Consider the following 56,379-nt stretch of genomic DNA (forward strand, 5'->3'; position numbering starts at 1 on the left):
TTCTCGCTCTGCAGCCAGACGTCCATGCCCGCGGGAATGTAGTTGGCCACCAGGGTCGGCAGGCCGATGCCGAGGTTGACGTAGAAGCCGTCCTGCAGCTCCTGGGCGGCGCGCTGCGCCATCTGTTCGCGGGTCCAGGCCATGGTTCAGTTCCTCACCGTGCGTTGTTCGATGCGTTTCTCGGGGTTCGGGTTGACCACGATGCGTTGAACGTAGATGCCCGGCAGGTGGATCTGGTCGGCGTTCAGAGCGCCGGTCTCGACCAGTTCCTCTACCTCGACCACGCAGACCTTGCCGGCCATTGCCGCCAGCGGGTTGAAGTTGCGCGCGGTCTTGCGGAACAGCAGGTTGCCGGCCTGGTCGGCCTTCCACGCCTTGACCAGCGCCACGTCGGCGGTCAGCGAGCGCTCCATCACGTACCACTCGCCGTCGAACTGGCGGGTCTCCTTGCCTTCGGCGACCAAGGTGCCGTAGCCGGTCTTGGTGAAGAACGCCGGGATGCCGGCACCGCCGGCGCGCAGCTTCTCGGCCAGGGTGCCCTGTGGGGTGAATTCCAGCTCCAGCTCGCCGGCCAGGTACTGGCGCTCGAACTCCTTGTTCTCGCCGACGTAGGAGGAAATCATCTTGCGGATCTGCCGGGTTTCCAGCAGCAGGCCGAGGCCGAAACCGTCGACTCCGGCGTTGTTGCTGATCGCGGTGAGGTTCTTCTTGCCGGAGTCGCGCAGGGCGGCGATCAGCGCCTCGGGGATGCCGCACAGGCCGAAGCCGCCGACGGCGATGGTCATGCCGTCCGCCACCAGCCCGTCGAGGGCGGCGTGGGCGTTGGGGTAGAGCTTGTTCATGGGTGTGCCCCTCTTGTCGTTCCGTTCGTGGCGCCGGGTGTTGCTGCCGCTGTTGTGGGAGGCCCGCCCTCGGGGCGAGGCTCTGGTTGCTTCTGGCGGGCCGGTGGCCCGCATCGCCGCGAGGTCGCGCCTCCTACAAGAGCGTCATGATCAAGCTTTGGCGGGCAGCAGCACGCCGCGGCACTCGCCGAAGCCGATCGAGGCATAACCCTCCCGGCGGCAGCGGGCACGCAGGATCACCTCGTCGCCATCCTCGAGGAAGGTGCGCTGTTCACCGTTGGCCAGTGTCAGCGGCTGCTTGCCGCCGAAGGTGCTCTCCAGCAGGCTGCCGAACTGGCTCGGCTCCGGGCCGGACAGGGTGCCGGAGCCGAACAGGTCGCCCGGCTGCAGCTTGCAGCCGCCGACGCTGTGGTGGGCGACCATCTGCGCCACGGTCCAGTACATGTTCTGGGTGTTGCTCAGCGCCAGGCGCTGCGGCTCGAGGCCCTGCTCGCGCATGGCGGCGGTCAGCAGCAGTACCTCCAGCTCGATATCGAAGCCACCGTGGGCCTGGTCCTGCGCGTCCAGCAGGTACGGCAGCGGCTGCGGATCGCCGGCCGGGCGCGGCGGCTGGGCAGTGCGAAACGGCTCCAGCGCCTCGGCGGTGACCACCCAGGGCGATACCGTGGAGGCGAAGTTCTTCGCCAGGAACGGGCCGAGCGGCTGGTATTCCCAGGCCTGCACGTCGCGCGCCGACCAGTCGTTGAGCAGGCAGAAGCCGGCGACGTGTTCGCTGGCCTCGCCGATGGCGATGGAATCGCCCATCTTGTTGCCCTGGCCGATCCAGATGCCCAGTTCCAGCTCGTAGTCCAGGCGCTTGCTCGGGCCGAAGCTCGGCACTTCCTGGCCCGGCGGCAGGGTCTGGCCGACCGGACGGCGCACCGGGGTGCCGGAGACGCACACCGTGGAGGCGCGGCCGTGGTAGCCGATCGGCACGTACTTGTAGTTGGGCAGCAGCGGGTTGTCCGGGCGGAACAGCTTGCCGACGTTGTTGGCGTGGTGGATGCCCACGTAGAAGTCGGTGTAGTCGCCGACCCGCGCCGGCAGGTGCAGTTGGCAGTCATGCATCGCCGGCAGCAGGGCCTCGCCGAGGGCTTTCATGCGGTCCAGCGCCGGACTGCCTTCGCCCAGCAGTTCGAGCAGCGCCGCGCGCAGGGCGCGGCGAGCGGGGGCGCCGAGGGCGAAGAAGGCGTTCAGGCTGTCGCCGCTGGCGGCTTCGGCGGCGGCTTTCGCTTCGCCCTCGAACAGGCCGGCCTCGCAGGCCACCTTGAGGTCGAGGATGCGCTCGCCGATGGCCACGCCGCCGCGCGGCGACTGGCCCTGCGGGCTGAAGATGCCCAGCGGCAGGTTCTGCAGCGGGAAGTCGGGGTGGTCGTTGGCCGAGGCGATCCAGCTAAGAAGGTTGGCAGCGGTGCTCATGAATCAGTTCCCCTCCGGGGTGAAAGTCTTGGCCATGCCGGCCCAGCAGGAATCGTAGTCCTTCTGCAGTTGCGGGCATTCCAGGGCGAATTGGCTCGGGCGCAGCACCTGGCCGCTCTCGAACATGAAGGCCATGGTGTTGTCGATCTTGTGCGGCTTGAGTTCGACGGCGATGGCCTGGGTGGTGGTGGCGTTGTCCGGGCCGTGGGCGCTCATGCAGTTGTGCAGCGAGGCGCCGCCGGGCATGAAGCCCTCGGCCTTGGCGTCGTAGACGCCCTGGATCAGGCCCATGAACTCGTTCATCAGGTTGCGGTGGAACCACGGCGGACGGAAGGTGCTTTCGGCCACCATCCAGCGCGGCGGGAAGATCACGAAGTCGACGTTGGCCTGGCCGAGGATGGCGCTCGGCGCGGTGAGCACGGTGAAGATCGACGGGTCGGGATGGTCGAAACTGACCGTGCCGAGGGTGTTGAAGCGGCGCAGATCGTACTTGTAGGGCACCAGGTTGCCGTGCCAGGCGACCACGTCCAGCGGCGAGTGGTCCAGCTCGGTGGCCCACAGCTCGCCGCAGAACTTCTGCACCAGGCTGGCCGGTGCGTCGCTGTCCTCGTAGTGGGCGACCGGGGCGAGGAAGTCGCGCGGGTTGGCCAGGCCGTTGCTGCCGATCGGGCCGAGGTCGGGCACGCGCAGGGCGCAGCCGTGGTTCTCGCAGACGTAGCCGCGTGCCGCATCGTCGAGCAGTTCGACGCGGAACTTCATGCCGCGCGGGATCACTGCGATCTCCAGCGGCTCGACGTCGAGGCGGCCCAGCTCGGTGGCGATGCGCAGGCGGCCGGATTCGGGGACGATCAGCAGCTCGCCGTCGGCATCGAAGAACACTCGCTGCATGGAGGCGCTGGCGGCGTACAGGTAGATGCTGATGCCGCTGACGGCTTCGCCGGGGGCGTTGGCGGCCAGGGCGACCAGGCCGTCGACGAAGTCGGTGGGCGCCTGCGGGATGTCCAGCGGGCTCCAGCGCAGACGGTTGGGATTGACCGGACCGAGGCGGTTGCCGGCGATCTGCCGCTCCAGGCGCTCGAAGCGGCTGTGGGCTGCAGACGGACGGATGCGGTACAGCCAGGTACGGCGGGCTTCCGCGCGCGGCACGGTGAAGGCGGTGCCGGACAGCTGCTCGGCGTACAGGCCGTAGGGCACCTTCTGCGGCGAGTTCTGGCCAAGCGGCAGGGCGCCCGGTAGGGCCTCGCTGCTGAACTCGTTGCCGAAGCCCGTCAGGTAGGCGAGGGCCGCGGTGGATTGCTGTGCGTGCATAGGCATATCTGGGTGCTTTTGTTATTTGCGTAAATATCTTTCGATTAGCGTAATCATGCACCCGGAGGGGCGTCAAGCGCAGGGCCATCGCTGTAGGGGCGAATTCATTCGCCTTGGCGGGGCTGCGCTGGCGAATGAATTCGCCCCTACAGGCGCCGCCCGATTCCCGCTGCCGTCGAGCGCTGTGAACGCCTTACCGGAACATCTCTTTATAGCTGCCGTCGTGCATCCACGCGGCGTGCTTGGGCGCGCGCTTGGTCTGCGCCCACTCCTCGAGCATGGCCCACTTCACCTCATCGAGCGCCTCGAGCATCTTCGGCGAGCCGGTGTTGGCCGCCAGTTCGAGGCGGTGGCCGTTGGGGTCGAAGAAGTAGATCGACTGGAACAGGGCGTGGTCGGTCGGGCCGATGACCTTGATCCCGGCGGCTTCCAGGCGCGCCTTGGCGGCCAGCAGCACTTCCATGGACTCGACCTGCAGGGCCAGGTGCTGGGTCCACACCGGCGTATTCGGATCGCGGCCCATCTCGGGCTGGGTCGGCAGCTCGAAGAACGCCAGCACGTTGCCCATGCCGGCATCCATGAAGATGTGCATGTACGGATCGGCCTCGCCGGTCGAGGGCACGGCGTCCTCGGCGATCGACAGGATCAGCTTCATGCCGAGGTGCTGCTCGTACCAGCGGGCGGTTTCCAGCGCGTCCTTGCAGCGGTAGGCCACGTGATGGATTTTCTGCACGATCGGATTCATGACGGTCTCCCTTTCTCGGTGGTCGGTGCGGCTCGCGGGATCGGATTTGGGTCTCGATGGCGAATGCGCGTTTTGTTATGCGTAATCAAGTTATGCAAAACGTAACTCGAGCGCAAGGGGGCGTCAAGCGTGAACCCCGCCATTCATCGCCTGGAATAGGAAGGACCATGACAAGCGAAACCGAGGAGCCCGGATGTGCCGCGGCGGCAGGGGCGCAGCACGCCGATGGGCAAGGTGTTGCTTTGTCTCGAGGCAGATCTGCGGACTCGCCATGCCACTGATGCTGCTCGGCTCAGGGTTGGTGATTGTGTTTTCCCGGATCGCTCAGTGCTTGCCGCAGAGCATGGTGGGTATGCCGTCAGCCGGGCTGGCGGCCGCGGCGCACTTTCGACTTGACAGTGCCGGTCACAGGCATATTGTTACGCGTAACGGAAATTGGTTACGCAAATGATAATTTCATGGCGGGATGTGCGCTATGGGCCTCACACTCGCTACCGCTCCACCGCTTCCTACAGCGCGCATCGTTGAACAGCCGACGTCACTGAAGATTCTTGTACGCATAAAAACAATGAGCTGAACGAGGTTTACCATGACGAAGATGAAAGTCCTTGCTGTAAAAGTCGCCATGCTGGCTTTTGCAGTCTCTGCGCATGCTGCAGAAACGCACACCATCAGGTTTTCCCATTTCCTGTCCTCGAACTCATTCCAGCAGAAGAAGATCTTTGAGCCGTGGTGCGAGAAGATCAGCAAAGAGTCCGAAGGTCGTCTGCAGTGCCAGATTTATCCCTCGATGCTGCTAGGGGGTACCCCTGCCAAGCAGGCCGACATGGTGCGTAATGGCGTCGCTGATATCGTGTGGACAGCCCCCTCATTCTCAGCTGGAAAGTTCCCTCGGATCGAAGCTGTCGAACAAGCATTCTTGCTCCCCTATGGCTCCAGGAAAAGTAACCAGATCATCTGGAACTTCTATCAGCAGTACGCCGCAGACGACTTCAAGGGATACAAGGTCCTGGCGCTGCATGGTGATGGCGGTATGAGTTTCCATACACGCAACAAGCCGGTCCGAACCATTGAAGACCTTTCAGGGATGCGAGTGAGGACGTCCAGCCGTGCGTCGTCAGCCGTTGTGGACCAGCTCGGTGCAGTGCCTGTAACCATGCCGCCGCCGCAGATGACTGAAGCACTGTCGAAGGGGGTCATCGATGGCGTGCTGTTTAGCTGGGCCAACATCCGCGACGTCAAGGTCGATGAGGTGACGGATTACCACAGTGACAACACGGCAGGCTATTTGGCCCCGTCCCAGACTGTGCTCGGCATGCTTATGAGTCAGAAAACCTATACGAAGTTGCCGGATGATCTGAAAGCGGTCATTGACCGCAACAGTGGTCAGGCACTAGTCGACATGATCTCCGGGGTGTGGGAGCAGGCGCTGGTCGATGCGCACGCTGCAATGCCTGCCGATAAGGTGGTCAAGATCGAGGAAAGTGAATATCAGCGTATCCAGGATGCAGCCGTACCTGCACGGCAGCAGTGGGTCACTGACGTCAGCGAGAAAGGTATCGATGGGGATTCACTAATCGAAGGAATCCGGCGTATATCCAGTGAAGTGAGGTAACCCCCAGCGGAGTCGCCTTCCTTCACAGCGAGATATGACGGCAACGCGGCCTTCTGGCTGCGTTTTTTGTTGGACCTGTATTGCATGGCGCAATGTCATTACGTATTGCGCTACTTGCGTGCCGGGACGTGTCAAGCGCTAGAATTCGTCATTCAACGCTACGAGCAGGAAGGACCATGACAAGCGAAACCGAGCGCCCGGCTGCGCCGCGGCGCCAGAAGGTGCAGTCCGCCGAGGTCGGCACCGACATCCTCAAGGGCCTCGCCGAACTGGCGCCGGCCACCTCGCTGTCGCGCCTGGCCGAACACGTCGGCATGCCGGCGAGCAAGGTGCACCGCTACCTGCAGGCGCTGATCGCCAGCGGCTTCGCCGAGCAGGACGAGACCACCGGCCACTACGCCCTGGGCCGCGAGGCGCTGTTCGTCGGCCTGGCCGCCATCGGCCGCCTGGACGTGACCAAGGTGGCGCTGCCGCGCCTGGTCGAGCTGCGCGATGCGCTCAACGAGACCTGCTTCCTCGCCGTATGGGGCAACAAGGGGCCGACCGTGGTGCACGTCGAGCAGGCGGTGCGCGCGGTGACCGTGGTGACCCAGGTGGGCTCGGTGCTGCCGCTGCTCGGCTCGTCCACCGGCCTGGTGTTCGACGCCTTCCTGCCGGCAGTGGAGAGCGTCGGGCTGCAGTCCCAGGCGCTGGCCGAGCCCGGCGCACCGAGCACCGCCGAGCTGGAGGCGCTGCGTGCGCAGATCCGCGCCCGCGGCCTGCACCACGTGCACGGGCTGCTGATGTCGGGAGTGAACGCCCTGTCGGCACCGCTGTTCGCGGCGGGCGGGAAGCTGGTCGGAGTGATCACCGTGGTCGGCACCGCGCCAGGCTTCGCCGCTGATCCGCAGGGAGCGCAGGCGGAGCGGCTGCTGGTGGTGGCTCGGGAGATCAGTGCGCGGATGGGCGGGCACTCGTCCTGAGAGCGGAGCTGGCGGCTACCACCGTGAGCTGCCAGCTGGAGGAACAATGGGCAGCGGCTCGATCCGGTTCAGCCTTGGCTCTGAAACAGCAGCCACCCGGTCACTGCCGCCGCGAGGATCACGATGACGACATTGAGCTTGTTCTTCCAGATATAAAGGAATGCCAAGGCGGCGGCGAAAATCGACAGGCCCTCCGTCAGCGATGGAACACGTTCAGCAGTCACCTGTGCCAAGTCGATGGTGGTGGCGCCAATCAGGCCGACTACCCCGGCCGCCACACCGTCGAAAAAGGCGTGCAGTCGCTTGTTCTCCACAATCGCCTCCAGGCGGTCGTAGAAGATCAGCGAGAACGCGAAGGCCGGCAGAAAGACGCCAACTGTCATGGCCACCGCACCGACCGGACCACCTGCCACATAGCCGACGAAGGTGGCGAAGATGATGAGTGGCGCCGGAAGCACGCCGGAAAGCGCCAGGCCGTCCAGAAACTGCCCATCCGTCATCCACCCGCGCCCGACAGAGTCGTTGCGAACGAACGGAATCGCCGTGTAGGCACCGCCGAAGGTTAGCAAGCCAGCCTTCAGGCCGGACACGAAGATGAGCAGCACGGAGGCCTGGCTTTGCACGAGCGTTTCCACCAGCTTCGTGGCCGGCGCAGCCCAGAAAGCCACGGCCGTGGCCAGCGCCACCGCCGCCAGTGTCATCAAGAGCGCCAGGGCGTGACGATTCAGCACGAGCAGGGCGTACACCAGGCCGCCGGCCGGCAGGGTGATCCAGAAGTCGACACCGCCCATGGCGGCCAGCGCGCAAACGATGGCGATGGCCCACAGCCAGCGATCGAGCAGGATGTGCTCGCCGATACGGTGCACGGCGCGCACGATCAGGGCGATCACGGCCGTCTGCACGCCAAGGAACGCCGCGCCCAGCGTGGTACCCACGATGTCGATCTGAAAGTACAACCAGGATAGCGCGAACATCAGCAGGAAGCCGGGAAGCATGAATCCGAGTCCCGCCAGCACGCCACCCAGCCGCCCCTTGGCGCGGATGCCCAAATGAACGCATATTTCGTGCGCCTCGGGACCGGGTAGCACCTGCATCACGGCCAGCAGCTTGTTGAAGCGTTTGCTGGAGATCCAGCGCTCCTCGTCCACTAGCTCGCGGCGCAACATGCCGATCTGAGCCACAGGTCCGCCCCATGCGAGCAAGCCGAACTTGAGAAAGCGCACGAAGAGCTGCAGGTAGCTCATGGGGGGAGGGGGCAGATCACTCGGGGTCTCCGTGGCCGCGCTCGGGCGATACGAGGCTTCATCCGGGGCATTCAAGGTTCTTCTCCTTTGCGGAAGTTGGCCAACAAGCCGTCGAATATGGCCGAAGCCGCGTCCAGCAGCAGGTCGTCCTGGGTAATGTTTTCGCGCATCCCGGCCAGCACGCTTTCGATGCCGGCGGCCTCGGGCGGCTGCACGCCGCCGACGTCGAGGTAGTGCACCAGGAGACCGATCCGCTTGATGGCGGGTTGATCCAGCCCGAAGCTCTCGACCAGCGCCTCGAAGGTGACGCGGCCGCCGACATGGCTGAACGTCGCGCCGTCGAAGTCGAAACCGATGGCGTCCACTGGGCAGTCGCAGGGCTGTTCCAGCCACAGGAAACAGGCGCGACGGTCGATGAAGCGCCGGATCAGCCAGGCGCTGGCCAGGCGATCCACCCACGGACGCTGCCGCGTCGCCCATGTGCGGCCTTGGTAATCGGCCCGTTGCAGGCGGGTTATCGTGCCGTCGGTCGCATGCGGTTCGTCCGGCGACAGGGCGCGTGCGCAGGCGAGTTCCAGTTCGCGCAATGCACCATCGGCCTGGCGTTGCGCCTCGCCAGGCAAGAAGTCGATCTCGACCAGGGCGGCGAAGGACTTGCGTAGCTTGCGCGTGTGCTTGAGTGCATCCTGGACCGTGTCGGCTGTCAGCGTTTCCCTCGCTTGGCCCACCTCGGCCAGCAAGGTTGCATAGTCTTCGCTGCGGTCGAACAAGGCCGCGAATTTCGCGTCATCGTCCGTTTCGACGTGCAGGACATGGGCCGTACCGCCAGCTTCGTTGACGTGGGCCGCCAGTGTGTTCAGCGTGGCTCGGCAGTCGTCGCGCGCCGGCATCAAATAGACGCCATCGCGCAGCACGGCTGCGCCGGAGGCCTTCAACGCGCGCCAGGCCCGTTGGCGGGCGGTAGCGTTCTCGGTGGGCAGGGACAGAATGAGAGCGGCCAGCTTCATATGTAGAGTTTGCTACTGATCAGATTCGATCTCTACATGGTCTTTGAAGGCACAATGCTGTGCAAGCGTTCACTTGGGCAAGCGCAATTCAGGTGCTGCTCGACGACGACACGCCGACATCTGCGCACGCAGCTTTCGCCGGCCGCGGCTGCTGCGTACCGGGGTGGCCTGCGACCTGTCCTGGCTGCTGCCGCTACTCGGCTTGTCCATCGGCCTGGTGTTCGATGCCTTTCTGCCCGCCATAGAGAGCGCGGCGCTGCAGGCCCAGGCGTTGCTTGAGCCGGGCGCACCGAGTGCTGCCGAACTGCAGGCGCTGCACGCGCAGATCCGCGCGCGGCCTGCACCACGTGCACGGGTTGTTGATGGCGGGGGTGAACGCGCTGTCGGCACCGCTGTTCGCGGCGGGCGGGAAGCTGGCCGGAGTGATCACCGTGGTCGGCACCGCGCCAGGCTTCGCCGCTGATTCGCAGGTAGCGCAGGCCGAGCGGCGAGATAAGTGCGCGGATGGGCGGGCATGCGCCGCAGTAGCGCGAGCCACAAAGAAAAACGGCAACCCGGACTAAAAGCTGCCAGGCCGTCCGGGTTGCCGTGGGAGAAACCTGGGGGCGCCGTGAAAAGCCCTTTCCCCCGAAGCCTCTCCCGCGGACGGGAGAGGTAAAGCCGCTGTTTACTCGGCGGTCAGTACGCCGCGGCGTACCTGATCCCTTTCAATAGACTCGAACAGCGCCTTGAAGTTGCCTTCGCCGAAGCCGCTGTCGCCCTTGCGCTGGATGAACTCGAAGAACACCGGACCCATCAGGGTTTCCGAGAAGATCTGCAGCAGCAGGCGCTGCTCGCCGCCCTCGGAGGTGCCGTCGAGGAGGATGCCGCGCGACTGCAGCTCGTTCACCGGCTCGCCGTGGCCGGGCAGGCGGTTTTCCAGCATCTCGTAGTAGGTGGCCGGCGGCGCGGTCATGAAGCGCATGCCCAGTTCCTTGAGCGCGTCCCACGTCTTGATCAGGTCGTCGGTGAGGAAGGCCACGTGCTGGATGCCCTCGCCGTTGAACTGCATGAGGAATTCCTCGATCTGCCCGGCGCCCTTTGAGGATTCCTCGTTGAGCGGGATGCGGATCATGCCGTCCGGCGCGGTCATCGCCTTGGAGGTCAGGCCGGTGTACTCGCCCTTGATGTCGAAGTAGCGGATCTCGCGGAAGTTGAACAGCTTCTCGTAGAAGTCCGCCCAGTAGGCCATGCGCCCGCGGTAGACGTTGTGGGTCAGGTGGTCGATCAGCTTGAGGCCGGCACCCTGCGGATGACGGTAGACACCCTCGATGAATTCGAAGTCGATGTCGTAGATCGAGCTGCCCTCGCCGAAGCGGTCGATCAGGTAGATCGGCGCGCCGCCGATGCCCTTGATCGCCGGCAGGCGCAGTTCCATCGGCCCGGTGGGGATGTCGATCGGCTGGGCGCCCAGCTCCAGGGCGCGGGCGTAGGCCTGGTGGGCGTTCTTCACCCGGAAGGCCATGCCGCAGGCCGACGGGCCGTGCTCGGCGGCGAAGTAGGCGGCGAGGCTCTTCGGCTCCTTGTTGAGGATCAGGTTGATGTCGCCCTGACGGTACAGGTCGACGTCCTTGGAGCGGTGGGTGGCGACCTTGGTGAAGCCCATCATGGCGAAGATGGGTTCCAGGGTGTTCGGCGTCGGGGCGGCGAATTCGATGAACTCGAAGCCCATCAGGCCCATCGGGTTTTCAAACAGATCGGTCATCTCGGTGTCTCGCTTGAATCTTGTTGTTTAGAGGTTTAGCAGTTCAGCGGGAGAACGTCCGAGGCGGCGGCGCGCAGGACAGTCCGCGCACGCTGCGGGCGAGGAAGTCGCCCATGAGCAGTTGAAGGCCGAGGATTCTCATGGGCGTCAGGCCGGCTTGTCGGCCTGGGCATCCGGATGGGCCTGGAGGAAGGCCGGGTGTTCGAGGGCCAGGCGCTCGACGCGGGCGATGCGCGGGTAGGGTGCCAGGTCGACGTTGAAGCGGCGCGCGGCGTACAGCTGCGGCAGCAGGTAGACGTCGGCCAGGCCCGGCTCGCCGAAGCAGAAGCCTTGGTCGCCGATCAGCGCCTCGACCGCGCGCAGGCCTTCGCCGATCCAGTGGCCGATCCACTGCTGCACCTGCTCTTCGTCCAGCCCCAGGCCGCGCAGGCGGTTGAGCACCGCGGCGTTGTGCAGCGGGTGGACGTCGCAGCCGATCAGCGCCGCCACGCCGCGCTGACGGGCGCGCTCGAGCGGATCGGTCGGCAGCAGCGCCGGCTGCGGGTAGCGCTCCTCGAGGTATTCGATGATCGCCGGTGACTGGATCAGCAGGGCGCCGTCGTCGGTGCGCAGGGCGGGCACCCGGCCCTGCGGGTTGAGCGCACGGTAGGCCGGCTGATGGTGCTCGCCGCCGTCGGCGATCAGGTTCACAGGGATGTGGCGGGCTTGCAGTCCCTTCAGGGCCAGGGCGATGCGTACCCGGTAGGAGGAGGTGGAGCGGTAGTAGGTGTACAGATCCATGGGCGCATGCTCGCTGGCTTATTGTGTTTTGCGTAATGCAATTATGATTTGAGGAATTTGCGGGTTCTGCTCGCCGCTGTCAAGGGCACCGTAAAGCGGTCTACCATATGATCCCGTCTAGCCCGCGAAGGCCGGGCGAGCGCGTGCTCTTTACCAAGCGCGCAACGACAACTGGCAACCCCGATAGCGGAGATCGACGTGAATCCCAACGACCAGCAACCCATGATGGACGATGTCTGGGTACAGATGTGCAAAGCCGACGGTCTTGACCCGGCCAAGCGCCTTGCCGCCCGCCAGGCCATCCTCAACCACGGCGACGCGCAGGACTGCACCGTCTACCGACCGGACGAAAACGACCCGGACGCCGAGGAAGAAGACCTGGGCGATGCCCGTATCCTGTTTAGCGGGCCGTTCCAGGCTCCGGCAGACTGGGACGAGGAGGAGCTTGCCGAGTTCTTCGGCGATGACGACCCAGAGCTGTTCGTGACCGCCTTCATCGAGTGCGAAGCCAAGCCGGCGTCGCCTGGTTTCTTCGTGCCTGACGTCGGCGACTATGTGGCGGTCATGGCAGGGGCGGGTGAAGTGCAGATGTTCTATGTATGCGACTACAGCGAGGACGACAACGGTCTGCAGTGCATCCTCATTCGCGACGACCAGCCGCTCGACTGAGCCTGCGGCGCGGCAGGCGAGTGCCTGCCGCAACCCTGTCGGGACATCCCTGCGTCAGGTTCCCAGCGCCGCGCCACCCGTGCGGTGTCCGATGACATGGGCTACCTCCCGTTCCGCGATGGCCGTTCGGCCGTTCAGTGCCCAAGCATAGTCGCGGTGCCATAGTTCCGGAGCCATAAGCATGCGACGACGGTTGCAACCGCTTCGGAATGAGGCGGGAGTCCGCAGGGGAACGAGCGCAGCGAAAGGCAGTCGAACGGGCGCGCCGGAGCACCTCAGGGATCATGTGGAACGCAAGCATGTCGAGGAGCACTGGCGGGAAGCACACCGAGACCAGGACGACCGCTAACCGACATGATGAAAACCCCCTTGAGGATACCCGGCATGTGGCCGGCACTGCTGCTCAGCACCGCCGCTGCGCTGTTTTGCGCCGCCGCCGGTGCCGCACCATCGTCAGCGCGGCAGGCCAATCCGGCGGCGAGCGCGCTGCTGGAGAGCGCCGCCCAGGATCTGCATGCCGGCCAGTTGGACCGGGCCGCTGCGACCCTGGAGCGCGCGCTGCGCATCGAGCCGCGCAACCCCGCGATCCTGCACTACCTGGGGCAGACTCGCCTGCAGCAAGGCCAGTATCAGCAGGCAGAGGCCCTGGCGGCCAAGTCCAGCACCTTGGCAGGCAGCGATCACAACCTGCGGGAAAGCAACGCCTGGTTGATCGCCGAGGCCCGGCAGGCCGCCGAGCAGAACCTTGCCCCGGCGGTCGACGACAGCGAGCGGCTGGCCCTGCAACAGCTGCTCGACGAGGAGATCGAGCGGCGCCGACAGGCCGAAGCCCAAGCGCACGCGCTGCGTGAACAGCTGGGCGAGCAGGAGCGGACCCAGGCTACTGCCGCGGAGTGGCCCGCGGACGAGTTTCAACCGGAATGGAACGACAGCGACCTCATGGACGGCCCGCCCAGCCCTGAGCTGCAGAAGGCGGCTTTCCATGCGGGGCATGAGTGGGGCATGGGGCGCATCCCCCGTGGCCATCGGCCACCGCCGGGTCTGTGCCGCATCTGGTTTCCCGACCGCCCGCCGGGGCGGCAGCCGCCGCCCGGCAATTGCGATGCACTGCACTATCACATGCCGGCGGGTGCCTGGCTGATTCGCGGCTAGCCCCATCATCAATGACCCCGGCGCGGCGCAGCATACAGCCTGGCCAGCCGCTGCGGTGCCACGCCCAGAGCGAAGCCCAGGGCCAGCAGGCGATTGCGCAGGCAGCGGCGCCACCAGCCGTCGCGCTGCCAGCGCCGCGGACTGACCCGCAAGCCCCGGTCGATGCGACGGAAGTCGCCGTATTCCCGCAGCGCTTCGACCAGCGGGACTTCTTCGAACAGCGGCCAGGGCGCGTGCTGGCCCACGGCGAAGTAGGCGCTGCGGCGGAAGAACAGGCCTTGGTCGCCGTAGGGCACGCCGATCTGGTTGCGCCAGTCCACCAGGCGTTCGAGCAGCCGGCCCTGCCAGCCCGGCTGGCCGCTGAAGCGGAAGGAGAAATAGCCACCGGCTGCGCCATCGGCAACCGCCCGGCAAAGGTCAGACAGCGGCTGGCCGTCCAACTCGGCATCGGCATGCAGAAACCAGAGGATCTCGTGCTCGGCCAGCGCGGCGCCCTGGCGCAGCTGTACGCCTCGGCAAGGCTCGGCAGGCAGCCAGAGTGCCTGGTGGTCGCGACACAGCATGCGGCAGCGCTCGCTGCGGGCGGCATCGACGACGATGATTTGCAGGAGTTGGCCATCGTCCTGCTCGGCCAGTTGCAGCTGGCCGAGCAGGCGCTCGAGGCTGGCCTCGTCGTGAAAGCAGGGGATGACCACGCTGACCGCGGTGGGGGGGGTCATGGGTGGTCTCCGCCGCCGGTCGCCAAGGTGTGTATCAGGCGGCGTCGTGCCGGACGTGGGTCGTCCGCCAGTTCGCGCAGGGCGTGATCGAGGTCGGCCGGCTCGTCGATATCGAAAGACTCGCCGCACACCCGCAGCGAATGCTCGGCACCACGGCAGGCCTCGGCCAGCGCCTGCCCCAGTGCGGCGCTGCTCCACGGCAGGGCGGTCAGGTCCGGCCACGGCCGGTTGGAGGCCATCAGCACCACGCCGCCGTCGCGGGCGGCGAGCAGCACCGTGTCCACTTCATCCAGGGCATTGCGCACCTGCCGGTAGTCGCATTCGCGCAGGGCCGGGGCATCGCTGCCGATGAATACCAGGCTGCGGTGGCCTGCGGCGCGCAGCGTGCGATCCAGGGCGTTGAGGCGCTCGCCCAGGTTGCCGGGCGTCTGCGGCTGGCAGCAGGATAGCGGGGCGACTGCGCTGGCCCAGTTGCGATGCTGCGCCAGATCCGGGGCGATCACCGTGGCGCCCGGCCAGTTTTCGAGGTCCTCGAGGGCACAGTCCAGCAGCCGTTCGGCGATCACGAACGTCGGTTCCGCGCCGAGACTGCCGGCCAGGCGCTGCTTGCCGTGGCCGATGGCCGGACGCTTGCATACCAGTACCAAGGTGGGCAGTCGACTGGCGAGGGAGGGCGAGCGGTCGGGCATGGGCGGGTCTCGAGTCTGTAGGCTAGGGCGGGGGCAAAGGCCGGTAGCGTCTGCGCGCCCGTCGCTGTGGTCACCGCTGTGGTCATTGGCGCACGCCGGGCGATGGGCGTTACAGCGAGCCGTTGTCGTCCTCGGCCTTGCGCACCTTGTCCAGCACGGCCGTCGCATCGACGGGCCCCTGGTCCATCGGCATCTGTTGCAGCACCTGCGAGGTGATGCGCAACTGGCGGATATAGCGCCGACAGTTCGAGCACAGGCTCAGGTGGGCGAGCACCGCCAGGCGCGTGCGCAGGTGCAATTGGTCATCGATGATCGCCGAGCCCAGCTCGGACATTTCCCTGCAGGTCAACATCAACATGTGCCCACCTCCTCGAAGTGGTTGAGCATGGCATGCATGCGCTGTCGTCCGCGGTGCAGCAGGACGCGGACGTTGCCCTCGCTGAGGCCGGTGGCCTGGGCGATCTCGGCGAACTCCAGCCCGCCAAGTTCGCGCATCATCACCACCGCCTGCTGGTCGCCGGGCAGCCGGTGCAGGTGTTTGCGGATGCACTCGTGCAGTTCGGCTTCGGTCAGCAGTGCCTCCGGCGTGTCGTGATGCCATTCGGCGCTCGGGATGCTCCAGGTACCACGCTCACTGAAGCGGGTGTCGATCGGCGAGCCTGGGTCTGCCCCCCAGCCTTCCAGCGATATCTCGCGGCGCGACTTGCGCATGAGGGTATGCGCTTCGTTCAACGCGATCCGCGCCAGCCAGGTGCGCAGCCGCGAGCGGCCCTCGAAGCGGTGGATCGCAGCGAACGCCTTGAGCCAGGTCTCCTGGGCGACATCCTCGGCCGATGCCTGGCCTACCAGGGGAGCCGCCATGGCGATCAGGAAGCGGTGATGCGCCTGAATCACCGCCTCGCAGGCGACCGTGTCGCCTTGTTGTACACGCCGCACCAGTTCCTGTTCCTCGTCCATGCCGTCCCCCGTTGCCCGTTGCCGCCAGCATAGTGAGTCGCCGGGGCGCACGACAATCCATCCGCACGCAGCCGGCGCTGCTGGTATTTACTTGGAGCAGAAAGTGGCTGAGTTGTAACAGTCGCGACCCTCATGCCTCCAATGGACAATGGACATGACTCAGGAGCACCAACTGCCATGCACGACACCCTCCCGCTGCTCAATGCCCTGGACTTCCCGGCGATTCGCCGCGGCCAGCTGGAAGCCCTGCAGGTCAACCTGACCTATCGCTGCAACCAGCGCTGTCTGCACTGCCACGTCAATGCCGGGCCGACGCGCACCGAGAGCATGAGCGACGCCACCCTGGCTGTCCTCTATCAGGTGATCGATGCCCATCCGGTGCACACCCTCGACCTGACCGGCGGCGCGCCGGAGATGCACCCGCGCTTTCGCGATCTGGTCAGCCATGCGCGGCGCGAAGGGCTGCGGGTGATCGATCGCTGCAACCTGACCATCCTAGGCGAGCCGGGGCATGCGGATCTGGCCGGGTTTCTGGCCGGGGAGGGTGTGGAGATCACCGCCTCGCTGCCGTGTTATGGGCGGGACAACGTCGACCGCCAGCGCGGCGACGGGGTGTTCGAGCGTAGCATCGCGGGGCTCAGGCAGCTCAACGCCATGGGCTACGGCCAGCCGGACAGCGGCCTGATCCTCAACCTGGTCTACAACCCGCAGGGGCCGAGCCTGCCGCCGTCCCAGGCGGCGCTGGAGGCCGACTACAAGGCGCATCTGGCCGCGGACTTCGGCATCGTCTTCAATCATCTGCTGACTATCACCAACCAGCCCATCGCCCGCTTCGGCAGCACGCTGATCAGCAAGGGACAGTTCAACGCCTACCTGCAACTGCTGCGCGACAGCTACCGCGCGGAGAACCTCGCGTCGGTGATGTGTCATTCGCTGGTCAGCGTCGACTGGCAGGGCTACCTGTACGACTGCGACTTCAACCAGATGCTCGGCCTGCCGCTGGAGCTGATCGGCCGTGAGCGCGCCCATCTGCGCGATCTGCAGCAGGCGGTGCTCGACGGCAACCCGATCGTCACCCGCGACCACTGCTTTGCCTGCACCGCAGGGCAGGGTTCCAGCTGCGGCGGCGCACTCAAGGACTGAAGGAGCACGAACATGGAAATCACCTCTCTGCTGGGCGTGTTGTTCTGGGGCTTCCTGCTGCTCTATGGCGTGCTGATGTGGGCGCTGTCGCCGCGCGCGGTGACCCTCGGTGGCTTCTTCCACGGCGAGGATGCCGAGGGCCGCAGCGCGGCACCCTGGCTGCTGACCTCGAGCATCTTCATCAGCTGGATCTTCGCCAAGTCGGTGACCAACGCCGCCAACCTGGGGGCGACCTACGGCCTGGTCGGCGGCCTGGCCTACGCCACCTACTGGCTGTCGATCCCGCTGGCCGGCTTCGTCATCTACCGCCTGCGTCGGCGCTTCGGCGCCACCGGGCTGGTGGCGTTTCTCACCAGCCACTACGGACGGGCCGCCGCGCTGGCCTTCTCGGCGGCGATCCTGATCCGCCTGTTCAACGAGGTGTGGAGCAACACCGCGGTGGTCGGCGGCTACTACGGCGACGCCGGCAGCCCGGCGTTCATCGGTGCGGCGCTGCTGTTCACCGCGGTGACCCTGGCCTACAGCCTGCGCGGCGGCCTGCGCAGCTCGATCCTCACCGATGCGGCGCAGGCGGCGATCTTCGTCGTCGCGCTGGTCTGGGTGCTCGGCCTGATCCTGCCGCAGCACAGCCCGCGCGAGCTGGTCAGCACCAGCGAGTGGGCGCTGGCGACCGGCGTCGACCTGCTGCTGGTGGCCGGCCTGCAGGTGTTCAGCTACCCGTTCCACGACCCGGTGCTCACCGACCGCGGCTTCATCTGCGAGGAGCGCAGCATGCGCCGCGCCTTCGTGGTGGCCGGCGTGCTGGGCTTCTTCGCCATCCTCGCCTTCAGCCTGATCGGCGTGCACGCCCAGCTCGACGGTCTGGCCGCCTCGGACAACGTGCCGGCTGCGCTGGCCCGCTCGATGGGTCTGCTCGCCTTGCTGGTGATGACCGTGGTGATGGTCTCGGCGGCCGGCTCGACCCTCGATTCGACCTTTTCCAGCCTGGCCCGCCTGGCCGGGCGCGAGTTGCCGCAGCTGGCCGGCCGCGACCTGGGCCAGAAGGCCATCGCCGTCGGCATGGCGGTGATGGTGCTGTTCGCGCTGCTCGGCAACCTGCCGATGCTGGCCGGCACCGATATCCTCAAGGCCACCACCATCAGCGGCACCATGGTCATCGGCCTGGCGCCGGTGTTCGTCCTGCATGGGCTGGTGCGACCGACCAGGCTGGGGTTCCACCTGAGCTTCTGGACCGGTCTCGGCCTCGGCGTGGCGCTGACCCTCGGCGCCATCCCCGCCGCTTGGGCCATCGGCACGGGCAAGTACGCGCTGCTGCTGGGCACCAACCTGTATGGCCTGCTGCTGTGCTGCGCCGGCTACCTGCTGCCCGGGCTGCTGGCGCGGGGCAGGGCATGAGCGCGCGCCGGCTGGTTCTGCTCGGACTGATCGTGGCGCTGGTCGCCGTGTTCTTCCTGTTCGACCTCGGCCAGTACCTCAGCCTCGAAGCGCTCAAGGCCCGCCAGGCGGCGCTGGATGCCGAGGTGGCCGCGCAGCCATGGCGGGCCGCCGGACTGTACCTGCTGGTCTACGTGGCGGTGACCGCGCTGTCGCTGCCCGGCGCCACCCTGCTGACCCTGGTCGGCGGCGCGTTGTTCGGCCTGCTCGGCGGCACGGTTCTGGTGTCGCTGGCTTCCACCCTGGGCGCCACCCTGGCCATGCTGAGCAGCCGCTTCCTGCTGCGCGACTGGGTGCGCAGCCGCTTCGGTGGGCGCCTGGCCGCCATCGACAGGGGCATCGCCGAGGAGGGTGCCTTCTACCTGTTCGCCCTGCGCCTGGTGCCCATCTTCCCGTTTTTCCTGATCAATCTGGCGATGGGCCTGACCCGACTGCCGGCGCGCACCTTCTGGTGGGTCAGCCAGCTCGGCATGCTGCCGGGCACCCTGGTCTACGTGAACGCCGGGCGCGAGCTGGGCCAGCTCGACTCGCTGGGCGGTATCCTCTCGCCGGGGCTGCTCGGCGCCTTCGTCCTGCTCGGCGTGTTTCCGCTGCTGGCCCGCAAGCTGCTGGCCTGGCTCAAGGCGCGCCAGGTGTATGCCGGCTGGAGCAAGCCGCAACGCTTCGAGCGCAACCTGGTGGTGATCGGCGCCGGGGCCGGCGGACTGGTCAGCGCCTACATCGCCGCCGCGGTGAAGGCGCGGGTGACCCTGATCGAGAAGCACAAGATGGGCGGCGACTGCCTGAACACCGGTTGCGTGCCGTCCAAGGCGCTGATCCGTTCGGCCCGGCTGGCCAACGAGCTGCGCCGCGCCACCGCGCTGGGCTTTCGCAACGTGGCTGGCGAGGCCGATTTCGCCGCGGTGATGGAACGTGTGCAGCGGGTCATCGCTCAGGTCGAGCCGCACGATTCGGCAGAGCGCTACACCGGGCTGGGCGTCGAGGTGATCGAGGGCGAGGCGCGCATCACCTCGCCGTGGACGGTGGAGGTCGACGGCCGCACCCTGACGACCCGCGCCATCATCATCGCCGCCGGCGCCCGCCCGCTGCTGCCGGAGATCCCCGGCCTGGCCGCCATGCAGCCGTACACCTCCGACACCATCTGGAGCCTGCGCGACAAGCCCGCTCGCCTGCTGGTGCTGGGCGGCGGGCCGATCGGCTGCGAGCTGAGCCAGGCCTTCCAGCGCCTGGGTTGTCAGGTGATCCAGGTCGAGCGCGGCGCGCGCCTGCTGGCGCGTGAGGACGCCGACGCCAGCGCGGCGGTGATGGCGCGCTTTCGCGCCGAGGGAATCGACCTGCGCCTGCGCCATCAGGTCGAGCGCTTCGAGACGCTGGGTGGGCAGCGCCAGCTGGTGGCCCGCGACCGCGACAGTGGCGCGCAGGTGACCATTCCCTTCGACGTGCTGCTGGTCGCCCTGGGGCGGGTGGCCAACGTCGAGGGCTATGGGGTGGAAGCGCTGCAACTGGCCCTGCGCCCGAACCAGACCCTGGAGACCGACGAGTTCCTCGCCACCCGCTACCCGAACATCTTCGCCGTCGGCGATGTCACCGGTCCCTACCAGTTCACCCACTTCGCCGCCCACCAGGCCTGGTATGCCGCCGTCAACGCGATGTTCGGCGATTTCTGGCGCTTCAAGGCCGACTACCGGGTGATTCCTCGTGCCACCTTCACCGACCCGGAAGTGGCGCGGGTCGGCCTGTCCGAGGACGAGGCGCGCCGGCAAGGCATCGCCTGCGAGGTGACCCGCTACGGCTTTGCCGAACTGGATCGCGCTATCGCCGACGAGGCCGGCCATCCCGACGAAAGCTCTGGCTACGTCAAGGTGCTCACCGAGCCGGGGCGCGACCGCATCCTCGGCGCGACCATCGTCGGCGAACATGCAGGCGACCTGCTGGCCGAATACGTGCTGGCGATGAAGCACAATCTCGGCCTGAACAAGATCCTCGCCACTGTCCACACCTACCCGACCCTGTCCGAGGCCAACAAGTACGCTGCCGGCGAGTGGAAACGCGCGCACGCGCCGCAGGGCGTGCTGCGCGCGCTGGCGCGCTTCCATCGCTGGCGGCTGGGGCTGGGTGGCCGGCGATGACGGCCGCCTTCGATCTGCTGCTGGTCGGCGCCGGCCATGCCCACCTGGGCGTGCTGCGCCTGTGGGCGGGCGGGCAGCGCCCGCGTGGGCGCATCGCGCTGATCTGTCCCGAGCCGTATGTCTGGTACTCCGGCATGCTGCCGGGGCTGCTGGCCGGGCGCTACTCGGCCGGGCAGTGCCGCATTCCCCTGCAGCCGCTGTGCGCGGCGGCTGGTATCGAATGGGTGGCGGCGGCGGTGACGGCGCTGGAGGCGGATACGCGCACGCTGCAGTTGAGCAGCGGCGAGGCGCTGCACGGCCGCTGGCTGTCGCTGAATCCGGGCTCGTTGCCCAGCGCGCCCGCGCAGGAGGGCGCGGGCATGGAGCTGCTCCCGGTCAAGCCGTTCCCTGCCTTCATTGCCCGCTGGCAGGACTGGCAGCGCCCGCCCGAGCCGCTGGCGATCCTCGGCGGCGGTGCGGCGGGCGTCGAGCTGGCCCTGGCCATGGCCCGCCAGGTGCCGTCACTGGCGCTGATCAGCGCGGCGCCGCTGCTCTCCGGCCATCCGCCGGCCCTGCGCCAACGGGCGCTGCGTCATCTGCAGGCGGCCGGGGTGCAGGTTCACGAACGCTGCGCGGTCGAGCGGATTCGCGGGGATGTGCTGATGGCTGCCGGCCAGCCAGTCTGGCAGGGACAGCGGCTGGTCCTGGCCACCGGCGCCAGTCCGCTGCCCTGGTTGCGCGAATCGGGCCTGGCCTGCGATGGCAAAGGCTTCGTCACGATTGCTCCCACCCTGCAAAGTCTTTCCCACCCGCAGATATTCGCCGCCGGTGATTGCGCCAGTCTGGCCGATACCCCGCGCAACGGTGTCTATGCAGTCCGCCAGGGGCCGGTGCTGGCCGGCAATCTGGCCCATGCACTCAACGGCGAGGCATTGGCGGCCTACCAGCCGCAGCGACATGCGCTGGCGTTGCTGGCTGACGGGCAGGGCGGGGCGCTGCTGAGCTGGGCCGGGCTCACGGCCGAGGGGACTGTGCTCGGACGCTGGAAGGACTGGCTCGACCGACGCTTCATGCGCCGGCACGCTGCGCCCGAGCGCTGAGCCGGCTCAGTGCAGCAGCAGATAGGTGTCGTCGTCTGCCTGGACCTGCTCGAAGACCCACTGCCAGTAGCCCAGTTCGCTGCGCCCGCTGTTGACGGCCTTGCGCCAGAGAGGTCTGGAGAAGTGCGGGTGTTCGCCAGCGAAGCAGCTGCTTTCGTACTTGTGCTGCAGCTCGCTGGGCGAGAACAGGAAGTCGTCGAGGTCGTAGGGCGAGGCTTTGCGCAAGGGAATGGCAAGCCGCAAGGGGGTGGCAAGGCCGGGAATCGAGAAGGACAAAGACATGTTGGGCTCCTTGTTGCAGGCAGCTAGGCATGTTGCCGTCGAACCCGAGGTGGGCCGAGGGCTTTACGAGTCGGGCAGGCTGGATCGCCTGCCTCTCGAATACTGTATATGCATACAGATAAAAATCAAGACCCCGCCTGCCGCCCCTCTGGCTTCAATGCGATTTGCGCGCCGAGGGCTTGCGACGGCCACCGTGCTCCGGCGTCAGCAGGTGCAGATAGTCCTGCAGATAATCCTGCAGGGTGGTGCTGATCGGCATGGCGCCGGAGGTTTCCTTGAGGGCGGCAGAACTCGCCTGCTGCCAGCTCGCCACGGCTTTCTGGGCGGCGCTGTTGAAGGCGGTCTGGTTGGCGAGCGTGGTTTCCGCCAGTTGTTGCACGGCCTGGGTCTGCAGTTGCATGGCTTTCCACAGCAGGTCGCTGGAGACCACGCCCAAGGTATTCCAGTCGCTGGCGTCGAGCATGCGGGTGGCGGCGCTCTCCAGTTCGGTGGCGCAGGTATCGAGCGAGCGGCTGCCGGCTTCGCCCCAGCGCAGGGTGTTTTCCCGCATCAGGTCGCAGACCCGGAAATAGAACTGCAGGTTGACCTTGAACAGGGACAGCGAGGATTTGGCATCGAGGTACATGGCGAACTCCTACTACTGTGAAAAGTGGATGGGGCGGCGCCCCGCAGGTTGTTGAAAAACTACCTGCGTTGCCGATGCTGCGTTAAAAACGGCCTGCTGGACCTGCGCCGAGACTCATTTATGCCGTACATACTCGCCCGGGGCGTCGCCGAGCACGGGGTAGCCTTGGTCCGGAGCGCCGGTGGCGGGAACAGCCTGCGGTGCCGAGGAGCGGGTGTTCAACCAGTCGAGCCATTCCGGCCACCAGGATCTTTCGTGGCGTGGCGCGCTGGCCAGCCAGGCATCGTGGCTGACGAAGTTGCCGCCAGCGGGTCGTTGCATGACCTGGTAGTGCCGCCGCGGCCGGCCCGGTTCGCTGACGATGCCGGCGTTGTGGCCGCCACTGGTGAGGACGAAGGTGATCTCGGTCGGGGTCAGGTAGTGCAGCTTGAACACCGAGCGCCACGGCGCGACGTGGTCCTGGGTGGTGGCGACACAGAAGATCGGCGTGTCGATGTCGCTCAGCGACACCGGTCTGCCGTCGACCGGATAACGCCCCTCGCTGAGGTCGTCGTTGAGGAACAGACGGCGCAGGTACTGGCTGTGCATGTGCGCCGGCATGCGCGTGGCATCGGCGTTCCAGGCCATCAGGTCGTTCATCGGCGCGCGCTCGCCCATCAGGTATTCGCCGACCATGCGCGACCACAGCAGGTCGTTGGAGCGCAGCAACTGGAAGGCGCCGACCATCTGCCCGGCGGTGAGATAGCCTGTTTCGCGCATTTGCGCCTCGAGCAGGCTGACTTCGCTCTCGTCGATGAACAGCGCCAGCTCGCCCGGCTCGGTGAAGTCGGTCTGCGCAGTGAACAGGCTGATCGAGGCCAGGCGCTCGTCGTTGTCGCGGGCCATGGCGGCGGCGGCGATCGCCAGCAGGGTGCCGCCGAGGCAGTAGCCGGTGGCATGCACCTTGTGGTCGGGCACGATGGCGTTGATCGCCTCGAGAGCGGCGAAGAAGCCGAGCTCAAGGTACTCGTCCATGCCCAGGTCGGCGTCTTCGGCATTCGGGTTCTTCCAGGACAGGCAGAACACCGTATGGCCCTGGTCGACCAGGTACTTGACCAGCGAGTTGTGCGGCGACAGGTCGAGAATGTAGTACTTCATGATCCACGCCGGCACGATGAGGATCGGCTCGGGGTGGACGGTCTCGGTGGTCGGGGTGTACTGGATCAGTTCGATCAGGCGGTTCTTCAGCACCACCTTGCCGGGCGTCACCGCCACGTCGCGACCGACCACGAAGTTCTCGGTGCCGGCCGGCGGTTTGCCGGCGGCCATGCGCTCGAAGTCCTCGAGGGCGTGGAGCATGCCGCGCACCAGGTTAGCGCCGCCGCTCTCGACGGTGCGCTGCAGCACCGCCGGGTTGCTCGGCAGGTAGTTGCCGGGCGAGAAGATGTCGAGCATCTGGCGGGCGGCAAAGGCCACCACGTCCTCATGATGCCGGGATACGCCGCGCACGCCGTGGGTCGCCGCGTGCCACCACTCCTGGCCGAGCAGGAAGGATTGGTGCATCAGGTTGAACGGCCAGTTGTGCCATTCGTTGGCGGCAAAGCGCTTGTCCCGGCGCGGCGGCTCGACGCATTCGTGCGCCGGGCAGTCCGGAGTGGCCAGGGTGACCTCGCGCAGATACTGGGTCAGCCGGTGGGTCTGCTCCAGCGACAGGTTGAACAGCTCCAGCTGCTTGCCGGGCGAGCCGGCGAGATGGCAGGACCAGTCGATCAGGGCGAGCAGCAGGGCGGTAGGCGACACGGAGGAGCTGGCGCGGGCGATGGCGGCATGCACCTTGAGATCGAGGGGGTTGAGCGTCGGCAGGCTGGCTGGTGCCGGATAAGCCACGGGCTGTGGGGTGATCATGTTCATCTACTACTCCTTGCTTGACGCACAAAAAAACGCACGGCTCTGCAGCGTGTCGATCACGACCGCCCTGACACTGTCATCCAGAAGCCGGGAGAAGGGGAGTGACCAAACGCCGCTGCCGCTGGGCATGCGAGTCCGCCCCTGCGCAGCCGGTGCCACTGGGAAGCATAGCTCGGCTTGCGCGGGTTCATGGGCGAGCTGCCGACCGGTACAGGGGCCGCTGCAGGCTGGTCGAGGGTTTGCCGGTCAAGGCTGGCCGTCCAGGGGGGAAGCGGGCAGGGGCGGCAGAAAGTCCCGGTCGGGGTTGTAGTCGGGCTTGAGGAAGCGGGCAAGATCCTGCAGGTCCTCCGGGCTGAGGGTGCCAGAGGCCTGTTTCAGGCGCAGGTGGTCGATGATGTAGTCGTAGCGCGCGTTGTTGTAGTTGCGCACCGAGTCGTACAGCTGGCGCTGGGCGTCCAGCACGTCGACGATGTTGCGGGTGCCGACCTCGTAGCCGAGTTCGGTGGCTTCCAGGGCGCTCTGGTTGGAGACGATCGCCTGCTTGCGCGCCTGGACCTGGGCCACGTCGGTGTTCATCGCGCGGTGGAAGTTGCGGGTGTCCTGGATCACCAGGCGGCGCAGGCCCTCGCGCTGGTGCTCGGTCTGGGTCAGGCGCTGGTACGACTCGCGCACCTGCGAGCTGGTCAGACCGCCGCTGTACAGCGGGATGTTCAGCTCGAGGCCGATGCTTTGGCGTTCGACATCGCCGCCGATCCGGCTGATCTCGCCGACCCGGCTGGCAAAGGCGGTATTGGTGTAGCCGAGACGGTCGTTGTCGCCACGCTCGTACCTGGCGACCAGGTCCAGGGTAGGGGCATGGCCGGCCTTGCGCTGGCGCAGGGTCTGCTCGGCTCCGCTGACGGCGAACTGGCTGGCCTGCAGCTCGAGGTTCTTCTGCATCGCGGTGTCGACCCAGACCTTGGCGTCATTCGGCATTGGCGGGGCGACCGGCAGGGTGTGGCGGATACCTTCGACGAAGCTGTAGTCGCGCGCGGTCAGGGTGGCCAGCGCCTGGAAGGCGTCCTCCACATCACGTTCGGCACCGATGCGGTTGGCCCGCGCGGTGTCGTGGCTGGCCTGGGCCTCGAGCAGTTCGGTACGGTCCGAGAGGCCGACCTCGAAGCGCGCGGTGGCCTGCTCGAAGTGGCGCTGCAGGGCGGCTTCCTCGGCCCGGGTGGCGGCCAGGGTATCCTGGGCGCGTAGCACGGCGAAGTAGGTCTGGGCACTCTGCAGGATCAGGTTCTGCTCGATGGCCGCCAGTTGCAGTCCCGCCTGTTCGCTGATGGCCTTGGCCGCCTGCAGCTGAAACCAGCGGTCGGCGCGGAACAGCGCCTGACTGAGGCTGGCCTGGTACAGCGGCCCGCTGCGCCCGAAACTGACCGCTGGCTCGTCCAGCTCGGTCTGGATGTCGCTGACGCTGGCACCGCCGTTGAGCTGCGGCAGCAGGCCGGCGCGTGCCTGCGGTACCCCTTCCTGGCGCGCCAGGTAGTCGGCGCGGGCGGCCGCCAGGTCGGCATTGTTCTCCAGCGCCTGCTGGTAGACGCCGATCAGGTCGGTGCGGGTCGAGAGCGCTGTCGGCTCGGCCAGCAGCAGGTCGGGGACGCCTGCGAGCGCAATCGCCAGGGCAAGTCTGCGCAGAATGCCGGGTGTCCTGTTCAAAGCGTGACTCCTTGTGCGGTAGTGGGTGGCGCGCGTCATGCCAAGTATCCGTTACTGCAGTGATTTGCGCAGGCGCGCCAGGGCGCCGACGAAGAATGCCGTGCCGATCACCGCCAGGGCCAGCAGCTGTGGCCAGACGATGTTGGCGCCGGCGCCGCGAAACAGGATGGCCTGTGCCAGTTCGACGAAGTGGGTGGTCGGCGCCACCAGCATCACGTTCTGCACCAGCTCGGGCATGCTCTCGCGGGGAGTGGTGCCGCCGGAGAGGATCTGCAGCGGCATCAGCACCAGGATGGTCAGCAGGCCCAGCTGCGGCATGGAGCGGGCCACGGTGCCGAAGAAGATGCCCATCGAAGTGACCACGAACAGGTGCAGGGCGGCGGCGCCGGTGAACAGCAGCAACGAGCCCTGCAGCGGGATGTCCAGCCAGCCCTCGACCACGAAGCGCAGGGAGAAGGCCGTCGCCGACAGTACCACCAGCCCCATCGACCAGACCTTGCCGAGCATGATCTCGAACGGGGTGACCGGCATCACCAGCAGGTGCTCGATGGTGCCGTGTTCGCGCTCGCGGATCAGCGCCGCGCCGGTGAGGATGATCGCCAGGATGGTGATCTGGTTGATCACCTCGTTCACCGCACCGAACCAGGCGCGGGTCAGGTTGGGGTTGAAGGCGGTGCGCACCACCGCCTCGATCGGCAAAACCTCGTTGCTGCGATAGCGTCTGGCGAACTCGGCGGTCTCGGTGGCGATGATCTGCTGGATATGCCCGGCGCCGGTGAAGGCCTGGCTGACCTGGGTGGCGTCGACGTTGAGCTGGATGGTCGGCAGGCGGCCGGCCAGCAGATCCTCCTGGAAGCCGGGCGGGATGTTCAGGGTGAAGGTGTACAGGCCGGCATCCATGCCGCTGTCCATCTGCGCCAGGTCGATGGCGGCGGGCTGGATGAAGTAGGGCAGCTGGAAGGCGTTGACGATGCGCCGCGAGAGCTGCGACTGGTCTTCGTCGACCACCGCGATGCTGGCGCGGTGCGGGGCCTCCGGTATGGCGGTGGCGCTGGAGTAGACCGCCATGGTGAACGACCAGACGATCAGGATCAGCAGCGCCGGATCGCGGTACAGGCTGCGCAGCTCCTTGAGGCCGAGCTGCAGGATGTTGGCGAGCTTGCGACGGCCGGCGCTCATGTCATTTCTCCTGCTTGCGCAGGCCGGCGACGCTGAGCAGGGTCAGCACCGGGATGGTCAGCAGCATGGGGATGAAATACGGGTAGAGATCGGCCAGGTTGAGCGCCTTGGAGAACACCCCGCGGCTGATGATCAGGAAATGGCTGGTGGGGTACAGCTGGCCGATGAAGGCGCTGGCGCCCTCCAGTGCCGACACCGGGTGGGTCAGTCCGGAGAACTGGATGGCCGGCAGCAGGGTGGCGATGGTGGTGCCGAAGATGGCGGCGATCTGGCTGTTGAGGATCGACGACATCAGCAGGCCCAGCCCCGTGGCACAGGCGATGTAGAGCAGGGCGCCGAAGGTCAGGGTGAGCAGGCTGCCCTTGACCGGGATGGCGAAGACGACCACCGCCAGCAGCACCATCATGGCGAAGTTGACCATGCCGAGGGCGATGTAGGGCAGCTGCTTGCCGATCAGGAACTCCAGGCGGGTGGTCGGGGTGACGTAGAAGTTGGTGATCGAGCCCAGTTCCTTCTCGCGCACCACGCCGAGGGCGGTGAGCATCGCCGGGATCATCATCAGTAGCAGCGGGATCATCGCCGGCATCATCGCCGGCAGGCTCTGCACGTCGGGGTTGTAGCGGTAGCGGATGGCGACCTCGGCAGGCGAGAGTTGCTCATCCACGCCGGACTCGCGGGCCAGCTGTTGCAGGTAGCTGAGGTGCAGGCCCTGCACGTAGCCTTTGACCGTGTCGGCGCGCATCGGCATGGCGCCGTCGATCCAGAAGGCCACCTGCGGGGTGTCGCCGCGCTTGAGGTCGCGGGCGAAGCCGGGCGGGATCTCCACCGCCAGGCTGATGTCGCCGCTGCGCAGGCGCTGGTCCAGCTCGGCATGGCTGGAGAGCGGCGCCTTCTCGATGAAGTAGCGCGAGCCGCTGATGTTCTGCAGGTAACTCTGGCTGGTGGTGGTCTGGTCGCGGTCGAGCACCGCGTAGCTCAGGTTCTCCACGTCGAAGCTGATGCCGTAGCCCATGATGATCATCAACATGACCGTGCCGAGCATGGCCATGGTGGCGCGGATCGGGTCGCGGCGCAGCTCCATGGACTCGCGGCGGCTGTAGCTGAGGAGGCGGCGCAGGCTGAAGCGCGATTTCAGGTCCGCGCTGCCGCGCGGCTGCGCACCGGTCTCGGTGGCGGAGACGGGCGAACTGGCCGCTACCGGCAGGTCGGTGTCGCTCTGCGCGGCCGCCTCCTCGAGATAGGCGATGAAGGTGGCTTCCAGACTCGGCAGGCCGCGCTTGTCCATCAGCGCCTGCGGCGTGTCGCTGTCCAGCACCCGGCCGGCGTGCATCAGCGAGATACGGTCGCAGCGCAGCGCCTCGTTCATGAAGTGGGTGGAGATGAAGATGGTCACGCCGTCCTCGCGCGACAGCTGGACCAGCAGCTCCCAGAAGCCGTCGCGAGCCACCGGGTCGACCCCGGAGGTGGGTTCGTCGAGGATCAGGATCTCCGGATTGTGGATCACCGCCACCGCCAGCGACAGGCGCTGGCGCACGCCCAGCGGCAGGCTGGTGGGCAGGCTGTCGGCGTCGTGGCTCAGACCGAAGCGCGCGAGCATCGCCTCGATGCGTGTCGCGCGGTGCTCGGCGGGGATATGGAACAGGCGGGCGTGCAGGTCGAGGTTCTGCAGCACCGTCAGTTCGCTGTACAGCGAGAAGGCCTGGGACATGTAGCCGACCCGCTGGCGAGTCTGCATGTCGTGCGGGTCGACCGGCTTGCCGAACAGCAGGGCTTCGCCCTCGCTGGCCGGCAGCAGGCCGGTGAGCATCTTCATGGTGGTCGACTTGCCGCAGCCATTGGAGCCGAGAAAGCCGAAGATCTCCCCACGTTCGATGCGAAAGTTCACCCGGTCCACCGCGACGAAATCGCCAAAGCGCATGCTCAGGCCGTGGGCCTCGATGGCGAAGCTATCGTTGTGCTGGCGCGGTGGAATCACCAGTTCGCGGTGCAGGCGGCGTTTGGCTTCCGGCAGCAGGCGGATGAAGGCCTCTTCCAGGCTGGCGCTGGCGGTGCGCTTCAGCAGTTCGGCCGGGGTGCCGGTGGCGAGGATGCGTCCGTCGTCCATCGCCACCAGGTGGTCGAAGCGCTGCGCCTCGTCCATGTAGGCGGTGGCCACCAGCACGCTCATCTGCGGTCGCTCGGCGCGGATGCGCTCGATCAGCTCCCAGAACTGGTTGCGCGACAGCGGATCGACGCCGGTGGTCGGTTCGTCGAGGATCAGCAGGTCGGGGTCGTGGATCAGCGCACAGCACAGGCCGAGCTTCTGCTTCATGCCGCCGGACAGCTTGCCGGCCGGGCGGTCGAGGAACGGATGCAGGCCGGTGCTACGGGTCAGTTCGTCGATGCGCCAGCGCCGCTCGGCGGCGTCCTGGCCGAACAGGCGGGCGAAGAACTCGAGGTTCTCGAACACCGTCAGGGTAGGGTAGAGGTTCTTGCCCAGTCCCTGCGGCATGTAGGCGATGCGCGGACAGACGTCGCGGCGATGGCGGCGCGAGGCCATGTCGCCATCCAGCACCTGCACCGTGCCTTCCTGCAGCTGCCGGGCGCCGGCCACCAGCGCCAGCAGGCTGGACTTGCCGACACCGTCCGGGCCGATCAGGCCGACCATGCAGCGGGCCGGGACCTCGAGGCTGACACCGTCGAGCGCGCGGGTCTTGCCGTAGGTCAGGCCGACGCTGTCCAGCCGGGCGACGCTTGCCTCAGTCATTGGCCGACAATCACGTTCAACTGCAGGTCGGCGGGCCACTGGGCCTCAGGATCGAGCTTGAGGTAGGCCATGCCGGGCAGGCCGGTCTTCACCTGCTCCTTATGTTTGCGCAGCAGCTCCGGGTCGATGCGCGCCTTGACGCGGAACATCATCTTCTCCCGCTCGCTGGCGGTTTCCACGGTCTTGGGGGTGAACTGGGCGACGCTGGCGACGTAGCTGACCCTGGCAGGGATGACGAACTGCGGCGCGGCATCCAGCACCACGCGCACCTCGCTGCCCAGCGCCACCAGGCCGGCCTGGCGCTCGGGGAGGAAGAAGGTCATGTAGACGTCGGCCAGGTCGACCAGGTTGAGTACCTTGCCGCCAGCGCCGAGCACCTCGCCGACCTGTGCTATGCGGTACTGCACGCGGGCCACGCGGTCGGTCTTCAGCGCACTGTCGTCGATGTCGGCCTGCAGGCGGGCCACGGTCGCCTGCGCCGCCTCGACGGCGGACTCGGCTTCGATCACCTGGGATCTGGCCGCCTCGATGGCGGCCTGGTCGGAGAGCACCTTGGCGCGCGAGGCGCTGAGCGCGGCCTGGGCGCCCAGGCGAGCCGCCAGATCGTCGTCGAGCTGCTGTCGGGACACGGCATTGCGCTGCACCAGCGTCGCGGTACGCTGGTGGCGTTTCTCTGCAGCAGTCAGCTCGGCCTGGCGCTGCAGCACCACTGCCTCGGAGGTGGCCTGCTCGCTTTCGCGCTGCGCGACCATGGCGCGGGCGGTGAGGATGGCATTCTGCGCCTGGCGCACCTGAGCCTCGGCCTGGCGCAGCTGGGCTTGCAGAACCTCGGTGTCCATGCGTGCGAGGATCTGCTCCGGCTGGACGAAGTCGCCCTCGGCGACGTTGATCGCGACGATGCGCCCGGCCGACTTGGTCGCCACGTCGATCTCGGTGGCCTCGATGCGCCCGTTGCCACTGACGAAGCCAGCGCCGAGGCCCTTGGGCTGCAAGCCCTGCCAGACCAGCCAGCCTCCGGCTGCCAGCACCGCCAGCAGTGCGCCGCGGCCAATCCATTTCTGCTGTTTCATGCTGTGCATCCTGTCAGTGAGCGGTTCCCTGCACGATGGCGGCCGGGAAAACCCATCCCGTAGTCGGTCAGTGCAAAGGGCGCGAACGCCCCGGTTGCCGGCGCGGCGTCAAGAAGCTGGAAGTTGCGGCAATCATCGCCTTCTGCTCCAGAGTTGCCAGGATAGCCGCACATCGTCGAGCACCGGCACCATGGCCAGGACCAGCAGCAGGGCGGCCAGCGGCACGGTGGAAATGAAGCCGAAATGCTGGAAGCCGAAGGCGCCAGCGATGCCGCCGACGAAGAAGCTGCCGACCAGCAGACAGTTGATTCGCAGGCGCTCGCGATTGGCGCGCACCGATGGCTGGCCCGGGCGGTCGTGGCGGTTGAGGTAGAGCGCCTTGCCCAGCTCGATGCCGATGTCGGTGACCATCCCGGTGATGTGGGTGGTGCGGATCTCCGCGTTGGAGAGCTTGGTGATGATGGCGTTCTGCAGGCCCATGATGAAGCACAGCAGCATCACCGTCAGCGGCACGAAGAATCCGGGCACGTCCATCAACCGCGCGCCGAGCACGCCGAAGCAGAGCAGCAGGAAGGCCTCCAGCAGCAGCGGCAGGGCGAACTGGCCATGCAACCGTCGCCGGCGCGAGAAGTTGATCAGCAGGGTGGAGGTGATCGCCCCGGCGACGAACGACAGCAGGCCGCCCAACCCGCCTAGAGCCAGGTCGATGGTACCCACGGCCAGGTTGTCGGCGACCGAGGAGAGGATGCCGGTCATGTGCGAGGTGTATTGCTGCACGGCGAGGAAGCCGCCGGCGTTGGCGGCACCGGCGATGAAGGCCAGGCACAGCCCCAACTGACGATTGCTCTGCTTCGAGCGCCGCCGATCGGTCAGGCGACGCGCGTACTTGATAGGCATGGCTCCGGTGACTCCATCCGTCCGGGCTGCGGGGTAGACGGGGCCGATTATACGACCGGACTGCGGCGAGGGGAGAATTGCTTGGCCCTGAACAAACGTCGAGGGACCGGCGACCCGCGGGGCGGACCTTATCATTCGCTATTTAACATAATGAAATTGATAAGCACACAGTTTACCTTATCCTCTCTGCATTACCGGGTCAGCCACGGGAAGGGGCCAGTCAGTGGCCTGTGCTGCCAGCCACTCACGGGTCGGCCGTGATCGCCGGTGCTTGCCGCAGGGCGCTGGCAAATCCACTGCCAGTGACTAGATTCAGGCAAGTTGCCTCAACAGGCCTTCAGCCCGGAGATCCGCATGAGCACATTCAAGGTCGCCTGCCCGTCATCACTGTTCGACAACTTCATCCTCGACTACCCGATGATCGATCTGACCAGCACCGACTTCACCAATGTGGCGGCCGCGGTGGCGACGGCAGACCAGGCGCATGACGTGCTGGCGAAGATCACCCATACGGGTTTCCCGATCCCGCTGTTCGTCGCCCTGCGGTCGGACGAAACGGTGCCGGAAGACATCCTTTCCCGGATTGCCGGCACGCTGCAGGTGGGTAAGGGCGAGCGCCACTTCAACGGCAAGCGCATCGCCCAGGCGGCTGAAACCTACACGCAGAAGCTCTACCCGCCGTTCTTCAAGGCGTTGAAAGAGTACGTCAAGACCGGCAACGTGGCCTTCGACTGCCCAGGGCACCAGGGTGGCCAGTTCTTCCGTGGCCATCCGCTGGGACGGGAGTTCTTCGAGTTCTTCGGCGAGAACGTGTTCCGCGCCGACCTGTGCAATGCCGACGTCAAACTCGGCGACCTGCTGATCCACGAAGGGCCGGCCCGCGACGCGCAGATGAACGCCGCGCGCATCTACAACGCCGACAAGACCTACTTCGTGCTCAACGGCACGTCCACCTCGAACAAGGTGGTCACCAGCGCCCTGCTGGCCAAGGACGACCTGGTGCTGTTCGACCGCAACAACCACAAGTCCATCCACCTCGGCGCACTGATCCTCTGCGGCGCCAAGCCGGTGTACCTGGAGACGGCGCGCAACTGCTACGGCTTCATCGGCGGCATCGACGCGCTCTGCTTCGACGAGCAATACATCCGTGCGGCGATTGCCGAGGTCGACCCGGCCAGGGCCCAGCTGGAGCGGCCGTTCCGCCTGGCGGTGATCCAGCTCGGCACCTACGACGGCACCATCTACGACGCCCGCCAGGTGGTGGAGAAGATCGGCAGGCTGTGCGACTACATCCTGTTCGACTCGGCCTGGGTGGGCTACGAGCAGTTCATCCCGATGATGCACGACAGCTCGCCGCTGCTGCTCGATCTCGGCCCGGACGATCCGGGACTGTTCGTCACCCAGTCGGTGCACAAGCAGCAGGCAGGGTTCTCGCAGTCGTCGCAGATCCACAAGAAGGACCGCCACATCAAGGGTCAGCCGCGCTACTGCAACCACAAGCGGCTGAACAACGCGTACATGATGCATGCGTCCACCAGCCCGTTCTATCCGATCTTCGCCGCGCTGGACGTCAACGCGCAGATGCACGAGGGGCAGGCGGGGCGGAACCTGTGGCGCGAGTGCATCAAGAATGGTGTGGAGGCGCGCAAGCTGCTGCTGCGCACCTGCAAGTACATCAAGCCATTCATCCCGGCGCAGGTGGACGGCCAGCCGTGGGCCGAGCACGAAACCGAGATGATCATCGACGACCTGCGCTTCTTCAAATTCAAGCCGGAAGACAAGTGGCACGACTTCGCCGGTTACGCCAAGGACCAGTACTACGTCGATCCGTGCAAGATGCTGCTGACCACCTTCGGCATCGACCCGACCACGGGTGGCTACGCCTCGCTCGGCGTGCCGGCCGCGGTACTCGCCCACTACCTGCGCGCCAATGGCATCGTGCCGGAGAAGGCGGACCTCAACTCGATCCTGTTCCTACTCACGCCCTCGGACAACTTCGCCAAGTTGCAGCACCTGGTGGCCCATATCGCCCAGTTCGAGCGCCATCTGGACCACGACAGTCCGCTGAGCGAGGTGCTGCCGGCCATCCATGCCGCGCACGAGAAATACCGCGGCTACACGCTGCGCCGGCTGTGCATGGAAATGCACAATTTCTACAGGCGCCACGAGATGAACAAGCTGCAGAAGGAAATGTTCAGGAAGCAGTACTTCCCGCGCCAGGCCATGACGCCCTGGGAGGCCAACCAGCACCTGCTGCGCAACAACGTGGAGCTGGTGCCGCTGGCCGAGATCGACGGGCGCATCGCCGCCGAAGGCGCGTTGCCCTATCCGCCGGGGGTTCTCTGTGTCGTGCCCGGCGAGGTCTGGGGTGGCTCGGCGCTCAAGTACTTTCTTGCCATGGAGGAGGGCGTCAACGAGCTGCCTGGCTTCGAGCCGGAGATCCAGGGCGTCTACCTGCAGCGCGAGGCCGATGGCAGCAAGCGTGCCTATGGCTATGTGATCAAGCTGTAGCCGCCACCGTGCAGCCTGCTGGCGACGCCTACCGAGGCAACGCCAGCCGCCGCTCCGTGCACAGCGGACCGAACAGTTCGGCGGCGGCGTAGCTGCTGTAGTGCAGCTCGCGCACCGTCAGCGGCAGCGGATCGCCTTCGGCAAAGGCGACCAGCTGTCGATGCACACAGTCACGCGGCACGGAGCGGGCATACAGGCCCACGGTGAGATGGGCGTGGTAGTCGCTCTGGCGAATTTCCGGGCTGTGCGCTGCCAGTGCCGTCCGCAGGGCGTCCAGGCCGCCTGCGGGATCGCTCACGGTCAGAAAGGGCGCGCTGGCGAAACTGTCCAGGCCGCCGATGTGCAGCTCGAACGGCGCAACGCCCAGTTCGCGCACTGCCTGTTGCTGGGCCGCCAGCCGCTCGAGAGGGAAATCATCCTCGAAGCGCACCTGCTCGGCGGGGAAGCCGCAGACGAACAGAGTGATATGCGCCTGGCGTCGGTAGCCTTGATGCAACCAGTCGCCCAGATGCTGCTGTGCCCGCTGCACGCGCGCCAGCATCTGCGGACACTCCACTGGCAGGGTCCACACGGCGTAGCGCGTCCGACCACGATGCCATTCCGGGTATTCGCGCAGCTCGCAGGCGAGGGTCTGTGACGGAGCATGGCCGGCAGCGGAGAAGTGCATGGTTTCAGGCCAGCGGAGCGAACAGGGCGTCGAGGTCGGCCTCGCTCAGCGTCCAGTCGCCCTGGCCGCCGCCTTCCAGCACGCTGCGCGCCAGGCTGGCCTTGCTGTGCTGCAGCTGCTGGATCTTTTCCTCGACGCTGCCGCGGGCGATCAGCTTGTAGACGAACACCGGCTTGTCCTGGCCGATGCGGTAGGCGCGGTCGCTGGCCTGGGCCTCGGCGGCCGGGTTCCACCAGGGGTCGAAGTGGATCACGGTGTCGGCGGCGGTCAGATTGAGGCCGGCGCCGCCGGCCTTGAGGCTGATCAGGAACACCGGCACCTGGCCGGCCTGGAACGCCTGCACCGGCGCGCGGCGATCCTGGGTGGCGCCGGTGAGCTTGACGTAGGCGATCTTGCGCGACTTCAGTTCGTGCTCGATCAGGCCGAGCATGCTGGTGAACTGGGAGAATAGCAGCACGCGGCGGCCTTCGCTGGTAAGTTCCTCGAGCATTTCCAGCAGGGCGCTGAGCTTGCCGGAGTCGCTGGCATGGCTGGCCGATTCATCCTCGCCGAGCAGGCGCAGGTCGCAGCAGGCCTGGCGCAGGCGCAGCAGCGCCTCGAGGATGACGATCTGGCTGCGGGCGATGCCCAGGCGCTGGATTTCGCCGCGCACCTTCTGGTCCATCGCCAGGCGCAGGGTTTCGTAGCGGTCGCGCTGCACGTCGGTCAGCTCGATGCGCTGGGTGATCTCGGTCTTGGGCGGCAGCTCGCGGGCCACCTGCTCCTTGGTGCGGCGCAGCAGAAATGGTTTCACCCGCGCCACCAGGTGCGCGAGACGCTGGGCGTCGGCGTGTTTCTCGATCGGTGTGCGGTAGGTCTTGGTGAAGGCCTTGCTCTCGCCGAGCCAGCCGGGCATCAGGAAGTTGAACAGCGACCACAGCTCGCCGAGGTGATTCTCCAGCGGCGTGCCGGTCAGGCACAGGCGCTGGTCGGCTTTGATCTGGCCGGCGGCGCTGGCCGCCTTGCTGCGCGGGTTCTTGATGTTCTGCGCCTCGTCGAGGATCAGCAGGTGCCAACGCTGGGCGTTGAGCTGCTTGAGATCGCGCGGCAGCAGGGCATAGGTGGTCAGCACCAGATCGTGCTCGGCGATCTTCGCGAACAGCGCCTTGCGCTTGGCGCCGTGCAGGGCCAAGACGCGCAGCTCCGGAGCGAAGCGTTCGGCCTCGTCCTGCCAGTTGGGAATCAGGCTGGTGGGCATGACGATCAGCGCCGGGCGGTTCAGGCGGCCGGCCTGCTTCTCGGCGAGGATGTGCGCCAGGGTCTGCAGGGTCTTACCCAGGCCCATGTCGTCGGCGAGGATGCCGCCGACCTGCAGCTCGCCAAGCGCCTGCATCCAGCTCAGACCTTGCAGCTGGTAGTCGCGCAGTTCGGCGCGCAGCCCGGCCGGCGGTTGCACCGACTGCTGCGGCAGTTGCTGCAGGCGCCGGGCGAACTCGCGCAGGCGCTCCCCGCCCTGCCAGTGCAGGGCGGGGACCTTGTCCAGCTCGGCGAGCCGCGCCGCATCGGCCTTGCCCAGACGCAGGCGCTCGCCTTGGCCGTCGTCTTCGCGGAAGTACAGCTCGCCCAGGCTGGCCAGCAGCGGCCGCAGCCGTCCGAACGGCAGGGCCACGCGGCGGCCGATGCCATGGCTGCGCGGCAGCGGCACCAGCAGTTCCTCGTCGTCGCCACGCTGGGCGAGCGTCTCGCCGCTCAGCAGCCAGGGCGAGTGACGGATGGCATGCAGGAGGATCGGCAGCAGACTGACCTGCTCGCCGTCCACCTCGATGCCCATTTCCAGGTCGAACCAGTCGCCTTCCGGGGATTCCTCGATGCCCACCTGCCACTCGCCGAGGGTGGCGAGGTTGAACTGGAAGTCGGGATGCAGGCGGACCTGCCAGCCGCGCTCGCGCAGTTGTTGCAGCTGTTCGCGGACGAAGTGCAGCCAAGCGGCGTCATCGGGTAGTTCGAACGGCTCGCCGGCGCTCTCCGGCAGTGCCTCGCTGCGGCGCAGGGCGATGCTGAAGCCCTGCTCGGTCAACTGGCGGCGCAGCGCCGCTTCGGCCTCGAGCTGGCGGACGATACGTAACTGACGGCGGGCGTCGAGCCTGATCAGCCATTCCTTCTGCGCCACCCGCCCGAAGGTCAGGTGCCCCTGGTAGTCGAAGGCCAGGGCGGCGCGGTGCTGGGTCTGCTCGATCATCCGGCCCTTGCGTGCGTCGTAGTGCACGCGCACGTGGCTGCCGAGAATCAGCCGCGGCTGCGGCGCCACGACGGGAAGATCGACGATTTCCGGCGGAGCGTCGCTGTCCGGCAAGGTCCAGTCCTGCAGTTGCAGGCGCTCCACGGTCAGCAGGGCGGCGACCACATGCTTGCAGTTGTAGCCCACCGGACAGCTGCAGCGGCCGTCGACGTCCCATTGGGCGCCACGGTCGATCAGGCGGATGCGCTGGCGGTAGCGCTGGCGGCCCGAGCCGCGGCACTCGGCGAGCAGCACGCCCTTGTCGAGGCCCTCGACCTGCGCGCGATTGTCCATGGCGTAGTCGCGGCCACGGCTGAAGTCGCCGGGCCTGAAGGCCTGGCGCCAGTCCTGGACGCGAAGTTGGTGGATGCTCAGGGTCATGAGGTATCAGACCGGGAAGCCGCGGGCGGCTCCCGGTTGGCAGCCAGCCCCGCAGGCTCAACCCAGACGTTGCTCCCACAGCTCGCCGGCACGGGCGAAGGCGGCGTCGCGCGTGAGGCCGAGGCCACGCAGGGCAAGGGCCATGGTCGCCAGTACGGCCAGCCGGCCGTAGGCGTCCTCGGCCTCGCCGCGCCAGAAGGCGGCCAGATGCGCGGGGTCGAGGCTGGCTGGCTTGACGTGGCGCTGCGGCGACAGCGCCGGCCATTCCTCGTCCCACGGCTGACCGGCGGTGGCGCCGTACAGATGGGTGTCGGCGTCGGGATTGACCTCGATCTCGCCGCCATCGCCCTTGATCACGATGGAGTGGTCGCCGAGCAGCACACTGGCCTCGCGATGGGTCGCCTGGTAGCCGGGATGGAAGATGCTCTGCAGCACGCAGCGCGCACCCAGCGGATTGAGTACGCGGGCCAGCGAGTGGATCGGCGAACGCAGGCCGAGGGTGTTGCGCAGGTCGATCATGTGCTGCAGGCGCGGCATCCAGGCACCCAGCGGGATGAAGGCCAGGTGCTGGCTGTCCAGCGCGTGCACCACTTCATTCCAGTTGGCACAGCAGGGGATTTCCAGCAGGTCGAGCAGTTGCTCGGTGTACAGACGCCCGGCGGTGTGCGCGCCGCCGCCATGCAGGAGGATGCGCACGCCGCTGGCAGCCAGAGCCTTGGCCGCCAGCAGGTACCAGGGCAGATGGCGCTTCTTGCCGGCGTAGGTCGGCCAGTCCAGATCCAGCAGGGTCGGCGGTACGTTGAGGCGCTCGCGCACCGCCTCGGTGAAACCGGCCAGTTCCTCGGCGCTTTCTTCCTTGTGGCGCAGCAGCATCAGGAAGGCGCCGAGCTGCACTTCCTCGGCCTTGCCGTCGAGCAGCATGCCCATGGCCTCGCGGGCTTCCTCGCGGGTCAGGTTGCGCGCGCCGCGCTTGCCCTTGCCGAGAATGCGCACGAACTGGGCGAAGGGATGTTCTGCGGGAGTCACCAGATTCGGGGTCGTCATATGCAATTCGTTGGCTTGGGCAGTCCGGCCAGCTTGGCGGCCAGTTTGGCGGGGGTGCCGTGGAACAGTTTGTTCAGGTGCAGGCTGTTGCCTTTCTCGGTGCCAAGCTGCTGCGCGGTGTAGCGGATCAGCGGGCGGGTGGCCGGCGACAACTGGAATTCGGCGTAGAAGCGCCGCAGCAGCTCGAGGATCTCCCAGTGCGACGCGCTCAGCACCATCTGCTCGCGGGCGGCCAGTGCCTCGGCAACCGCCGGGCTCCAGTCGTCCAGTTCGAGCAGGTAGCCATCCTTGTCGAGGGCGATGGTCTTTCCCTGTACGTTGATCGTGCTCATAGCCAGCTGTTGGTCCGCTCGAAACGCAGTGTGAGCTCGACGAAGCCGGCGTAGTCGACGGCCTTGACGAAATCCGGCGTGCTCAGGCCACGGGCGTCGAGGTCTTCGGCCAGGGCGAACAGCGGGCGGTCGGCTGGCAGCGCGCGCAGCACCTCGAACGGCTGCGACTCGGGCTGCAGGGCATGCACGGCATCGCCGGTGAGCAGCAGGCCGTCGCCGGGGCCGAGCAGGCGCAGGCAGCTGGCACCGCTGGTATCAGTGAACGGCGAGCGGGAAAGCAGGTGCAGGGTGGCCATCAGAGGGTGATCACCAGGTCGTGTTGGTTGAGCAGGGCGGCCAGCGCGGCATCTTCCAGCGGCGTCACCGGCAAGGTCAGGTGTTCGGCGCTCAGGCCGCGGCGATCGAGGTCGGTGCGGGCGACGTACAGCGCCTCGACGCCGAACAGCGGCAGGGCCTGCAGATTGGCGGTGAGGTCCTTCTGCTGGATGGCGGCCGGCTGCTGGCGGGGCTGCAGCTGGAACACGCCGTCGTCGAGAAACAGCAGGCTGATCGGCAGGTCGAAGGCGCCGCCAGCCAGGGCGATGTCCAGTGCCTCGCGGGCGCCGGGACCGCTCCACGGCGAACGCCGGCAGATCAGCAGCAGAGATTTGGCCATCTTAGTCGCCTCCGAAGCAGATCAGGCGGTCGGCGTCCTGGGCCGCCTCGTGCAGCTGGCCGAGGCCGGACAGCTCCCAGGGCGCCTCCAGATTGTGACTGGCGCGGGCGTAGCGCTGGGCTTCCTCGCCGTTCAGCACGCCGCGGCGCAGGGCGGCGGCGATGCACACCACTCCATCCAAGTTGTGCTCGGTCACGAAACTGCGCCAAGCAGCCGGCAGGTCCAGCTCGTCCTGCGCGCTGACCGGCAGCGAGGAGGCGATATGCACGGCGTCCTGATAGAAGAACAGGCGCACGATCTGGTGACCACCGGCCAGCACCGCCTCGGCGAAACGCAGGGCACGGCGGCTGGAGGGCGCATGGGGCGGAGCGAACAGGGCGATGGCGAATTTCATCTGGGAAAGCCTGGGCAGAATGCCGCCCATGATAAACGCAAACGAAAGAGCCCGCCAAAGTGGCGGGCTCCGGGGACGGCGCGGACCGGGATCAGTCGTCGCGGCCCATGATGCCGAAGATCTGCAGCAGGCTGAGGAACAGGTTGTAGATCGACACGTACAGGCTGATGGTCGCCATGATGTAGTTGCGTTCGCCGCCGTGGATGATCTCGCTGGTCTGATAGAGGATCGCCGCGGAGGAGAACAGCACGAAGCCGGCGCTGATCGCCAGTTGCAGGCCGCTGATCTCGAACAGCCAGGCGGCCAGGATGGCACCGAGCAGAACGAAGAAACCGACGGTGATGAAGCCCGACAGGAAGCTCATGTTCTTGCGGGTGGTCAGCACGTAGGCAGACAGGCCGCCGAACACGATGGCGGTCATGGTGAAGGCGCTGACGATCAGGTCGGCGCCGTTGCTCATGCCTAGGTAGCGGTTGAGGATCGGGCCGAGGGTGTAGCCCATGAAACCGGTCAGCGCGAAGGTGCTGAGCAGACCCCAGCCGGAATCGCGAAGCTTGGTGGTCAGAAAGAACAGGCCATAGAAACCGACAAGGGTGATGATGAAGCCCGGATGGGGCACGCCGGCCTGTTGCGCGGCAAAAGCCACCAAGCCACTGAAACCGAGGGTCATCGCCAGCAGGGCATAGGTGTTGCGCAGGACCTTGCTGGTCTCCTGCTCGGCTACCTGCGTGTTCTGCAGGGCATAGGGTTGTTCGCGCATGGGCTCGTTTCTCCTTGAGGGTCATGTCTATTGCATGGATGGCCTGAAGCATAGCAAAGCTGCTGTGACGATCAGGCAACTAGAGTTTGACAGTCTGTTTCTATCGGGTAGTATTGCCGCCCGTTGTGGAAGCGTGGCCGAGTGGTTTAAGGCAGCGGTCTTGAAAACCGCCGATGGGCAACTATCCTAGAGTTCGAATCTCTACGCTTCCGCCATCTAATCCCCGCAAGGCCCCGGATTCCGGGGCTTTGTTGTTTTTGGGCGCTCTCAGTGTACACTTGGGTGTACACTTTGGCGCTGTTGCCTATCTCCGAGCAGGAACATGGCTTGATGTGCATGCCAGCTCGGTCTCTTCAGAGTCAGCTCCAAAGGGCTTATATGCCCATATGCTTGAGGCGTGGGTTGGACTTCACTTGCTCATCCATGAGCACCCGCACCTCACGCGCAACGCGACTCATCTCGCGGTCAACCTTTTGCTCCAACTCCTCCGCAGGAACGCTCTCCGCTGCGAATCGAGCCAGCAGGCTTTCCCTCAGGTGCTTCGTCAGCTCCTTTTCCCTTAGCTGCAAGAAGACGACCTCCGCCTTGAGCCTGGGGAGGTCCTTGCGCTCCTTAGCCCGGACCTCTTTCATTCGTCTAGAGCTGCGAATGGCCTCTTCATAGCCCTGATCTATCAACTGTATCAGGTGCTCTGTTTCAGTATGCCCGCACTTCTCTGCCTGCCGGCTCAAGTGCTGCTTGGTCTGGGTCGGCAGCGTGAATGTATAAGGCTTGCGGCCATGGTGCGGCTGCCTGTAGATCCGCTGTCGCCAGGCAGCCTGCATCCTCTGCAGAGTGCGTACGCCCTCGGCTGACTTCTCCAAGTAAAGCCCTTCTTTTAGCAGCGCTTCATAATCTCTTACGCCTAAAGTGGCTGCCTCCTTGCTGAGGCTCCCCCTCTGTCGCAAGTAGTCAGCAGCCCACTGTATCTGTTCGCTGTTGCCCTTATCGATCCAGCTCAGGCCTTCTGCTCGCTTGCGCACATTGTCCTCCTTGGCTGCTCGGTTTTTAGATGGGTGCAGAATCCTGTATTTTATCCGTTATGCGTTTCAAAACAAGTAACAACACAGTGCTGTCATGTGTTTTGCTATGCGTCTTGTTACGTGCTTTAATAAAAACTAAAAACAGGGTGTTTTTCCGATTTTAATTTGCAGAAACCGGGGCCGCTCTATGATTCTTTCAGTCCTTTCGGTCGAGCTATCTAAAAAGGAGAGCCGCCATTACAGCAAAATTCCCCTTTCGCCGAAGGCTAAGTACGTCCTTGCAAAATTCGCTCTGCGCTTTCAGGAGCAAGCCTGTCGGTGCGAACGCGGAGAGCTTGCTGCGCTATTTGGCATCTCGAAGGCGCGCCTATCAGATGCGTTGCATGAGCTTGTAGAGCGTGGACTGCTGCTGCCGCATCCGCAGCGAGAAGGACGGGGACGCCCCCGTAACCACTACAGCCTGAGCCCAGGAACATGGCAGTTGCTGCAGTCAGCTCAAAACTCCGACATGGAAGCGGGAGACTTTCACTGGGCAGCCATTGAGAGGCTGATGATCACCACAGCGCCTGCAACCCATGTGAGGCAGGAGCAAGGCCAAGATGCGGAATCACTGCCACTCGAGGCCCGCTTGCTGCTTTGTGCATTGCTGTGCAATGCGGATCGTCATGGTGTGGTTCGAAAGTTGAGCAGTATCGATCTGTACAGACTCACCGGCCTCAGAAGCGATGCCCTGAAGAACCGCCTGCAGAGCCTTGTGAACCTCGAGCTCATCCGCGCCTGGATACCTGGTGTCACCAGTCGGGCTCTATTCGGTAAGGCCAAGAGCGTCTACTACCTGAATCTGCAGCACTCACTTTTTGAGTCATGTTATCCCTTGGCTGGGATCATGATTTTCGGCTGGGTGCAGCGATGGGAGCATGCTGAAGTGTTGCATGAATTTCTGCTTGACGGCTTGAAGCCGGATGCAGCCGAGAGATCGCCTCGTGATGAGGATCTGGTTGCAAGAGCTGCCCAGTTGAAGGAGCACCACCGCATTATCCCCGCACTGCAAGCGCGGCTGGAGCTCTATGCATCTTGGCTTTTATCGAACTGCTGGGATGCTCTCAATTCGATAGATCAAGCCTGTCCGCCAGCACTTTAGTTCGCGTCATTTATGCTCATGCACGACGCCTTGCTCGTAGGACGCAGAGGTATCTGTTGCGTGCGGCAAAGCCAGAGAAGGATTCTGGTTCGGGCCCCAAAAATGGGCCAACCATTGCTTACGAACTGCACGAGTACCTGATCCTGCCTCATGCCTCGCCGCAGAAGCAGTGGGAGGGAAGGCCTGCGAATCGATGGACGCGCGCTGTGCTGATTTTCTCCAAGGGCGCTTCTGCATGGGATGGCTGTTACAACGAGATGACTGACAAGCTATACAGCTATGAAGCTGACATTCCATTGCTGGAACGCTACCTCTGTGGCTTGCTGGCCCTACCTACTGGCAAGCTCGTCGCCAGTCCTGAATCGTAATTTCCAACACCCTCTCCCCATGGTCTGGACGAAACAACGGAGGGTCCGATCATGAAATTTCTTCGCCTGAACGACGTACAAGCCCTGACTGGCCTGGGCCGCTCGACCATTTACAAATACGTCAAGCTGGGGATCTTCCCCGATGCAGTGAAGCTGGGGGGCAGCATCAGCGCGTGGGTTGAATCTGAGGTGCAGGCTTGGATGGCCGAGCGCATCAAGGAGCGCGACCAGCAGGCGATCTCAGCTACTGAGTAGTAAGCTTTGGGTTACAGCAAAAAGCCCTGCAGTCGGTTCGCGCCGACTGCAGGGCTTTTTTGTCGGAGTGGCTAGGGTAGCGGGTTTGCCAAGCTGGCATGGGGCTGAGGAGGCCGACTTGCCAAGGAGTCATGGGGTGGAGGGGGCTCAGGAGTTCTCGGTTAATAGATTTATGATTTATATGTGATCATTTTCATTCTATCCAGGCATATCAAGATCATTAGCCATGACGATCAATCTACTCATCAGAGGACTAGCCCCCACAGCCTATAGCTACACGATCAGTTAATCAGCATCGATCAGGTCGCCATCAGTCGTAAAAACATACCCATCAAGCACTGGTTATGAATCCATTCACAGGAGACATAACCATGCGTCGTCACCCTCAGAACCACAACCTGCACATCCACCACGATCACACCTACCAAGGCCTGCCCGTCATGCACGAGAAAGGCCCATTCATCTGTGAGCACCTACAACGGCTGTACGACACGATGCAACGAGCACTGGATCAGCACCCCCGGACATTCGCCTTCCGGGTAGAGCTGAGGTTTCCCAGCAGCGGCATGCTGCCCAGCTACGCCTTCACCAACGAAGTGATCAGCCGGTTCGTCGAGTCCTTCAAGGCCAAGATCGAGCACAGCCGCGGCATGGCCAGACGCAACAACCGCTACGCCCATCCCTGTACCGTGCGTTACGTCTGGGTACGCGAGATCGCCAGCTCTGACAGACCGCACTACCACCTGGTGATCTTCCTGAACAGGGATGCTTACCACACGCTGGGTGACTTCCGATCCAATGGCAGGAACCTGTTCAACCGGCTGGAGGAAGCCTGGGCCAGTGCCTTGAGGCTGCCGAGGGAAGCGGTCACTGGGCTGGTGCACATCCCGAAGAATCCCAGTTACCACATCACCCGTGATGACGCGCAGAGCCAGGCAGAGTTCTTCCACCGGGCCAGCTACCTCTGTAAGACTGCAACCAAGGCGTATGGAGATCGCCAGCACAGCTTTGGAGCTAGCAGGGGCTGATGCCTCTGCTGGGAAAAGGAGGACGCATTCATGTGGATCGAAACCGATATCGGCACCTTCGAGATCGTTGAGTACGCGCTTCACCGGGCAGGCGTACTGCTGATCATCCGAGGCGAGACACGGGCTGCACTGGAGAAATTGCATGATCGTTACCTGCCTGAACTGGAGGACATCGACGACAGCAGTGACGAGGATCTGCCCTTCAACGGCCAGGCCTACGCCGAAGACGTAGCCAAGGCAATGGCAGCCATGACCAGAAGCCTCAGCACCTACCAGCCTAGTGTCATGCAGTCCGAAGAGGAACTGCTGCTGGATCTGGATGCTGGGCAGCGTGGCTCGCTACGCCTGGTGGGTAAACGCAGATCCATGGAATGGCAATACCGCCTGCAGTGGAGCCAGCAAGACAAAGCGAAATCCCCGGTGGACTGGCTGGCTACCGATCCACGGTATCGCTGGGTCTATTCATGGCAGGAGACCCTGGGGCTGTTGGAGGCCTGCGATGGGCTGCGCATGCGACCTGTGTTCGTTCATGTGGATTTCTGGCCGAGCCTGCAGCAGGCCTGGGGCAGGAGTCAGCCAAGTGAGCGGAGTCCGGTGTTGCTGGCTAGGTGCTGATAACAAGCTCATGGGCACTCGTTAGGGTGCCGTTCCTTGGCGAGTTCGGCTAAATTGGCGCTTTTCACAAGGAGAAGCGTCACATGGGTTACCTGATTCGGGGTACGCGGGGTGCAGTGGTCAAGGCTGAGGGACAGGAGCTGAAGATCTCAGCGGATCAGTTTCGTGAGGTGCAAACCGTCCAGATAGGCGAGCCGGCTTCCAAAGAGGACAGCGAGATATGGCTCAAGCGTTTTGAAGCTGAAACGAAGCTAGGCCCTCTGGTCTGGGATGTAACGTTTTCGCTCGACCTGTCCGGTGCTAATTTTGAGAGCTCTTGTCTGGCTTCTGCCCCTGCGGGCGTCGAGGTGCTCAAGGAGCCGGAGTTTGAGCTGGTAGAGTGCTAGAGCGACGACGAGTAAGCATCTACCTCAAGCAAGAAGTCTGGACCGTATCACTGCTTTGGTACGGCCCATTCCTGCCTTCATGCGACGCAACCCGTCGCTCCTGTCTGTTAGACTGCCAGCCGCAGGTATGCAGCATTTCTAGCCCCAGTGGCGCTCAATTCCAGAGATCGATTGATGGACGTCCAGCATTTGAAAGGGAACTCTGGGAGGCAGTCGATCAGCTGCGTGCCAACTCCAAGCTCACCGCGTCCGAGTACGCCATGCCGGTGCGGGGCCTGATCTTCCTGCGGCATGCCTACAATCGCTTCAGCCCATCTGCCGTCAGGGGGCTACGAAGCGGAAGAGATCAGCCTCAAAGCGAACGTGGTCTTCGCGCACATCTACATGGTGGGATGTGGGTGAGGGAGGGCGGGTTTATCACTGAGGGGTTGCCCATGAGTGTCGTGCAGAACTCAGAGAAATCAGCACACTATTTTGAGACAAGATTCATGTGGGGCTGGAAGGGCTAACAGTGTATCAAAAGGACTTGTTGATGCAGAAAGCACCGAATGCAACAAACCCACTGAAAGCCTGGCTCAGCGAGCTGCTGCTGAATCGCGAGCTGTTCAAAGGGCCAACTGGAAAACCTCTCTACAGCTATCAGGTTTCAGAAGAGGAGTATCAGTCTCTCCTGACGCTGCTGAAGCAACAGCTCAGAAAGCTGGATAACCCCGTGCATGCAACCCATTTGGGAGCATGCTTCTGTCTTTTCGTCAGTGAGCAATATCGCCGCAACTACAACAGCTCCTGGTCCTGGTCAGGCGCTGAGGCAGGGCTGGGGATTACGCTCACTCCACAACAGCATGCCGCTCTGACCAGCGATGGGCTGAGGTACTGGTGTAGGCCAATACGCTTCCGGGAAAACGGCCGTGACTGGCTGGGCTCGCTGTTCACCGAGGGTGGGCTGCCATGGCCGCTGGTGCAGAGCGAGTCCCATGGTTTCGGGCGGGCCGTACGTCGGGGTATCAAGCATTTCTATCGAACCGAGGGCAACCGAAGAACCACGGCCGACTTGATGGCAGACTTCGAGGATGGTCTTCCGGCCGTCTTCCGTAATCTGGAGACGCGCCGACTTCTTGCTGGCATCGTCGATCAGCTCATGTATCTGGTCGAGCAGTACCCGCTCAGGGAACAGCAGGATCCGGCCAGCTATCTCGACCAGCAGGCTCCTGGCTGGATGGATGCTTTTCCTATCCCGCTGGATGAAAGCAATGCCCGCACGTTGCTCAATGACTGGCTGCGAGATGCCGATGAGAAGCGTCAGGAGCGCAAGGAGGCCCTTGCGAAGGCCAAGGCTTTCACCTGTGAGCACGTTCTGCATGGCACATTGCCCCAATGGTCCATCAGCACGGACTTGATCCTGCCCTCTGAGGAAACCTTTGCCATAGACCCGGCAGCCTTGGGTAGTACCCGTCTGGATCTGGCTTTCTACGAAGGCGAGCGCCTGTTGGCCCGTGGTGCTGCCGTCTATGGCCAGCTCACCCCGCAGGGCGTCAGGGTTCGCTTATCCAACCCGCAGGTTACGGTGGAGCGGCGCATGTTGGACGAGCCGCTGAGTCTGCGCCTGCTGGACAATGGCCGCACGGTACATTGTCAGTTTTTCGAGGGCAGTGCGCTCGATTACCGAGATGCTCCTCTGGTTTTCGAGAACCGCTCGGATCGCTGGCAATTGGTCGCCAGTGCCAGCTGCTCTGTGGCGGCCGCGCTGCTCAGGCTCCGCATTCCCCCGGGCTTTCTTGTCACCTGTGAGGGTGCGGCTCCGGAGACTCTGGCACTGGATGCGGAAGGCGGGCACTGGCTGGAGAGCGATGCGGATCTTTGCCTTGCCAAAGGGGCCAACTGCTACCAGATCGAGCTGAATCAGGCGGGCAGCAACGAGCGCAAGCCCAGCCTGACGGGCGTTTTTGCGCTTTACGAAAGTGCTCCCTCGATTGTCTTCCTGGGCTGGCCAGTCCTTGAGTTGCCCGAGGATTACAGCTACTCCAGAGAAGATCTGCAGGAGTTCGTGGATGGCGAGTTGCTGGATCGCCAGCGCAACAGTCGCTATGGCCTCGTCCGTTACAGCTTGCGCCACCGTTCCGGAAAAATATTGCTGCAACGGCGTTTCGGTGTCCTGCCCAGAGAGTTCAGCCTGTCCCTGTTCCCCGGACTGGGATCGCAGCCCGCACGCCTCCGGCTCAAGGGGGAAGGCCAGCTTGATCTGCATGTTGTCAGTGATGTACTGGGAGCGGAGCAAGCTGAGCATACGCTGAACTTGCACCATCAGGGTGACAGTCCTCCCGCGACCTTCATTCTGGAGGCCGGCCATGGACTGCCTCCCATTCAGTTGCGACTTCCATATCCCTATCAGGGGGCTCGTCTGCTGGATCAGCGCGGCAATCCATCGCGCAGCCGCGAGCTGACACTAGCTGAACTGATCGGACACCGCATCGTGCTGACTTCCGGCCTGCCGCAGGGGCAGATGTTTCACATGGAGTTGGAACTGATCTGTACGGAGCAACCGCATCCCAGGCATTCCTTCTGTATCCGTGTCGGGGCGGTGCCTGTCATGCTCAACCTGTTCAGCTACTTGGGCGACATGCAGAACATGCTGGGTGCGGTGGATGAGCAGGATGCCTATATCAAGCTTTCCCTGGAAACCGAGCAGCCGCTGTTGAAACTTGATATCCGCCGCTATGGCGGACTGCTGCAGTGGGATGGGCGGCATGCCTTTCATGTCTGCAACACCGCCCGCTCCGCCATACGTGATGGGGTTCAGGTTGAGGCTATGCTGCTGTCTGATCCCAAGCGCACACCGCTGCAACTGGCTGAGAGAACCAGTGAGACGGTGGGTACCGGCCACTTCGAAATTCCGCAGAAAATGCAGGCTCAGGGGCCGTGGCTGATTTATCCGGGCGAGCAGTCGAGTGTTCGCTTCCGTCCTGGGCTGTACATAACGACAGAAAACAGCCGTGATACCGGGGCTGAAGTGTGCTCGCTGCATCACGCTGCCGAACTTTTCCATCCGCTGCACAACCCGCATGTCATTGACCAGCAGATTGCTGCCATGGCAACCGACTTCAACCACAGTGGCTGGCAGTATCTGGCTGATCTGAAGCAGCACTATCGCCACCTGCCACTATCATCCTTCGAAGCTTGGAAAGCCCTGTCGCGCAATCGAGAGGCGCTCAGCTTCGCGGTATTCCGGCTGGAGATGGATGAGGCGCTCTGTGCGCGCATCCGTGATGAGTTGGCTGTCGTCTGGGAAGCTGTGCCACTGCCGTTATGGGTACAGGCTCACCGACTGTTCCACGACAGTCTGCAGCTGACGGGGCTGCCTGAGGTGCTGGTCGATGGCCTGGTTGCCAATCGGGCTAGCGTACTGCGCTGTATCGTTTCCGGTTTCGACTATCTGGGGGACTATCTGACTACTGGCAGCCGCAGTTCGTTGACCAGGCTGCCACCGGAAATTGTTCTGCCCACTTGGTACCAGGATCTGCGACGTCTGCATGAGTCCAACCGGAACTGGCCTACCCTGCTTGGCGACGAGCTTTCCCGCTGGGTCGACAGGCAGCAACTGCCGCCGTTGGTGAAAGCCCTTTCGCTGGTGGAGTTCACCGACGCGGTGACCTACCTGCCGATCTTCATGGCCTTCGTCACTGCCGGTAAAGCCAGAGTGACCGATCTGCCGGCGACACCGGCCTATCTGAAATTTGCCATCCGCCTGGTTTCCGATTTTGACCGTCAGGGCTGGTTCATTCCGGCACATGCCCTGATGGTGTCGTATCTGCTCGCCTCGCAGGATGAAGCATAAGGAGTTGTAATGCGTTTTTTCAGGAGCCTGATCGAGCAAAGCCTTGAGCGAACCCGCGAGGCAACGCTGGGTGTTTTGGGCATCAGCCATCCGGGCCTGCGCCAGCATCTGAGTCAGAGCATGGTGAACGAGTTAGGAGCCGATGGCTGCTTCCTGGCTCCGCCAGTGTTTGAACACACCTTTGGCTGGCAGGAAGACGAGCTGCGTCTGCAGGATCTGTCGGCTGAGGGCCTGCTGTCACCCAGTTTGCTCGATACCCTGGCCAATGCGCCGGCCTACCGATTCCAGAAAGCAGCACACCCCTATGTCCATCAGCTGCAGGCTTGGCGCACCCTGCTGGATAAGCAGCCGCGCTCGGCAGTCATTACTACAGGTACCGGCTCAGGCAAGACTGAGTGCTTCATGGTACCGATCCTTGAGGATCTGATCCGCGAGCAGGCGCAGACCGGGGCGGCCCTGGTGGGGGTTCGTGCCCTGTTTCTCTATCCGCTCAATGCCCTGATCAATTCCCAGCAGGAGCGCCTCGACGCCTGGACTCGCAGGTACGGCAGCAACATCCGTTTCTGTCTTTACAACGGCAAGACGGAAGAGCGCGCCGACAGTATCCGCCGGGAGCAGCAGCAGAAGCCCAACCAGATCCTGTCGCGGGAGCTGCTGCGCAAGGAGCCAGCCCCCATCCTGATGACCAACGCCACCATGCTGGAGTACATGCTGGTTCGTCAGGTCGATAGCCCAATCCTGGAGATTTCTAGGCAGCAGCAGTCGCTGCGCTGGATCGTTCTCGATGAGGCTCATACCTACGTGGGCTCGCAGGCGGCTGAAATGTCCTTGCTGCTGCGCAGGGTGGTACAGGCCTTCGGCAGGCAATCTGAGCAGATCCGCTTTGTTGCCACCTCGGCCACCATTGCCGGAGCTGATGCGCAAGAGCGCCTGAAGTGCTATCTGGCTGCTATGGCAGGTGTCCCACTCGATCAGGTTGTGGTCATTGGCGGCTCGCGTGTCTGGCCCGATCTTGCGCCAGGGGCATCAGGTGGCAACCTCTCTCTGGAGGCCATCAGGGATATCGAGCCGGGACAGGCTGTCTCTTCAGCACGCTTCCAAGCACTGTGCGATAGCGCCATTTCCACGCGTTTGCGTCACGCAGTGGTCAGCTCTGGCAAGCCTCTCGACCTGAATGAGCTGATTGATGCAGTTTCCGGTCAGCTGCAGGGGAGCGGCTCCCTCGAACGGCAGCGAGAGATACTTGACTGGCTCGACATCATGACCGGCACGCATCCAGCTGAAGATCAGCCGCCGTTCCTGAAGCTGCGTATCCATCTGTTCCAGCGCATGCTGCATGGTCTCTGGGCCTGTGTCGATCCACGATGCAGTGCCAAGCCCGGTCATCTGCAGGACTGGCCGTTCGGTAACGTATATGTATCTCAGCGGGCGCGCTGTGAGTGCCATGCGCCGGTGTACGAGCTGGGCTTCTGTGATGACTGCAAGACACCGCACCTGCTGGCAGAGGATCGCAGTGGCGAGCTGCACCAGCCCAGCCCTTACGCCGGCGATGAGTTTGCCCTCAATCACGAAGGCGGTGGCGAGGATGCGCCTGCCGAGCTGCTGAAGGCGCATGTCCAGAGCGCGAGCCTGATCATTGCCGGATTACCAGCCGCTCATGAGCCCTATTTCTCGATCAACCTCGATCTGGAAAGCCAGAAGCTGGGTGCAGTAAGCGCTACCCGCAACATCAGCATCGTGCTGACCGAGGAAAAGAATTGTTGCTGCAGCCACTGTGATCATTCGTCATCAGGTACCAGTGACTTCCTGAGAAAGGCCTATCTTGGTGCACCCTTCTACATTGCCAATGCAGTGCCGACTGTTCTGGAGTTCTGCCCCGATCCTGACAAGGATGATTGCGAGGGGCGCTCACCGGAGGAGCTACCGGGGCGCGGCCGCAAGCTGATCACCTTCACCGACAGCCGGCAGGGCACCGCCCGCATGGCTGTGAGGATGCAGCAGGAAGCAGAGCGCTCGCGGTTGCGCGGGCTGGTCTTTGCAACACTGCGCAATGTGCAGGCCAAGGCCAATGCCGCTCCCAGGGATATCCCCACGGGTGATCCTGCTGAGCTATTGGCCATGGCAGACAGCATGGAAAAAATGGGCATGGCAGCGTCAGCTGCGGAACTCCGCAAGAAGGCTGAACTTTTACAGAGCGGCGCAGCACCTGCAAGTCAGGCTGAAATCATTACTTGGTCGCAGATGGCCCAGGAAATTGCAGCCGCCAGGGATATCGACCAGTTCATCCTGCGCTACAACCGCTATGCCAATCCGGCGCTGTTCGATGGCAGCGAGGGTGGCCTGACCATGGCGCGCCTGCTGTTGGCCCGCGAGTTTTCTCGTCGGCCCAAGAACCAGAACAGCACTGAGACACTGGGGCTGATCAGGGTCGGTTATCAGGGGCTGGACAGAGTGATCTCCGCTCCGCCGCTGTGGACCGACACCCGTGCCACGCCTGCACTGGGCGATGCCAATGCGCCCAGAAGCATGCTGACACTGGATGACTGGCGCGACTTCCTCAAGGTGGCACTCGACTTCTATGTCCGGGAGAACACCTTCATCCCGATGGAAGACCGGATGCGCCACTGGATGGGCAGCCGTTTCAGTCCCAAGGCGCTTTACTCACCCCAAAGCGACGTGCAGGAAAGCAGCACTATCAGAAGGTGGCCGCAGATCAAGCAGGGTACTGCCCACCGGCTGGTCAAGCTGCTAATGCTGGCAACTGGCCTTAATCGTGCCGCGAATGCCGATGCCGACAAGATCAACAGCTGGCTGGAGGCCGCGTGGCTGGCGCTGGTCAATGTGGGCATTCTGGAGCTCTCTGATACCGGCCACCGTCTGCGCCTGGAAACCCTTACCTTCTCGTTGCCTGTCGAAGGCTGGGTCTGCCCGTTGACCCGGCGTATTTTCGATACCACCTTCCGGGGCCTGACACCCTATCTGCCGCAGAAGCTGCTGAACCAAGATTACCGCTGCCAGAGGATCCAGCTGCCGGATCTCAGTGCCCTGAGGCCGGATGGCTCTCCGCTACCCAGGCAGACACAGATCCGCCAGCTTGTGGCGAAAGACCCGGTCATCGCCCAGTTACGCCAGGAGAGCCTGTGGACGGATATCAGTGATCGCACGGTCGAGGGCGGCTTCTATTACCGGACTGCCGAGCACTCGGCCCAGCAGTCGGCACAACGGCTGGAAGGCTATGTCGAGGAGTTCAAGCGCGGTGATATCAACGTGCTGAACTGTTCTACCACCATGGAAATGGGTGTCGATATCGGCGGTATTTCGGCTGTAGTGATGAACAATCTGCCGCCACATCCAGCCAACTATCTGCAGCGCGCTGGTCGCGCCGGCCGACGCAGCGAAGCGCGTGCCATCGCCTATACGCTGTGCAAGGCCGACCCGCATAACCAGCGTGCCTTTGCCAATCCCCAATGGCCGTTCGTGACCGCCATTCCAGCGCCGAGCATCACTCTCAGCTCTGCACGGATCGTGCAACGGCATGTCCATTCGCTGTTGCTTGCGCTGTTCCTGCGTATGCACAGCAACAATGATGGCGACCGTACCAAACTGACCCTGCACTGGTTCTTCGCTACAGAGGATGCGCCCTGTCAACAGTTCCTGGCCTGGCTCATGGCAAGTCCTGAGGAGTTTGGTGCTGCAGTGAGGCAACTTGTGCGTGGCACCTGCCTGGAGGGGCGCTCGCTCAGTTCGATCACCGGCGAAACCCGACAAGCATTGTCTGACCTTGAGGAGCGCTGGCTGGCTGAGTTTCGCAATATCAACCAGAAACTGCAGGCCGCCAGCGACGGGCCATACAAGAAGGCCCTGGAGCTGGAGAAGCAGCGCCATGAAAACGAATACCTGTTGCGCTATCTGGCATCGTCGGCATTCCTCCCAGGTTACGGTTTCCCTACCGATGTGGTGAGCCTGAAGACGTATAACGTCGAGGACTTTCTGCACAAGAAGCGAAACGACAAGGTGAGTCGCGAAGACAGCATCTTTGACAACAAGGAAATGCCATCACGCAGCCTGAATATTGCCATTCGGGAGTATGCCCCGGGGGGGCAGGTGGTGATTGATGGCCGCGTCTACCGCTCGGCCGGTGTCAGCCTGCAGTGGCATGCCGATGGGCAGGTCAACGAGGTGCAGAAGTTCGATATTGCCTGGCGCTGCCCGGAATGCGGCAACACGGGAGTGATCGAGCATGCCTATGCCAATAGCGATGGTTTATGCTGCTCGCATTGCACGACACCCATTCCAGCCAGCGAGCGGCGTGTGGTGCTGCGTCCGGGTGGCTTTGTGACCGACTTTTATGAGGCCACCACCAATGACGTTACCTCGCAGAAGTACATCCGCGTCCAGCGACCGCGCATTCAGCTGAATGGTGAAAGCATTGCGCTGCCTGATCAGCGTTGCGGCTTCGTGCGCTTTGGTCATGATGGCAGCGTTTTCCATCATTCATCGGGCGAGCATGAAACCGGCTATGCCATCTGCATGAAGTGTGGGCGTGCGGAGTCGATGCTGCCCTCTGGTGACATCCCTAAAGGCCTGCAGCCTGGCACGTTGCATTTCCCGCTGGGAGGGGAGCGTCGCAAGGGCAAGGACAGCAAGCCAGAGCCCGATTGCCACGGCGAAACCGTCATGGGCAATCTGCATCTGGGCTACCAGATCCGCACCGATGTGCTGGAGATCTTCCTCCGGAACCCGCTTACGGGTGACTGGCTGCCAGACTCCTCCGAAGGGCAGCCAGAGGGTCGCCTGATTGCTACAACGCTGGGTGCTGCCCTGCGCGATGTGATCGCAGATCAGTTGGGTATCGCCAGCAGTGAAATGGGCTTCGGCTATCGTCTGGATCGGGACCGGGAAACCCGGCAGGGGCGAACGGTCATCCAGTTGTTTGATCAGGTCAGCGGGGGGGCTGGTTTCGTCTTTGCTGGACTGAAGGATATTGCACTTCTGCTGACCAAGGCTCAGGAGCGACTGCATTGCCCGGTCAACTGCGAGAACGTGTGCTCGCACTGCCTAGCCAGCCAGGACAGCCGTGTCGAACGTGAAGAACTGGATCGCAAGCTCGCACTGCAGTGGCTGAGCGAGTCCCGGCTGGTTGAGCATCTGGGACTGCCGGAGGTATTCGCTGAGCTGCATGGTGCATGCTATTGCTCGGTAGGCCCGTTGCGTGAGCTGAGTGTGGCCATCAACTCACTGGATCGTAGTGATCAAACGGCAGCAATTCTGCTCTGCCTCCAGGGGGATTGTGCAGACTGGGACCTTGACCATCCGCGCTTCCGAGACCAGCTGCTGACCTGGGCAATTGCCGAGCGCCTCAAGGTTCGCCTTGGTCTGACTGGTTCTGCCCAGCTGAGTCCCGAGCAGAAAGCAACTCTGGCGCTGCTTGCCCATCTGGGCATTGAGCTGGTCGAGCTGCAAGCCAGGGTGTACCAAGCCCCCCATCTGGTTGCCCAGATAGCTTCCCAGGCAGGTGTCCGCAGTCTGTACAGCAGCAAAAGCTGTGCTGGAGCACCTGGAGCCGACTGGTTGCACAGCCATGCCGATGTAGTCTGGGCCACCAGCAAACTGATGCCTGCGGTTGCAGTCAACCTTATTGACTGCAGCAGTTGGCACCAGCATCCGCAGGGGGCTCGTATCGTTGAGGTCTCCTCGCAGCTCGATGGCCCTGTCAGCACACTAAAAAAACGCATCGCTGCGCTGGTTGATGCCAAGCTGCCGGAGTTGGCTTCTCTGATCGCCAATGATCAGGCTGTCTCCATTAGCTACTCGGATCGCTACCTGAAGTCGCCTTGGTCGCTGATGTTGTTGAGCAGCTTCCTTGAGCTCTTTCGAGGTGAACAGCTTAAGTCGCTGTCCGTTCAGACCCTGGCTCCTGGTGGCCATCAGGCGAGCTTCCAGCTGACGCATGACTGGATGCGAGTGAACGATCAGGAGGCGGTACTTGAACTCTGGCTTAGAGGCCAGTTTGATCTTGCTCCGGACATCATGGTCATGAGCAGCCCCCGCGATCTGCTGCACTGCAGGGTCATCACGGTTGACTGGTCATCAGGCAAGACCAGCAAGATTCTGCTGGATCAGGGCATGGGCTACTGGCGCTGCCGTATGCCGCATAGGGATCAGATGGGCTTCGACTTCAATGCTGCTCCCCATGAGCAGGCTATGCAGATGCTCGGCAAGCTTTTATTTGCACATATGCAGCCAAGTGGAGACTGGCCAACCTACATAAGCTGCTCAATCAGCTGAGGTATCTGTGCGGGGTGCGGCGGAAAGCCAGTCTTGTCCTCTCCTCAGCATTCCTGGAGGGCTTATCCATCGCTGGGCCGATATGGATATCGGATTGAGGTCACCAGAAGCAACAAAAGAAAAAACAAGCAGGGTCAGTGTGAGCAACCGTTAAGCTGCTCACACTGACCTCTATGCTGTTCATTCAGATGGTTTGTCTGCAATTTGGCGCAACCGGCTGAAGATCCAGCAGGCAAGCAGCACTGCAATCAGTAAGAGCGGAAAGCGCAGCAGTATGACCACCAGCAGCAAGGTGGCTATACAGCCTGCCAGGATGCCGACGAAGACGCACAGCGACGCCAGGAGACGCAGTATTGCCATGGCGCAGTCCTCACAGTCGTATC

General features: G+C 64.4%; 50 protein-coding genes and 1 tRNA gene (1 of these 51 running past the window's edge). 20 read left to right on the forward strand and 31 right to left on the reverse strand.

The window, feature by feature from the left end:
• The 5 genes from BMZ19_RS15835 to BMZ19_RS15855 all read right to left on the reverse strand — a co-directional run.
• Window positions 1-143: the beginning of a CoA transferase subunit B gene (locus BMZ19_RS15835; protein ID WP_090312549.1), read on the reverse strand. The gene continues 487 nt to the left of window position 1, outside the view; 143 of the gene's 630 nt are visible here — the first part of the coding sequence; the start codon lies at window positions 141-143; the stop codon falls past the left edge of the window.
• A 3-nt stretch (window positions 144-146) separates the two neighbouring features.
• On the reverse strand, window positions 147-842 hold the full coding sequence (locus tag BMZ19_RS15840) for a CoA transferase subunit A (RefSeq protein ID WP_090312550.1): 696 nt from the start codon (window positions 840-842) through the stop codon (window positions 147-149).
• A 150-nt stretch (window positions 843-992) separates the two neighbouring features.
• Complete coding sequence (gene fahA, locus BMZ19_RS15845) at window positions 993-2,300, reverse strand: fumarylacetoacetase (RefSeq protein WP_090312551.1); 1,308 nt, start codon at window positions 2,298-2,300, stop codon at window positions 993-995.
• 3 nt (window positions 2,301-2,303) lie between these two features.
• On the reverse strand, window positions 2,304-3,608 hold the full coding sequence (gene hmgA, locus BMZ19_RS15850; protein ID WP_090312552.1) for a homogentisate 1,2-dioxygenase: 1,305 nt from the start codon (window positions 3,606-3,608) through the stop codon (window positions 2,304-2,306).
• A gap of 193 nt (window positions 3,609-3,801) precedes the next feature.
• Window positions 3,802-4,353 (reverse strand): VOC family protein, encoded by a 552-nt coding sequence (locus BMZ19_RS15855; protein WP_090312553.1) that lies wholly within the window; start codon window positions 4,351-4,353, stop codon window positions 3,802-3,804.
• A 589-nt stretch (window positions 4,354-4,942) separates the two neighbouring features.
• On the opposite strand from BMZ19_RS15855, the gene BMZ19_RS15860 reads away from it, so the two are divergent.
• Window positions 4,943-5,968: a TRAP transporter substrate-binding protein gene (locus BMZ19_RS15860; protein WP_090312554.1), complete on the forward strand. Its 1,026-nt coding sequence runs from the start codon at window positions 4,943-4,945 to the stop codon at window positions 5,966-5,968.
• A gap of 176 nt (window positions 5,969-6,144) precedes the next feature.
• Window positions 6,145-6,930, forward strand: coding sequence for an IclR family transcriptional regulator (locus tag BMZ19_RS15865; RefSeq protein ID WP_090312555.1), 786 nt, complete (start codon window positions 6,145-6,147; stop codon window positions 6,928-6,930).
• A 68-nt stretch (window positions 6,931-6,998) separates the two neighbouring features.
• Here BMZ19_RS15865 and BMZ19_RS15870 read toward each other — a convergent pair whose 3' ends face one another.
• On the reverse strand, window positions 6,999-8,249 hold the full coding sequence (locus BMZ19_RS15870) for a chromate transporter (protein WP_139214700.1): 1,251 nt from the start codon (window positions 8,247-8,249) through the stop codon (window positions 6,999-7,001).
• The gene (locus tag BMZ19_RS15875; protein ID WP_090312557.1) at window positions 8,246-9,181 is read right to left on the reverse strand and encodes a chromate resistance protein ChrB domain-containing protein; all 936 of its coding nucleotides are present in this window, start codon (window positions 9,179-9,181) and stop codon (window positions 8,246-8,248) included. Before BMZ19_RS15875 ends, BMZ19_RS15870 begins: the two co-directional genes overlap by 4 nt.
• 73 nt (window positions 9,182-9,254) lie before the next feature.
• Here BMZ19_RS15875 and BMZ19_RS22245 point away from each other — a divergent pair, with 73 nt between their 5' ends.
• Entirely contained in the window at window positions 9,255-9,644 is a 390-nt protein-coding gene (locus BMZ19_RS22245; protein ID WP_139214701.1) for a hypothetical protein, read from the forward strand.
• A 204-nt stretch (window positions 9,645-9,848) separates the two neighbouring features.
• Here BMZ19_RS22245 and hppD read toward each other — a convergent pair whose 3' ends face one another.
• Together hppD and maiA are read right to left on the reverse strand one after the other, a co-directional pair.
• Window positions 9,849-10,925: a 4-hydroxyphenylpyruvate dioxygenase gene (gene hppD, locus BMZ19_RS15885; protein WP_090312559.1), complete on the reverse strand. Its 1,077-nt coding sequence runs from the start codon at window positions 10,923-10,925 to the stop codon at window positions 9,849-9,851.
• 147 nt (window positions 10,926-11,072) lie between these two features.
• Window positions 11,073-11,705, reverse strand: coding sequence for a maleylacetoacetate isomerase (gene maiA, locus BMZ19_RS15890; RefSeq protein WP_090312560.1), 633 nt, complete (start codon window positions 11,703-11,705; stop codon window positions 11,073-11,075).
• A gap of 246 nt (window positions 11,706-11,951) precedes the next feature.
• Here maiA and BMZ19_RS15895 point away from each other — a divergent pair, with 246 nt between their 5' ends.
• A complete protein-coding gene (locus tag BMZ19_RS15895) occupies window positions 11,952-12,374 on the forward strand; it encodes a hypothetical protein (RefSeq protein WP_090312612.1) in 423 nt (140 codons plus the stop codon).
• A gap of 384 nt (window positions 12,375-12,758) precedes the next feature.
• Window positions 12,759-13,526 (forward strand): tetratricopeptide repeat protein, encoded by a 768-nt coding sequence (locus BMZ19_RS15900; protein ID WP_244517262.1) that lies wholly within the window; start codon window positions 12,759-12,761, stop codon window positions 13,524-13,526.
• A gap of 8 nt (window positions 13,527-13,534) precedes the next feature.
• Here BMZ19_RS15900 and BMZ19_RS15905 read toward each other — a convergent pair whose 3' ends face one another.
• The 4 genes from BMZ19_RS15905 to BMZ19_RS15920 form a co-directional block, all read right to left on the reverse strand.
• The gene (locus BMZ19_RS15905) at window positions 13,535-14,245 is read right to left on the reverse strand and encodes a glycosyltransferase (RefSeq protein WP_090312561.1); all 711 of its coding nucleotides are present in this window, start codon (window positions 14,243-14,245) and stop codon (window positions 13,535-13,537) included.
• On the reverse strand, window positions 14,242-14,934 hold the full coding sequence (locus BMZ19_RS15910; protein ID WP_170847792.1) for a TIGR04282 family arsenosugar biosynthesis glycosyltransferase: 693 nt from the start codon (window positions 14,932-14,934) through the stop codon (window positions 14,242-14,244). Before BMZ19_RS15910 ends, BMZ19_RS15905 begins: the two co-directional genes overlap by 4 nt.
• Before the next feature lie 109 nt (window positions 14,935-15,043).
• Complete coding sequence (locus tag BMZ19_RS15915; RefSeq protein ID WP_244517263.1) at window positions 15,044-15,292, reverse strand: anti-sigma factor family protein; 249 nt, start codon at window positions 15,290-15,292, stop codon at window positions 15,044-15,046.
• Window positions 15,286-15,891: an RNA polymerase sigma factor gene (locus BMZ19_RS15920; RefSeq protein ID WP_090312563.1), complete on the reverse strand. Its 606-nt coding sequence runs from the start codon at window positions 15,889-15,891 to the stop codon at window positions 15,286-15,288. Before BMZ19_RS15920 ends, BMZ19_RS15915 begins: the two co-directional genes overlap by 7 nt.
• A 177-nt stretch (window positions 15,892-16,068) precedes the next feature.
• On the opposite strand from BMZ19_RS15920, the gene arsS reads away from it, so the two are divergent.
• The 4 genes from arsS to BMZ19_RS15940 are packed head-to-tail and all read left to right on the forward strand — an operon-like array spanning window position 16,069 to window position 21,676.
• Window positions 16,069-17,034, forward strand: a complete 966-nt coding sequence (arsS, locus tag BMZ19_RS15925) for an arsenosugar biosynthesis radical SAM (seleno)protein ArsS (RefSeq protein WP_090312564.1) — start codon at window positions 16,069-16,071, stop codon at window positions 17,032-17,034.
• Between the two features lie 12 nt (window positions 17,035-17,046).
• The gene (locus BMZ19_RS15930; protein ID WP_090312565.1) at window positions 17,047-18,429 is read left to right on the forward strand and encodes an SLC5/6 family protein; all 1,383 of its coding nucleotides are present in this window, start codon (window positions 17,047-17,049) and stop codon (window positions 18,427-18,429) included.
• The gene (locus BMZ19_RS15935) at window positions 18,426-20,597 is read left to right on the forward strand and encodes an FAD-dependent oxidoreductase (RefSeq protein ID WP_090312566.1); all 2,172 of its coding nucleotides are present in this window, start codon (window positions 18,426-18,428) and stop codon (window positions 20,595-20,597) included. The genes BMZ19_RS15930 and BMZ19_RS15935 overlap by 4 nt, the downstream gene beginning before the upstream one ends.
• Window positions 20,594-21,676: an FAD-dependent oxidoreductase gene (locus BMZ19_RS15940; protein WP_090312567.1), complete on the forward strand. Its 1,083-nt coding sequence runs from the start codon at window positions 20,594-20,596 to the stop codon at window positions 21,674-21,676. Before BMZ19_RS15935 ends, BMZ19_RS15940 begins: the two co-directional genes overlap by 4 nt.
• Before the next feature lie 6 nt (window positions 21,677-21,682).
• Here BMZ19_RS15940 and BMZ19_RS15945 read toward each other — a convergent pair whose 3' ends face one another.
• The 8 genes from BMZ19_RS15945 to BMZ19_RS15980 all read right to left on the reverse strand — a co-directional run bounded on the left by BMZ19_RS15945 (window position 21,683) and on the right by BMZ19_RS15980 (window position 32,060).
• Window positions 21,683-21,958: a hypothetical protein gene (locus BMZ19_RS15945; RefSeq protein ID WP_090312568.1), complete on the reverse strand. Its 276-nt coding sequence runs from the start codon at window positions 21,956-21,958 to the stop codon at window positions 21,683-21,685.
• Between the two features lie 154 nt (window positions 21,959-22,112).
• Complete coding sequence (locus tag BMZ19_RS15950) at window positions 22,113-22,583, reverse strand: hypothetical protein (RefSeq protein ID WP_090312569.1); 471 nt, start codon at window positions 22,581-22,583, stop codon at window positions 22,113-22,115.
• Window positions 22,584-22,697: 114 nt separating this feature from the next.
• Entirely contained in the window at window positions 22,698-24,473 is a 1,776-nt protein-coding gene (locus BMZ19_RS15955; RefSeq protein WP_244517264.1) for a PHA/PHB synthase family protein, read from the reverse strand.
• A gap of 243 nt (window positions 24,474-24,716) precedes the next feature.
• Window positions 24,717-26,150 (reverse strand): TolC family outer membrane protein, encoded by a 1,434-nt coding sequence (locus BMZ19_RS15960; protein WP_090312616.1) that lies wholly within the window; start codon window positions 26,148-26,150, stop codon window positions 24,717-24,719.
• Between the two features lie 69 nt (window positions 26,151-26,219).
• The gene (locus tag BMZ19_RS15965; protein ID WP_090312570.1) at window positions 26,220-27,347 is read right to left on the reverse strand and encodes an ABC transporter permease; all 1,128 of its coding nucleotides are present in this window, start codon (window positions 27,345-27,347) and stop codon (window positions 26,220-26,222) included.
• Between the two features lies 1 nt (window position 27,348).
• Window positions 27,349-30,093 carry a ribosome-associated ATPase/putative transporter RbbA gene (gene rbbA, locus BMZ19_RS15970; RefSeq protein ID WP_090312571.1) on the reverse strand — a complete coding sequence of 915 codons (2,745 nt, stop codon included), beginning with the start codon at window positions 30,091-30,093 and terminating at the stop codon, window positions 27,349-27,351.
• Window positions 30,090-31,163 (reverse strand): HlyD family secretion protein, encoded by a 1,074-nt coding sequence (locus tag BMZ19_RS15975; protein ID WP_090312572.1) that lies wholly within the window; start codon window positions 31,161-31,163, stop codon window positions 30,090-30,092. Before BMZ19_RS15975 ends, rbbA begins: the two co-directional genes overlap by 4 nt.
• A gap of 132 nt (window positions 31,164-31,295) precedes the next feature.
• Entirely contained in the window at window positions 31,296-32,060 is a 765-nt protein-coding gene (locus BMZ19_RS15980) for a YoaK family protein (RefSeq protein ID WP_090312573.1), read from the reverse strand.
• A 354-nt stretch (window positions 32,061-32,414) separates the two neighbouring features.
• Between BMZ19_RS15980 and speC the strand changes: the two genes are divergently transcribed.
• Window positions 32,415-34,571, forward strand: a complete 2,157-nt coding sequence (speC, locus tag BMZ19_RS15985) for an ornithine decarboxylase (protein ID WP_090312574.1) — start codon at window positions 32,415-32,417, stop codon at window positions 34,569-34,571.
• 28 nt (window positions 34,572-34,599) lie between these two features.
• Here speC and BMZ19_RS15990 read toward each other — a convergent pair whose 3' ends face one another.
• The 8 genes from BMZ19_RS15990 to BMZ19_RS16025 form a co-directional block, all read right to left on the reverse strand.
• Window positions 34,600-35,238, reverse strand: a complete 639-nt coding sequence (locus BMZ19_RS15990; RefSeq protein ID WP_090312575.1) for a 2'-5' RNA ligase family protein — start codon at window positions 35,236-35,238, stop codon at window positions 34,600-34,602.
• A 4-nt stretch (window positions 35,239-35,242) separates the two neighbouring features.
• A complete protein-coding gene (locus tag BMZ19_RS15995; RefSeq protein ID WP_090312576.1) occupies window positions 35,243-37,876 on the reverse strand; it encodes a DEAD/DEAH box helicase in 2,634 nt (877 codons plus the stop codon).
• Between the two features lie 57 nt (window positions 37,877-37,933).
• Window positions 37,934-38,920 (reverse strand): glycosyl transferase family protein, encoded by a 987-nt coding sequence (locus BMZ19_RS16000; protein ID WP_090312577.1) that lies wholly within the window; start codon window positions 38,918-38,920, stop codon window positions 37,934-37,936.
• Entirely contained in the window at window positions 38,917-39,252 is a 336-nt protein-coding gene (locus tag BMZ19_RS16005; RefSeq protein WP_090312578.1) for a TusE/DsrC/DsvC family sulfur relay protein, read from the reverse strand. Before BMZ19_RS16005 ends, BMZ19_RS16000 begins: the two co-directional genes overlap by 4 nt.
• The gene (tusB, locus tag BMZ19_RS16010; RefSeq protein WP_090312579.1) at window positions 39,249-39,548 is read right to left on the reverse strand and encodes a sulfurtransferase complex subunit TusB; all 300 of its coding nucleotides are present in this window, start codon (window positions 39,546-39,548) and stop codon (window positions 39,249-39,251) included. The genes BMZ19_RS16005 and tusB overlap by 4 nt, the downstream gene beginning before the upstream one ends.
• A complete protein-coding gene (tusC, locus tag BMZ19_RS16015) occupies window positions 39,548-39,907 on the reverse strand; it encodes a sulfurtransferase complex subunit TusC (protein ID WP_090312580.1) in 360 nt (119 codons plus the stop codon). Before tusC ends, tusB begins: the two co-directional genes overlap by 1 nt.
• Window position 39,908: 1 nt before the next feature.
• Window positions 39,909-40,301, reverse strand: a complete 393-nt coding sequence (tusD, locus tag BMZ19_RS16020) for a sulfurtransferase complex subunit TusD (RefSeq protein WP_090312581.1) — start codon at window positions 40,299-40,301, stop codon at window positions 39,909-39,911.
• A 91-nt stretch (window positions 40,302-40,392) separates the two neighbouring features.
• Window positions 40,393-41,061: a Bax inhibitor-1/YccA family protein gene (locus BMZ19_RS16025; RefSeq protein ID WP_090312582.1), complete on the reverse strand. Its 669-nt coding sequence runs from the start codon at window positions 41,059-41,061 to the stop codon at window positions 40,393-40,395.
• 127 nt (window positions 41,062-41,188) lie between these two features.
• On the opposite strand from BMZ19_RS16025, the gene BMZ19_RS16030 reads away from it, so the two are divergent.
• A tRNA-Ser gene (locus tag BMZ19_RS16030) sits at window positions 41,189-41,276 on the forward strand.
• Between the two features lie 159 nt (window positions 41,277-41,435).
• On the opposite strand, the gene BMZ19_RS16035 is transcribed toward BMZ19_RS16030, so the two are convergent.
• Window positions 41,436-42,083 carry a hypothetical protein gene (locus BMZ19_RS16035; protein WP_090312583.1) on the reverse strand — a complete coding sequence of 216 codons (648 nt, stop codon included), beginning with the start codon at window positions 42,081-42,083 and terminating at the stop codon, window positions 41,436-41,438.
• 187 nt (window positions 42,084-42,270) lie between these two features.
• Here BMZ19_RS16035 and BMZ19_RS16040 point away from each other — a divergent pair, with 187 nt between their 5' ends.
• The 9 genes from BMZ19_RS16040 (at window position 42,271) to BMZ19_RS16075 (ending at window position 55,996) form a co-directional block, all read left to right on the forward strand.
• On the forward strand, window positions 42,271-43,224 hold the full coding sequence (locus BMZ19_RS16040; protein ID WP_139214702.1) for a helix-turn-helix domain-containing protein: 954 nt from the start codon (window positions 42,271-42,273) through the stop codon (window positions 43,222-43,224).
• A gap of 56 nt (window positions 43,225-43,280) precedes the next feature.
• Window positions 43,281-43,592 (forward strand): hypothetical protein, encoded by a 312-nt coding sequence (locus BMZ19_RS22250; RefSeq protein WP_139214703.1) that lies wholly within the window; start codon window positions 43,281-43,283, stop codon window positions 43,590-43,592.
• A gap of 51 nt (window positions 43,593-43,643) precedes the next feature.
• Complete coding sequence (locus tag BMZ19_RS16045) at window positions 43,644-43,847, forward strand: helix-turn-helix transcriptional regulator (protein ID WP_090312585.1); 204 nt, start codon at window positions 43,644-43,646, stop codon at window positions 43,845-43,847.
• Between the two features lie 371 nt (window positions 43,848-44,218).
• Window positions 44,219-44,875: an inovirus Gp2 family protein gene (locus BMZ19_RS16050; RefSeq protein ID WP_090312586.1), complete on the forward strand. Its 657-nt coding sequence runs from the start codon at window positions 44,219-44,221 to the stop codon at window positions 44,873-44,875.
• Window positions 44,876-44,905: 30 nt separating this feature from the next.
• The gene (locus BMZ19_RS16055) at window positions 44,906-45,490 is read left to right on the forward strand and encodes a hypothetical protein (RefSeq protein ID WP_090312587.1); all 585 of its coding nucleotides are present in this window, start codon (window positions 44,906-44,908) and stop codon (window positions 45,488-45,490) included.
• 83 nt (window positions 45,491-45,573) lie between these two features.
• Window positions 45,574-45,876, forward strand: coding sequence for a hypothetical protein (locus BMZ19_RS16060; protein WP_090312588.1), 303 nt, complete (start codon window positions 45,574-45,576; stop codon window positions 45,874-45,876).
• On the forward strand, window positions 45,870-46,385 hold the full coding sequence (locus tag BMZ19_RS22935; RefSeq protein WP_090312589.1) for a type I restriction-modification system subunit M N-terminal domain-containing protein: 516 nt from the start codon (window positions 45,870-45,872) through the stop codon (window positions 46,383-46,385). The genes BMZ19_RS16060 and BMZ19_RS22935 overlap by 7 nt, the downstream gene beginning before the upstream one ends.
• A gap of 23 nt (window positions 46,386-46,408) precedes the next feature.
• Window positions 46,409-49,708: an STY4851/ECs_5259 family protein gene (locus BMZ19_RS16070; RefSeq protein WP_090312617.1), complete on the forward strand. Its 3,300-nt coding sequence runs from the start codon at window positions 46,409-46,411 to the stop codon at window positions 49,706-49,708.
• Window positions 49,709-49,717: 9 nt separating this feature from the next.
• Window positions 49,718-55,996 (forward strand): DEAD/DEAH box helicase, encoded by a 6,279-nt coding sequence (locus BMZ19_RS16075; RefSeq protein ID WP_090312590.1) that lies wholly within the window; start codon window positions 49,718-49,720, stop codon window positions 55,994-55,996.
• 180 nt (window positions 55,997-56,176) lie between these two features.
• Here BMZ19_RS16075 and BMZ19_RS16080 read toward each other — a convergent pair whose 3' ends face one another.
• Window positions 56,177-56,356: a hypothetical protein gene (locus BMZ19_RS16080; protein WP_090312591.1), complete on the reverse strand. Its 180-nt coding sequence runs from the start codon at window positions 56,354-56,356 to the stop codon at window positions 56,177-56,179.
• Window positions 56,357-56,379: the final 23 nt, after the last annotated feature.

This window comes from Pseudomonas linyingensis (assembly GCF_900109175.1).
Classification (GTDB): Bacteria; Pseudomonadota; Gammaproteobacteria; order Pseudomonadales; family Pseudomonadaceae; genus Geopseudomonas; species Geopseudomonas linyingensis.

Excerpts from the sequence above, each read along its gene's own strand:
- BMZ19_RS15840 (WP_090312550.1), bottom strand. The coding sequence starts at position 842 with ATGAACAAGCTCTACCCCAACGCCCACGCCGCCCTCGACGGGCTGGTG.
- fahA (WP_090312551.1), bottom strand. The coding sequence starts at position 2,300 with ATGAGCACCGCTGCCAACCTTCTTAGCTGGATCGCCTCGGCCAACGAC.
- hmgA (WP_090312552.1), bottom strand. The coding sequence starts at position 3,608 with ATGCACGCACAGCAATCCACCGCGGCCCTCGCCTACCTGACGGGCTTC.
- BMZ19_RS15855 (WP_090312553.1), bottom strand. The coding sequence starts at position 4,353 with ATGAATCCGATCGTGCAGAAAATCCATCACGTGGCCTACCGCTGCAAG.
- BMZ19_RS15860 (WP_090312554.1), top strand. The coding sequence starts at position 4,943 with ATGACGAAGATGAAAGTCCTTGCTGTAAAAGTCGCCATGCTGGCTTTT.
- BMZ19_RS15865 (WP_090312555.1), top strand. The coding sequence starts at position 6,145 with ATGACAAGCGAAACCGAGCGCCCGGCTGCGCCGCGGCGCCAGAAGGTG.
- BMZ19_RS15875 (WP_090312557.1), bottom strand. The coding sequence starts at position 9,181 with ATGAAGCTGGCCGCTCTCATTCTGTCCCTGCCCACCGAGAACGCTACC.
- hppD (WP_090312559.1), bottom strand. The coding sequence starts at position 10,925 with ATGACCGATCTGTTTGAAAACCCGATGGGCCTGATGGGCTTCGAGTTC.
- maiA (WP_090312560.1), bottom strand. The coding sequence starts at position 11,705 with ATGGATCTGTACACCTACTACCGCTCCACCTCCTCCTACCGGGTACGC.
- BMZ19_RS15895 (WP_090312612.1), top strand. The coding sequence starts at position 11,952 with ATGTGCAAAGCCGACGGTCTTGACCCGGCCAAGCGCCTTGCCGCCCGC.
- BMZ19_RS15900 (WP_244517262.1), top strand. The coding sequence starts at position 12,759 with ATGTGGCCGGCACTGCTGCTCAGCACCGCCGCTGCGCTGTTTTGCGCC.
- BMZ19_RS15905 (WP_090312561.1), bottom strand. The coding sequence starts at position 14,245 with ATGACCCCCCCCACCGCGGTCAGCGTGGTCATCCCCTGCTTTCACGAC.
- BMZ19_RS15910 (WP_170847792.1), bottom strand. The coding sequence starts at position 14,934 with ATGCCCGACCGCTCGCCCTCCCTCGCCAGTCGACTGCCCACCTTGGTA.
- BMZ19_RS15915 (WP_244517263.1), bottom strand. The coding sequence starts at position 15,292 with ATGTTGATGTTGACCTGCAGGGAAATGTCCGAGCTGGGCTCGGCGATC.
- BMZ19_RS15920 (WP_090312563.1), bottom strand. The coding sequence starts at position 15,891 with ATGGACGAGGAACAGGAACTGGTGCGGCGTGTACAACAAGGCGACACG.
- arsS (WP_090312564.1), top strand. The coding sequence starts at position 16,069 with ATGCACGACACCCTCCCGCTGCTCAATGCCCTGGACTTCCCGGCGATT.
- BMZ19_RS15930 (WP_090312565.1), top strand. The coding sequence starts at position 17,047 with ATGGAAATCACCTCTCTGCTGGGCGTGTTGTTCTGGGGCTTCCTGCTG.
- BMZ19_RS15935 (WP_090312566.1), top strand. The coding sequence starts at position 18,426 with ATGAGCGCGCGCCGGCTGGTTCTGCTCGGACTGATCGTGGCGCTGGTC.
- BMZ19_RS15940 (WP_090312567.1), top strand. The coding sequence starts at position 20,594 with ATGACGGCCGCCTTCGATCTGCTGCTGGTCGGCGCCGGCCATGCCCAC.
- BMZ19_RS15945 (WP_090312568.1), bottom strand. The coding sequence starts at position 21,958 with ATGTCTTTGTCCTTCTCGATTCCCGGCCTTGCCACCCCCTTGCGGCTT.
- BMZ19_RS15950 (WP_090312569.1), bottom strand. The coding sequence starts at position 22,583 with ATGTACCTCGATGCCAAATCCTCGCTGTCCCTGTTCAAGGTCAACCTG.
- BMZ19_RS15955 (WP_244517264.1), bottom strand. The coding sequence starts at position 24,473 with ATGAACATGATCACCCCACAGCCCGTGGCTTATCCGGCACCAGCCAGC.
- BMZ19_RS15965 (WP_090312570.1), bottom strand. The coding sequence starts at position 27,347 with ATGAGCGCCGGCCGTCGCAAGCTCGCCAACATCCTGCAGCTCGGCCTC.
- rbbA (WP_090312571.1), bottom strand. The coding sequence starts at position 30,093 with ATGACTGAGGCAAGCGTCGCCCGGCTGGACAGCGTCGGCCTGACCTAC.
- BMZ19_RS15975 (WP_090312572.1), bottom strand. The coding sequence starts at position 31,163 with ATGAAACAGCAGAAATGGATTGGCCGCGGCGCACTGCTGGCGGTGCTG.
- BMZ19_RS15980 (WP_090312573.1), bottom strand. The coding sequence starts at position 32,060 with ATGCCTATCAAGTACGCGCGTCGCCTGACCGATCGGCGGCGCTCGAAG.
- speC (WP_090312574.1), top strand. The coding sequence starts at position 32,415 with ATGAGCACATTCAAGGTCGCCTGCCCGTCATCACTGTTCGACAACTTC.
- BMZ19_RS15990 (WP_090312575.1), bottom strand. The coding sequence starts at position 35,238 with ATGCACTTCTCCGCTGCCGGCCATGCTCCGTCACAGACCCTCGCCTGC.
- BMZ19_RS15995 (WP_090312576.1), bottom strand. The coding sequence starts at position 37,876 with ATGACCCTGAGCATCCACCAACTTCGCGTCCAGGACTGGCGCCAGGCC.
- BMZ19_RS16000 (WP_090312577.1), bottom strand. The coding sequence starts at position 38,920 with ATGACGACCCCGAATCTGGTGACTCCCGCAGAACATCCCTTCGCCCAG.
- BMZ19_RS16005 (WP_090312578.1), bottom strand. The coding sequence starts at position 39,252 with ATGAGCACGATCAACGTACAGGGAAAGACCATCGCCCTCGACAAGGAT.
- tusB (WP_090312579.1), bottom strand. The coding sequence starts at position 39,548 with ATGGCCACCCTGCACCTGCTTTCCCGCTCGCCGTTCACTGATACCAGC.
- tusC (WP_090312580.1), bottom strand. The coding sequence starts at position 39,907 with ATGGCCAAATCTCTGCTGCTGATCTGCCGGCGTTCGCCGTGGAGCGGT.
- tusD (WP_090312581.1), bottom strand. The coding sequence starts at position 40,301 with ATGAAATTCGCCATCGCCCTGTTCGCTCCGCCCCATGCGCCCTCCAGC.
- BMZ19_RS16025 (WP_090312582.1), bottom strand. The coding sequence starts at position 41,061 with ATGCGCGAACAACCCTATGCCCTGCAGAACACGCAGGTAGCCGAGCAG.
- BMZ19_RS16040 (WP_139214702.1), top strand. The coding sequence starts at position 42,271 with ATGATTCTTTCAGTCCTTTCGGTCGAGCTATCTAAAAAGGAGAGCCGC.
- BMZ19_RS16045 (WP_090312585.1), top strand. The coding sequence starts at position 43,644 with ATGAAATTTCTTCGCCTGAACGACGTACAAGCCCTGACTGGCCTGGGC.
- BMZ19_RS16050 (WP_090312586.1), top strand. The coding sequence starts at position 44,219 with ATGCGTCGTCACCCTCAGAACCACAACCTGCACATCCACCACGATCAC.
- BMZ19_RS16055 (WP_090312587.1), top strand. The coding sequence starts at position 44,906 with ATGTGGATCGAAACCGATATCGGCACCTTCGAGATCGTTGAGTACGCG.
- BMZ19_RS16060 (WP_090312588.1), top strand. The coding sequence starts at position 45,574 with ATGGGTTACCTGATTCGGGGTACGCGGGGTGCAGTGGTCAAGGCTGAG.
- BMZ19_RS16070 (WP_090312617.1), top strand. The coding sequence starts at position 46,409 with ATGCAGAAAGCACCGAATGCAACAAACCCACTGAAAGCCTGGCTCAGC.
- BMZ19_RS16075 (WP_090312590.1), top strand. The coding sequence starts at position 49,718 with ATGCGTTTTTTCAGGAGCCTGATCGAGCAAAGCCTTGAGCGAACCCGC.
- BMZ19_RS16080 (WP_090312591.1), bottom strand. The coding sequence starts at position 56,356 with ATGGCAATACTGCGTCTCCTGGCGTCGCTGTGCGTCTTCGTCGGCATC.